The 57,671-nt window shown below is 43.3% G+C and carries 50 protein-coding genes (2 of these 50 running past the window's edge); 40 read left to right on the top strand and 10 right to left on the bottom strand.

Annotation, left to right across the window (positions count from 1 at the left end; translation table 11 throughout):
• The 10 genes from cshA to IGI72_RS15655 all read left to right on the top strand — a co-directional run.
• A protein-coding gene (gene cshA / locus IGI72_RS15700; protein WP_005227956.1) for a degradosome RNA helicase CshA crosses the window boundary here: on the top strand, positions 1 to 102 show its end. It extends 1,422 nt beyond the left edge of the window; only the last 102 of its 1,524 coding nucleotides appear in the window; its start codon lies off the left edge, out of view; the stop codon is at positions 100 to 102.
• 203 nt (positions 103 to 305) lie between these two features.
• Positions 306 to 671, top strand: coding sequence for a holo-ACP synthase (gene acpS / locus IGI72_RS15695; protein ID WP_015510424.1), 366 nt, complete (start codon positions 306 to 308; stop codon positions 669 to 671).
• 122 nt (positions 672 to 793) lie between these two features.
• Positions 794 to 1,915, top strand: a complete 1,122-nt coding sequence (gene alr / locus IGI72_RS15690) for an alanine racemase (protein ID WP_015510423.1) — start codon at positions 794 to 796, stop codon at positions 1,913 to 1,915.
• Between the two features lie 9 nt (positions 1,916 to 1,924).
• Entirely contained in the window at positions 1,925 to 2,296 is a 372-nt protein-coding gene (locus IGI72_RS15685; RefSeq protein ID WP_005227961.1) for a type II toxin-antitoxin system PemK/MazF family toxin, read from the top strand.
• An 8-nt stretch (positions 2,297 to 2,304) separates the two neighbouring features.
• Positions 2,305 to 2,601: a hypothetical protein gene (locus IGI72_RS15680; protein WP_005227970.1), complete on the top strand. Its 297-nt coding sequence runs from the start codon at positions 2,305 to 2,307 to the stop codon at positions 2,599 to 2,601.
• Between the two features lie 300 nt (positions 2,602 to 2,901).
• A complete protein-coding gene (gene rlmN, locus IGI72_RS15675; RefSeq protein ID WP_231435901.1) occupies positions 2,902 to 3,969 on the top strand; it encodes a 23S rRNA (adenine(2503)-C(2))-methyltransferase RlmN in 1,068 nt (355 codons plus the stop codon).
• A 195-nt stretch (positions 3,970 to 4,164) separates the two neighbouring features.
• On the top strand, positions 4,165 to 4,848 hold the full coding sequence (locus IGI72_RS15670) for a DUF969 domain-containing protein (protein WP_010749105.1): 684 nt from the start codon (positions 4,165 to 4,167) through the stop codon (positions 4,846 to 4,848).
• The gene (locus IGI72_RS15665) at positions 4,849 to 5,769 is read left to right on the top strand and encodes a DUF979 domain-containing protein (protein WP_005227977.1); all 921 of its coding nucleotides are present in this window, start codon (positions 4,849 to 4,851) and stop codon (positions 5,767 to 5,769) included.
• A 30-nt stretch (positions 5,770 to 5,799) separates the two neighbouring features.
• Positions 5,800 to 6,447 carry a pyroglutamyl-peptidase I gene (gene pcp, locus IGI72_RS15660; RefSeq protein WP_005227979.1) on the top strand — a complete coding sequence of 216 codons (648 nt, stop codon included), beginning with the start codon at positions 5,800 to 5,802 and terminating at the stop codon, positions 6,445 to 6,447.
• A 441-nt stretch (positions 6,448 to 6,888) separates the two neighbouring features.
• Entirely contained in the window at positions 6,889 to 8,550 is a 1,662-nt protein-coding gene (locus IGI72_RS15655; protein ID WP_005227982.1) for a peptide ABC transporter substrate-binding protein, read from the top strand.
• A gap of 100 nt (positions 8,551 to 8,650) precedes the next feature.
• Here IGI72_RS15655 and IGI72_RS15650 read toward each other — a convergent pair whose 3' ends face one another.
• Complete coding sequence (locus IGI72_RS15650) at positions 8,651 to 8,986, bottom strand: DUF3899 domain-containing protein (RefSeq protein WP_005227990.1); 336 nt, start codon at positions 8,984 to 8,986, stop codon at positions 8,651 to 8,653.
• Between the two features lie 84 nt (positions 8,987 to 9,070).
• Here IGI72_RS15650 and opp3b point away from each other — a divergent pair, with 84 nt between their 5' ends.
• The 5 genes from opp3b to IGI72_RS15625 are packed head-to-tail and all read left to right on the top strand — an operon-like array spanning position 9,071 to position 14,089.
• Positions 9,071 to 10,012, top strand: coding sequence for an oligopeptide ABC transporter permease (gene opp3b / locus IGI72_RS15645; protein WP_005227991.1), 942 nt, complete (start codon positions 9,071 to 9,073; stop codon positions 10,010 to 10,012).
• Entirely contained in the window at positions 10,012 to 11,055 is a 1,044-nt protein-coding gene (locus tag IGI72_RS15640; RefSeq protein ID WP_005227994.1) for an ABC transporter permease, read from the top strand. The genes opp3b and IGI72_RS15640 overlap by 1 nt, the downstream gene beginning before the upstream one ends.
• Entirely contained in the window at positions 11,055 to 12,107 is a 1,053-nt protein-coding gene (locus tag IGI72_RS15635; protein ID WP_216593164.1) for an ABC transporter ATP-binding protein, read from the top strand. The genes IGI72_RS15640 and IGI72_RS15635 overlap by 1 nt, the downstream gene beginning before the upstream one ends.
• Positions 12,108 to 12,121: 14 nt before the next feature.
• Entirely contained in the window at positions 12,122 to 13,060 is a 939-nt protein-coding gene (locus tag IGI72_RS15630; RefSeq protein WP_311952629.1) for an ABC transporter ATP-binding protein, read from the top strand.
• 30 nt (positions 13,061 to 13,090) lie between these two features.
• Entirely contained in the window at positions 13,091 to 14,089 is a 999-nt protein-coding gene (locus IGI72_RS15625; protein ID WP_010749109.1) for an RNA-guided endonuclease TnpB family protein, read from the top strand.
• 145 nt (positions 14,090 to 14,234) lie between these two features.
• Here IGI72_RS15625 and IGI72_RS15620 read toward each other — a convergent pair whose 3' ends face one another.
• Both IGI72_RS15620 and IGI72_RS15615 read right to left on the bottom strand, forming a co-directional pair.
• Positions 14,235 to 15,065, bottom strand: coding sequence for an NUDIX domain-containing protein (locus IGI72_RS15620; protein ID WP_005228002.1), 831 nt, complete (start codon positions 15,063 to 15,065; stop codon positions 14,235 to 14,237).
• Between the two features lie 50 nt (positions 15,066 to 15,115).
• Positions 15,116 to 15,391 (bottom strand): hypothetical protein, encoded by a 276-nt coding sequence (locus tag IGI72_RS15615; RefSeq protein ID WP_005228003.1) that lies wholly within the window; start codon positions 15,389 to 15,391, stop codon positions 15,116 to 15,118.
• Positions 15,392 to 15,747: 356 nt separating this feature from the next.
• On the opposite strand from IGI72_RS15615, the gene metG reads away from it, so the two are divergent.
• The 10 genes from metG (at position 15,748) to IGI72_RS15565 (ending at position 30,835) form a co-directional block, all read left to right on the top strand.
• Positions 15,748 to 17,754 (top strand): methionine--tRNA ligase, encoded by a 2,007-nt coding sequence (gene metG, locus IGI72_RS15610; RefSeq protein WP_005228005.1) that lies wholly within the window; start codon positions 15,748 to 15,750, stop codon positions 17,752 to 17,754.
• Between the two features lie 262 nt (positions 17,755 to 18,016).
• A complete protein-coding gene (locus tag IGI72_RS15605; protein WP_005228006.1) occupies positions 18,017 to 20,695 on the top strand; it encodes a cation-translocating P-type ATPase in 2,679 nt (892 codons plus the stop codon).
• A 171-nt stretch (positions 20,696 to 20,866) separates the two neighbouring features.
• Positions 20,867 to 21,295: a hypothetical protein gene (locus IGI72_RS15600; RefSeq protein ID WP_005228008.1), complete on the top strand. Its 429-nt coding sequence runs from the start codon at positions 20,867 to 20,869 to the stop codon at positions 21,293 to 21,295.
• 494 nt (positions 21,296 to 21,789) lie between these two features.
• Positions 21,790 to 23,283: a ribosomal protection-like ABC-F family protein gene (gene abc-f / locus IGI72_RS15595; protein WP_438754739.1), complete on the top strand. Its 1,494-nt coding sequence runs from the start codon at positions 21,790 to 21,792 to the stop codon at positions 23,281 to 23,283.
• Between the two features lie 474 nt (positions 23,284 to 23,757).
• Positions 23,758 to 24,831, top strand: coding sequence for an ABC transporter ATP-binding protein (locus IGI72_RS15590; protein ID WP_005228012.1), 1,074 nt, complete (start codon positions 23,758 to 23,760; stop codon positions 24,829 to 24,831).
• Entirely contained in the window at positions 24,831 to 25,712 is an 882-nt protein-coding gene (locus tag IGI72_RS15585) for a carbohydrate ABC transporter permease (RefSeq protein WP_005228014.1), read from the top strand. The genes IGI72_RS15590 and IGI72_RS15585 overlap by 1 nt, the downstream gene beginning before the upstream one ends.
• Before the next feature lie 4 nt (positions 25,713 to 25,716).
• Positions 25,717 to 26,535, top strand: a complete 819-nt coding sequence (locus IGI72_RS15580; protein ID WP_005228015.1) for a carbohydrate ABC transporter permease — start codon at positions 25,717 to 25,719, stop codon at positions 26,533 to 26,535.
• On the top strand, positions 26,519 to 27,811 hold the full coding sequence (locus IGI72_RS15575; RefSeq protein ID WP_005228016.1) for an MBL fold metallo-hydrolase: 1,293 nt from the start codon (positions 26,519 to 26,521) through the stop codon (positions 27,809 to 27,811). The genes IGI72_RS15580 and IGI72_RS15575 overlap by 17 nt, the downstream gene beginning before the upstream one ends.
• A gap of 16 nt (positions 27,812 to 27,827) precedes the next feature.
• Positions 27,828 to 29,111 (top strand): ABC transporter substrate-binding protein, encoded by a 1,284-nt coding sequence (locus IGI72_RS15570; protein ID WP_016609876.1) that lies wholly within the window; start codon positions 27,828 to 27,830, stop codon positions 29,109 to 29,111.
• A gap of 176 nt (positions 29,112 to 29,287) precedes the next feature.
• A complete protein-coding gene (locus IGI72_RS15565; RefSeq protein WP_438754738.1) occupies positions 29,288 to 30,835 on the top strand; it encodes a bifunctional metallophosphatase/5'-nucleotidase in 1,548 nt (515 codons plus the stop codon).
• Between the two features lie 43 nt (positions 30,836 to 30,878).
• On the opposite strand, the gene IGI72_RS15560 is transcribed toward IGI72_RS15565, so the two are convergent.
• From IGI72_RS15560 to IGI72_RS15550, 3 genes are read right to left on the bottom strand one after another with little or no spacing between them, the layout of a single operon-like run.
• A complete protein-coding gene (locus IGI72_RS15560) occupies positions 30,879 to 31,040 on the bottom strand; it encodes a hypothetical protein (RefSeq protein WP_005228019.1) in 162 nt (53 codons plus the stop codon).
• A gap of 33 nt (positions 31,041 to 31,073) precedes the next feature.
• A complete protein-coding gene (locus IGI72_RS15555; RefSeq protein ID WP_005233740.1) occupies positions 31,074 to 31,424 on the bottom strand; it encodes a hypothetical protein in 351 nt (116 codons plus the stop codon).
• Between the two features lie 19 nt (positions 31,425 to 31,443).
• Positions 31,444 to 32,466, bottom strand: a complete 1,023-nt coding sequence (locus tag IGI72_RS15550) for a lactonase family protein (protein WP_087628030.1) — start codon at positions 32,464 to 32,466, stop codon at positions 31,444 to 31,446.
• 118 nt (positions 32,467 to 32,584) lie between these two features.
• Here IGI72_RS15550 and IGI72_RS15545 point away from each other — a divergent pair, with 118 nt between their 5' ends.
• From IGI72_RS15545 to IGI72_RS15510, 8 genes are all read left to right on the top strand, one after another.
• Positions 32,585 to 32,938 (top strand): PTS glucitol/sorbitol transporter subunit IIA, encoded by a 354-nt coding sequence (locus IGI72_RS15545; protein ID WP_005228025.1) that lies wholly within the window; start codon positions 32,585 to 32,587, stop codon positions 32,936 to 32,938.
• Positions 32,939 to 32,953: 15 nt separating this feature from the next.
• Positions 32,954 to 34,135, top strand: a complete 1,182-nt coding sequence (locus IGI72_RS15540; RefSeq protein WP_005228027.1) for an AI-2E family transporter — start codon at positions 32,954 to 32,956, stop codon at positions 34,133 to 34,135.
• A 281-nt stretch (positions 34,136 to 34,416) separates the two neighbouring features.
• A complete protein-coding gene (locus IGI72_RS15535; protein ID WP_010749120.1) occupies positions 34,417 to 34,986 on the top strand; it encodes a TetR/AcrR family transcriptional regulator in 570 nt (189 codons plus the stop codon).
• A 33-nt stretch (positions 34,987 to 35,019) separates the two neighbouring features.
• On the top strand, positions 35,020 to 35,556 hold the full coding sequence (locus IGI72_RS15530; RefSeq protein ID WP_438754737.1) for a flavodoxin domain-containing protein: 537 nt from the start codon (positions 35,020 to 35,022) through the stop codon (positions 35,554 to 35,556).
• Between the two features lie 531 nt (positions 35,557 to 36,087).
• Positions 36,088 to 37,014 carry an ROK family protein gene (locus IGI72_RS15525; RefSeq protein WP_060791536.1) on the top strand — a complete coding sequence of 309 codons (927 nt, stop codon included), beginning with the start codon at positions 36,088 to 36,090 and terminating at the stop codon, positions 37,012 to 37,014.
• Positions 37,015 to 37,143: 129 nt separating this feature from the next.
• Positions 37,144 to 39,411, top strand: coding sequence for a helix-turn-helix domain-containing protein (locus IGI72_RS15520; RefSeq protein WP_074934089.1), 2,268 nt, complete (start codon positions 37,144 to 37,146; stop codon positions 39,409 to 39,411).
• A 33-nt stretch (positions 39,412 to 39,444) separates the two neighbouring features.
• Positions 39,445 to 40,746: a family 20 glycosylhydrolase gene (locus IGI72_RS15515; RefSeq protein ID WP_438754736.1), complete on the top strand. Its 1,302-nt coding sequence runs from the start codon at positions 39,445 to 39,447 to the stop codon at positions 40,744 to 40,746.
• A 151-nt stretch (positions 40,747 to 40,897) separates the two neighbouring features.
• A complete protein-coding gene (locus tag IGI72_RS15510) occupies positions 40,898 to 41,398 on the top strand; it encodes a GNAT family N-acetyltransferase (RefSeq protein ID WP_195961323.1) in 501 nt (166 codons plus the stop codon).
• A gap of 239 nt (positions 41,399 to 41,637) precedes the next feature.
• On the opposite strand, the gene IGI72_RS15505 is transcribed toward IGI72_RS15510, so the two are convergent.
• The 4 genes from IGI72_RS15505 to IGI72_RS15490 are packed head-to-tail and all read right to left on the bottom strand — an operon-like array spanning position 41,638 to position 45,987.
• The gene (locus IGI72_RS15505) at positions 41,638 to 42,942 is read right to left on the bottom strand and encodes an alpha-L-fucosidase (RefSeq protein ID WP_115232816.1); all 1,305 of its coding nucleotides are present in this window, start codon (positions 42,940 to 42,942) and stop codon (positions 41,638 to 41,640) included.
• A gap of 25 nt (positions 42,943 to 42,967) precedes the next feature.
• Positions 42,968 to 43,465, bottom strand: coding sequence for a hypothetical protein (locus tag IGI72_RS15500; protein ID WP_015510405.1), 498 nt, complete (start codon positions 43,463 to 43,465; stop codon positions 42,968 to 42,970).
• Between the two features lie 18 nt (positions 43,466 to 43,483).
• Complete coding sequence (locus IGI72_RS15495) at positions 43,484 to 45,355, bottom strand: beta-N-acetylhexosaminidase (protein WP_194193460.1); 1,872 nt, start codon at positions 45,353 to 45,355, stop codon at positions 43,484 to 43,486.
• Positions 45,355 to 45,987 (bottom strand): DUF624 domain-containing protein, encoded by a 633-nt coding sequence (locus IGI72_RS15490; RefSeq protein WP_015510403.1) that lies wholly within the window; start codon positions 45,985 to 45,987, stop codon positions 45,355 to 45,357. The genes IGI72_RS15495 and IGI72_RS15490 overlap by 1 nt, the downstream gene beginning before the upstream one ends.
• Positions 45,988 to 46,287: 300 nt before the next feature.
• On the opposite strand from IGI72_RS15490, the gene IGI72_RS15485 reads away from it, so the two are divergent.
• The 7 genes from IGI72_RS15485 to IGI72_RS15455 all read left to right on the top strand — a co-directional run.
• On the top strand, positions 46,288 to 47,646 hold the full coding sequence (locus IGI72_RS15485; protein ID WP_221692774.1) for an alpha-L-fucosidase: 1,359 nt from the start codon (positions 46,288 to 46,290) through the stop codon (positions 47,644 to 47,646).
• Between the two features lie 55 nt (positions 47,647 to 47,701).
• The gene (locus IGI72_RS15480) at positions 47,702 to 48,655 is read left to right on the top strand and encodes an ABC transporter permease (protein WP_438754735.1); all 954 of its coding nucleotides are present in this window, start codon (positions 47,702 to 47,704) and stop codon (positions 48,653 to 48,655) included.
• A 15-nt stretch (positions 48,656 to 48,670) separates the two neighbouring features.
• Entirely contained in the window at positions 48,671 to 49,585 is a 915-nt protein-coding gene (locus IGI72_RS15475; protein ID WP_015510401.1) for a carbohydrate ABC transporter permease, read from the top strand.
• 21 nt (positions 49,586 to 49,606) lie between these two features.
• Positions 49,607 to 51,259 (top strand): extracellular solute-binding protein, encoded by a 1,653-nt coding sequence (locus IGI72_RS15470; RefSeq protein ID WP_015510400.1) that lies wholly within the window; start codon positions 49,607 to 49,609, stop codon positions 51,257 to 51,259.
• An 84-nt stretch (positions 51,260 to 51,343) separates the two neighbouring features.
• Complete coding sequence (locus IGI72_RS15465; RefSeq protein ID WP_438754734.1) at positions 51,344 to 54,391, top strand: alpha-mannosidase; 3,048 nt, start codon at positions 51,344 to 51,346, stop codon at positions 54,389 to 54,391.
• Between the two features lie 18 nt (positions 54,392 to 54,409).
• Positions 54,410 to 56,653, top strand: a complete 2,244-nt coding sequence (locus IGI72_RS15460) for a glycoside hydrolase family 3 N-terminal domain-containing protein (RefSeq protein ID WP_438754733.1) — start codon at positions 54,410 to 54,412, stop codon at positions 56,651 to 56,653.
• Positions 56,650 to 57,671, top strand: partial view of a glycoside hydrolase family 1 protein gene (locus IGI72_RS15455; protein WP_438754732.1) — the 5' portion only. Its footprint extends 364 nt past the window's final position; 1,022 of the gene's 1,386 nt are visible here — the first part of the coding sequence; it begins with the start codon at positions 56,650 to 56,652; its stop codon lies beyond the right edge, outside the window. Before IGI72_RS15460 ends, IGI72_RS15455 begins: the two co-directional genes overlap by 4 nt.

Raw genomic sequence — 57,671 nt, 5'->3', positions numbered from 1 at the left:
AATAAAGCCCGCGGCAACTATTCAAAAGATGGTGCCCGTAAAAACAATCGCCGCAGCAACGACAAAAAACGCGGTTTCGTAATCAGAAATAACCAAGACTAATTAAGTTTGTGGACCTTGTAAGGAAACTTGCAAGGTCTTTTTTTATATAAAAAACAAATACGAACGATTAAAAATCTTAATCTCCGTATAAACTCGTCAGATTTGAATGGTAATTCGCCATTTTTTTGGTAGAATGGTAACTAGCTGAACAAGGGGTATTTCCAATTTGGAAAACCCTATCTTAGGTGAAGGTAGAGAAAAGAATGATCAAAGGAATCGGGATCGATGCAGTCGAGCTGCCTCGAATGAAAGAATTAATTGAAAAAAAACCTCAGTTTATAACGCGTATTTTAACAGAGAAGGAAGCAAAATTATTTGCACGCTTGCCGCTGAAACGTCAGGTAGAGTTCCTTGGCGGGCGCTATGCCTGCAAAGAAGCGTTCTCGAAAGCTTGGGGGACAGGGATCGGCAAAGTTTCTTTTCATGATATTGAAGTCTTGACCAATGAATTCGGTGCACCGATCGTTACTAAAGCACCGCATCCTTTAGAAAAAACGTTTGTCAGTATCACCCATACAAATGATACTGCTTTTGCACAAATTATTTTAGAAGTACTAGATAGTGAATAAACCAAGTTGAAGTAGTCTGTCAGTCAAGAAGACTTTGATACTTCATGGACGAACAGCCGACTACATAAAACCAACTTAATTTGTTCGTCTGATCAAGCACTAGTAGAAAGAAGGAACTGGAAATGGTGGTTGCTTACCATAGACCAACGAAAGCGATAATTGATACAACTGCGATTACCGAAAATATCAAACATGAGATTGCTCACTTACCAAGCGAGACATTTCTTTTTGCGGTGGTCAAAGCGAATGGTTACGGACACGGAGCGGTTCAAACCGCTCTTGCAGCCAAAGAAGGCGGCGCAGATGGTTTTTGCGTTGCGACGATCGATGAAGCGATCGAATTGAGAGAAGCAGGGATTACTGACCCGATTTTGATCTTAGGTGTCGTGAATGTGTGTGATATTGCCTTGCTGACGACCTATGATTTGTCATTTCCAGTCGCTTCGATGGACTGGCTGATAGAAGCAGGCGCTTATTTAGAGGAGAACCCTCTAAATAAGCCGCTTAAAGTGCATATCAAGGTGGATACTGGTATGGGGAGAATCGGCTTTTTGACTGTCGAAGAAGTGCGCCAAGCCGTTCTTTGGTTAGAAGATCACCCCTCTTTTGAGTGGGAAGGGATCTTTACCCATTTCTCCACAGCGGATCAAGCAGACACGAGCTATTGGGAAACCCAGCACCAACGTTTTAAAGAAGTCTTAACTGTTTTGCCCTATTTGCCGACATATATACATACAGGCAATAGCGCAACCTCTTTATGGCACAAAGAAGCAGTAGGAAATATGGTCCGTTTTGGGATCGCAATGTATGGGTTGAACCCATCAGGTCATGCGCTGAGCGAACCATTTTCCTTAAAACCTGCGCTTTCGCTCGTTTCTGAACTGATACAAGTGAAATTACTTGAAAAAGGAGCGGGGATTGGCTATGGTGAAACATATATCACTCCACGTCAGGAATGGATCGGCACCGTGCCTATCGGTTATGCTGACGGCTGGTTACGAAAAATGCAAGGCTTCTCGATCTTAGTAGAAGGCGAGCGTTGTGAGATCGTCGGTCGAGTGTGTATGGATCAATTGATGATTCGTTTGCCGCGGGCATTTGCTGTCGGTACACCAGTCACCTTGATCGGTGAGAATCATGGGGAACAAATTACGATGCAGGATGTTGCAGACCAGTTAGAAACGATTCACTATGAAGTAGCGTGTACCCTTTCAGCAAGGGTTCCGCGAGAATATAAAAGTTAGGGTGGTCCTATGGTAAAAAGGGGAGATATTTATTTTGCCGATCTTTCACCAGTGGTTGGATCGGAGCAAGGCGGGATACGTCCAGTCTTGATCATTCAAAATGACTTAGGGAATCACTTCAGTCCCACTGTGATCATTGCGGCGATCACGGCAAAAATGGCGAAGCCGAAATTACCAACGCATATTGGGATTTCCGCTTCCTGCACAGGGATTGGCAAAGACTCCGTCATTTTGATGGAACAGATTCGCACGATCGACAAAAGCCGTTTGAAAGAAAAGGTTTGTCACTTAGACGATAAAGTGATGTGTGAAGTCGATGCTGCCTTGATGATCAGTATTGGTGTTGAGCCGACTTTTGCCACATCAACGATCGAGGTGTAAATCTGTCAATGGGGTATGTAGTATTAATAGCAGTTGTCATTTTATTGAGTTTCTTTACGTATAAACATATTCGCCGTTTTCTTTCAGAAACAAAAAAGCGCAACGAAACCATGGAACAAGGATATTATCTTGTGAGTCATACATATGAAGAAAAGCGGGAACAGACACATTATTACGGCGTTTTTCAGCAGGGAGACAAAGAGCTGATACTAGAAATGTCGCTACAACTTTATTTGCAACTGCAGCCGCCGCAACGGGGCATGTTGACCGCCAAAGAAGGCAGAGTGCTTTCTTTTGAAATGTGATCATGTAATGAAAGTAACGCGCACGAGGAAACAGCCCCCTCATGAAAACAAGCAGGAAAGAGCCGCTTTGTTTCGTACATCGGAGCAGGTTCTGTCACTGCTTGTTTTTTTCATGCAGGTCTTTGTGAGAGGTTTCCTATGGACAAAGATTCAATGAATGGAAGAAAGAGCATCTTCAAAAAAGAGGAATACCACAAAAGCGTGGGGCTAGAATGCTTTGAAGATCAGCCAATGTACGGTTGCTTTTCACAAAGAATTCAGTTATAGTATGTAGCGACTAGTTTGAAAAGAGGGAAAAAAGTGAACCCATCGATTTATGGACTTACCAAATCAGATCTATCTTTGTGGATAACTGAACAAAAAGAAAAGAAATTCCGTGCCAACCAAGTGTGGGAGTGGCTCTATGAAAAACGAGTAACCAGCTTTGAAGAAATGACCAACCTACCGAAACCTTTGATTGAGAAACTGTCGGCAGCCTTTGTGATCAATCCCCTGAAACAGATGGTGGTGCAAGAAGCCAGTGACGGAACCGTCAAGTATTTATTCCAATTGCCAGACAATCACATGATTGAAACGGTCTTGATGCGTCAAGAATATGGCATGTCCGTTTGTGTGACGACCCAAGTCGGCTGCAACATCGGCTGTACGTTTTGTGCCAGTGGGTTATTAAAGAAGCAACGAGACTTAACGGCAGGCGAGATCGTGGCTCAAATCATGTTAGTACAACACTATTTTGATGAACGCAATGAAGGGGAACGAGTCTCTCACGTGGTGGTCATGGGGATTGGCGAACCCTTTGATAACTATGACAATGTGATGCATTTCTTACAGATCATCAATGACCCGAAAGGCTTAGCGATCGGCGCGCGGCATATTACTGTGTCAACCAGCGGCTTAGCGCATAAAATTAGAGAGTTTGCGGAGAACGGCTTGCAAGTGAACCTAGCGATTTCGCTGCATGCCCCAAATAACGAAGTCAGAACCTCCATGATGCGGATCAATCGGAGTTTCCCGATTGAAAAGCTGATGGCAGCGGTCGACTATTATTTAGAAAAAACCAATCGTCGGATCACATTTGAGTACATCATGCTGGATCATGTCAATGACCGGCCAGAACATGCCCGTCAGTTGGCAGCTTTATTGAAGGATAAAAAGAAATTGTCCTACGTCAACTTGATCCCATATAACCCAGTGAGTGAGCATGACCAATACGCTCGAAGTAAAAAAGCTGATGTGTTAGCCTTTTATGACATTTTAAAGAAAAACGGTATCAATTGCGTGATCCGTAAAGAACACGGGACAGATATCGACGCAGCTTGCGGACAGCTGCGAAGCAAACAAATGAAAAAAGAAGCCTCCGCTTCTTAAACGTAAAAAGCAAAAGAAGAACTGCACAAGTGCAGTTCTTCTTTTTGTTATTTACTATCTAAGTAATTAAAAAACGCATTAAAGAAAGCGTATTCCTCGAAAGAAAATTCAAAAAACATTGTTTTACAAGAAAAAAATAGATTATACTAAAAGCTGGTATCCATTAAAAATAACTTATCGTGAAAGGATGATTTGATGGAATGGATTAAATTAATTGGTATTCTAGTTATTTTAGTCGGCTTTTTGCTGAAGCTAGATACTATTGCTGTCGTAATCGTTGCTGGTTTTGTCACCGCGCTTGTGTCGGGGATTTCTGTTGTTGATTTTTTAACAATGTTAGGAGAAGCGTTTGTCAATAATCGACTCGTTACACTGTTCTTACTAACACTACCGATGGTCGGCTTGTCAGAACGTTTTGGCTTGAAGCAGCAGGCAGTCATATTGATTGAAAAGATCAAAGGCTTAACACCAGGGAAGTTCTTGAGCTTGTACTTGTTTATTCGAGAACTTGCTGGCTTTTTCTCTATTCGGATCCAAGGACATACACAATTTATCCGCCCGATCGTTAACCCGATGGCGCAAGCTGCTGGGGAAAACAAATTTGGGGAACTGGATGAAAAAGATCAGGAAAAAATCAAAGCTCGGGCTGCCGCTAACGAAAACTTCGGGAATTTCTTTGCCCAAAATACCTTTGTGGCTGCTTCTGGTGTGCTATTGATCGTAGGAACATTGCAATCTCTTGGCTACGATGTGGCAGCTAGTTCGATCGCGCAAGCCTCATTGCCGATCGCATTGATCGTCTTAGTCATTGCTACATTGTCGAACTTGCTCTTTGATCGTAAATTAGCAAAAAAATATGGCAAGAAGGAGGACAAATAGATGGAAGGAATCGTTAACGGATTACTGGAATTCTTTTATATCTTGATCGGATTGCTGTCGATCATGACGGCTGTACGGGTTTTTCGCGAAGCGGATCATCCCACCCGATTAGGCACCTCTGCTTTTTGGTTACTGCTAGGGATCGTCTTTGCTTTCGGGAATTTCTTGCCGTATCTTGTGGACGGGATTTTGATCGTTTTGATGGGCTGTTTGACCTTCTTCAAACAAGTGCAGATTGGTAAAATCGTGGACGTGGATGATGAAAAAGCAGAAGCATCGGCTAAACGGATCGGTAGTACGATCTTCGTGCCATGTATCAGCTTAGCATTGATCGCTGTGGTGATTTCTTATACACCATTAGGAGGCCAAGTTGGAATCGGGATCGCATCGATCTTAGCGCTCTTGTTGGCAGTCGTGTTGACTTCCGCTAAACCGAAAACAGTGCTGGACGATTCCGACCGGATGCTTCGTCAAGTCGGAACTGCCGGTATCTTGCCGCAGTTATTAGCAGCACTAGGTGTCATTTTTAACGCTGCTGGTGTCGGTGATGTGATTTCTCAAGGAATCTCTGGTGTCGTGCCAGAAGGCAATCGTTTTATCGGTGTCGTGGCTTACTGTTTAGGAATGATGATCTTTACTATGATCATGGGAAATGGTTTTGCGGCATTTACCGTTATTACTGCAGGCATCGGTGTACCTTTTGTGATGGCGCAAGGCGGCGACCCAGTCGTTGCTGGTGCGTTGGCAATGACCGCTGGTTTTTGTGGCACATTGCTGACTCCGATGGCAGCCAATTTCAATGCACTGCCAGTGGCCTTGTTAGAGATGAAAGACCCCAATGGTGTCATTAAAGCACAAGCCCCAATTGCTTTATTATTGTTAGTGATCCACATCGCTTTAATGTACTTTTGGGCATTTTAGTGGTAAAACAAAGAGGGAAGGATGATGGAAATGAAACTACTAATTACCGGATTTGATCCATTTGGCGGAGAAGCAATCAATCCTGCCTTAGAAGCAGTGAAATTACTGCCAGATACAATTCATGGTGCACAGATCGTGAAAGCAGAGATCCCCACTGTATTTGGGAAATCAGCAGCGATCGTCGCAGAGAAAATTGAAGAGATCCACCCAGATGTCGTTTTAAACATTGGCCAAGCGGGTGGACGGTTTGCCATCTCACCAGAACGAGTGGCGATCAATGTGGATGATGCCCGGATTCCTGATAACGAAGGCAATCAACCCGTCGATGAAGCGATCCAAACAGAAGGCAAGCCTGCTTACTTCACACAACTGCCGATCAAAGCAATGGTAGAAAATATGAAAAAAGCAGGAATACCTGCAGCCGTTTCTAATACTGCTGGAACCTTCGTCTGCAACCACATCATGTATCAAGTACAATACATGATCGATACAAAATACCCTGAAATGAAGGGCGGTTTTATCCACGTGCCGTTTATTCCTCAGCAAGTCGTCGATAAAGCAGGACAGCCTGCAATGAGCATCGAAGACATCGCCAAAGGATTGACTGCAGCGGTGGAAGCCATCGTTGATTATGCCGACAAAGAAGATCTAAAAGCAATTGGCGGCGCGATCCATTAATCATTGAAGGACATCCTTTCGGGGATGAAACAAATGTCTTTAAGGCGAGAAGACCTGATCAGCAAGCATGCAATCAGGTCTTTTTTTGGTCTGTTCTGATAAAAATCATTGGCGATTTCTGTATGTTTACCCTTCTATCAGACATTTCTCATTTTGACGGATCAAATGAAAAAGAAAGACGGAAAATGAATGTAAGTTACATTTAACCATGTTTTTTTATTATTTTTTTTGCTTTATTTCTTATAAATAAAGAAAGGAAAAATAGCATTTAACGAATGTTTGATGAGAGTAAGGTAAGTAAATACCAAGAAAACTTTCTGTCAGAGGTGTTTTTTATCGAAAAAAGGATTGCTTTTTTAATAATTATTAATTAAAATCTTATCTAACTTCAGAAATCGCATGATTATTCTGAAAATTAATTCAATTAAGGGGTAGGACAGGATGAAGAATAAATGGGCCTATGGTTTAGTGGCTGTGTGTGGCGTGGCGTTAGCCGGTTGTACAACGGGCGGAACAAATAGTTCAAGCAATGACACAGCAGCAAGCGGCGACAGCAGTGCAGAACAAGTGTTTAACGTAGTGGTTTCACAAGAAATGCCAAGTGCGGATCTCTCATTAGCAACCGATACGATCAGCTTCAGTGCATTGAACAATGTATATGAAGGACTGTATCGTTTGGATGCTGACAGTACACCACAACCTGCTGGTGCAGCTGAAGCAGCTGAAGTTAGCGAGGATGGACTGACTTACAAGATCAAATTACGTGAAGATGCGAAATGGTCAAATGGTGACCCTGTTACAGCAGCAGATTACGTCTATGGTTGGCAACGGACAGTCAAACCTGAAACAGCATCAGAATACGCGTATCTATTTTCACCAGTTAAGAACGCAGATGCCATCACAGCAGGCGATACGGATCCATCAGAGCTAGGCATCAAAGCAGTGGGGGATTATGAATTAGAAATCACCCTAGCAAAAGCAACACCTTACTTTGATTACTTATTAGCATTCCCATCCTTCTTCCCACAAAATCAAAAAGTGGTAGAAGAAAATGGCGATCAATATGCGTCAACTAGCGACAATGCTGTCTATAATGGACCGTTTGTCTTGACTGGGTTTGATGGACCAGGAACGGATACGGAATGGGCTTATGAAAAGAACGACCAATATTGGGACAAAGATACTGTTAAATTACAAACGATCAACGTAAGCGTCGTGAAGGAATCCTCAACTGCCTTGAACCTTTTCCAAGATGGACAAGCAGATGATGTCATCCTAACAGGTGAATTAGCGCAACAAATGGCTAACGATGAAGCCTTCGTTTCTCAACCAGAAGCAACGACTTCTTACCTAGAATTGAACCAACGTGATGAAGATTCACCTTTCCGTAACGAAAACTTACGTAAAGCGATCTCTTATGCGATCGATCGTGATGCCTTAGTGACATCGATCTTAGGGGATGGTTCGATTGCTTCAACTGGGTTGGTACCAGAAGGTATGACCTTCAGCCCTGGCGATCATACGGACTTCACGGAAGCAGCTGGCAGCGTCATTGAATACAATGAAGAGCAAGCCAAAGAACATTGGGAAAAAGCCAAAGAAGAATTAGGGATCGATTCATTAGAATTTGATATCTTAGCTTCTGATACAGACTCAACGAAGAAAATCATTGAGTACTTGCAAGATACGATCGAAAAAACATTGGACGGTGTGAAAGTCACGTTAAGTCCAGTACCATTCTCTGTTCGTTTGGATCGTTCAAACGCTGGTGATTTTGATACAGTAATGGGCGGTTGGGGTGCTGACTATGCCGATGCAAGTAGCTTTACTGACTTGTTTACGACAGGCAACTCATACAACCGTGGACAATGGAGCAACGAAGAATACGATGCAGCGGTTGAAGCAGCGGGTACAACCAATGCCAATGACCCTGACAAACGTTGGGAAGATCTAGTCAATGCAGAAAAAATCATTATGAATGAACAAGGTGTCATTCCAGTTTATCAAAAAGCGGAAGCACACTTACGTGCAACAAAAGTCAAAGGTGTTGTTGCTCACGCAGCGGGCGCACAATACGACTACAAGTGGACATCAATCGAATAATCACGAGTAGTTGACTTGAAATGCCGAAGAAAAGGCTGGGACAATTTCTTGTCTCAGCCTTTTGCTTCTCATTTCAATGAGTAAAACTATAAGAATGAAATTAACTAGTAGCAATCATTAAAAAGAGCAATGAAAGGAATAACAAGAAGACACCAGGCCATAACCAAAAGGCGTAGCTCTGTTTGCCGACTTGGGATAATTTCAGATAATCTGTTTTATTTTTGGAAAAAGCTTTCTTCATGGAGTATTGAAAATGGTCAAAGAAACCAGAAGCAAATACCCATAAAAAACCGCCAATGATCAAAAAGAACAGCGCCCACAAGAAAAGGGCATCTGAAAGAGCTGCTATGGAAAATTCATTTTTTATGGCTAACCATCCGCCAGAAATTGCGAGGCATAGGAGGGGTATGAGCCCACTACTTTTTTTTATTTTCATGATCTGACTCCTTTTTAATGATTCGTACTATGTTAATTTACATAATTATTGAATAGAAGTCAAAATACTTAAGGGGGAAACTGCGTGAACAGCTTTTTGAAATATTTATTGAAACGAGTGTTCTACATGGTCTTAACATTATGGCTGATTGCCACGATCACCTTTTTCTTGATGCAATTTTTGCCAGGAACACCATATACGAATGCTGAAAAATTAAGTCCAGAACAAATTGCCTTGCTAAATGAGCAAGCAGGATTGGACAAACCGATCATTACCCAATATTGGCTTTATTTGACCAATTTACTAAAAGGTGACTTTGGGATCTCTTTCCAATTTAAAAACCAGCCAGTAGCGAATTTATTATCAGGAAGAATCGGACCTTCACTGCAACTAGGGCTACAAGCGATCATCTTTGGTACGTTCTTTGGGATCATTTTAGGAACGATCTCTGCGATGAAACAAAATACTTGGATCGATACAACGTCTACCTTAGTGGCGATCTTAGGACGTTCGATCCCTAACTTTGTCTTTGCCGTGTTGCTGCAATACATTTTTGCCATCAAACTAGGGATCTTACCGATTGCTAAGTGGGAGACTTTTGCCAGCACGATCCTACCGACCGTCGCCTTGGCGATGTCGCCATTAGCGGATTCCGCCAGGTTTATTCGAACCGAGATGGTGGAAGTGCTGCATAGTGATTATGTCGAGTTGGCACGAGCAAAAGGGTTGAGCCGCTGGGAAATTGCCTTCAAGCATGGTTTGCGGAATAGTTTGATTCCGTTATTGACGCTGTTAGGGCCGCTAGCTGTCGGTTTGATGACGGGTTCTCTTGTCGTAGAAAATATTTTTGCGATCCCAGGTATCGGTGAACAGTTCGTAAAATCAATCATGACCAATGACTATCCAACGATCATGGCGGTAACAATTCTTTATTCCGCGATGTTGGTCTTTGTTATTCTTGTTGTTGATATTTTATATGGAATCGTTGATCCGCGGATCCGAGTTTCAGAAGGGAGTCGTGGCTAATGGCAGAGAAACCTTACACAGCAAATGATGTTGCTGCCATCGATGCAGCCAAATTTCAACCGTTACAAAAAAATACCAATGAAGAGCGTGAAGCGATCGCAACCCCTTCATTAACGTTTTTCCAAGATTCATGGCGTCGTTTGAAAAAGAACAAAGCCGCTGTTTTCTCAATCATTTTGTTGCTGATCATTATCGCGATCTCAATCATTACGATTTTTGTCTCGCCACATGATCCAACCGCGCAAAATGTGACCTTTACAAATCTGCCGCCGAAAATTCCTGGTATCAACATCAATGGCTTAAACGGCTATGCGATGGTGGGAGGCGAGCTAGTAGATAAGTATGCAGCTGCCAATGTTCCTGACGGGACGTATTTCCTTTTAGGAACGGATGGCTTGGGTCGTGACCTATTGAGTCGTCTATTCGTAGGGACACGTATTTCCTTGTTGATCGCGTTTATCGCGGCAATGCTTGACATTATCTTTGGTGTAACCTATGGCCTGATCTCTGGTCTTTTAGGTGGACGGATCGATAATGTGATGCAGCGTTTTCTAGAAATCTTATCTGGTATTCCCAACTTAGTGGTAATGATCTTGATGCTGGTGGTTTTCGAACCAGGGATCTTCTCGATCGTGGCAGCAATGGCGATCACTAACTGGATTCCAATGGCGCGGATCGTACGGGCCCAAACGATGAAACTAAAAGATCAAGAATTCGTTTTAGCCGCAACGACGCTGGGTGAAAGTCGCCTCAAGATTGCGATGAAACACGTATTACCGAATATTTCCAGCGTGATCATCGTACAAATGATGTTCAGTATCCCCTCGGCGATTTTCTTCGAGGCCTTCCTAAGCTTTATTGGGCTAGGATTAAAACCACCTTCAGCATCTTTAGGGATGTTACTAAGCGATGGCTACAAAACCTTCTTGTTCCTGCCTTACCAAATGTGGGTACCAGCTGTGACCTTGTCTGTGATTATGATTGGGTTCAACTTGCTGGCAGACGGTTTGCGTGATGCCTTTGATCCGAAAATGAAAGAGTGATTGCTATGAAAAAAGTCTTAGAAGTGAAAAACTTAGAAATTTCTTTTGACACCTTTGCTGGGAAAGTCCAAGCGATCCGCGATGTCAGTTTCGATCTATACAAAGGAGAAACCTTGGCGATCGTGGGCGAATCTGGGAGCGGCAAGTCCGTGACGACCCGCAGTATCATGGGGTTGTTAGCCAGCAATGCCAATGTCGATAATGGCCAGATCCTCTTCAATGGGACGGACATTTTGAAAAAATCCGAAAAAGAACTGCAAAAAATCCGTGGCAAGGAAATCGCCATGATTTTCCAAGATCCAATGACTTCATTGGACCCAACGATGCCGATTGGCAAGCAAGTGGCAGAATCATTGATGAAGCACAACAAAATCAGTAAAAAAGAAGGCTTGCGACAAGCGTTGGAACTATTGAACCTTGTCGGCATCCCGAATGCTGAGAAACGCTTGAAAAATTATCCGCATCAATTTTCTGGTGGTCAGCGGCAGCGGATCGTCATTGCGATCGCGTTGATCTGTTACCCGCAGATCTTGATTGCAGATGAACCAACGACTGCATTGGATGTAACGATCCAAGCACAAATCTTAGAGTTATTAAAAGATATCCAGAAGAAAATCAATTCGTCCATCGTCTTCATTACCCATGACTTAGGAGTCGTTGCCAATGTGGCGGATCGGGTGGCCGTGATGTACGGTGGGAAAATCGTCGAAGTGGGGACCGCAGAAGAGATCTTCTATAACCCACAACATCCATACACTTGGGGCTTGTTAGGTTCGATGCCGACGTTAGAAGGAACAGGCGATCGCTTGTACGCGATTCCTGGTTCACCTCCAGATTTGTTAGATCCGCCAACAGGTGATGCTTTTTATCCACGGAACGAGTTTGCCTTGCAGATCGATGCTGAACAGCAACCGCCATTCTTTGACGTCTCACCGACGCACAAAGCGGCCACTTGGCTGTTAGCGCCACAAGCACCGAAAGTGACTCCGCCGGATGAGATCTTGATTCGCTGGAAAAAATTCCAAGAAAAAAATACTCAGGCATCTGTCTAAAGGAGGAGAAACGGTTGGAAAAAGTTTTACTTGAAGTAAAGAATCTCAAACAATATTTTAACGTTGGCCGCAAAGACGAAGTCAAAGCCGTCGATGATATCTCCTTCCAAATCTATGAAGGAGAAACCTTTGGTCTAGTGGGTGAATCTGGAAGCGGAAAATCGACTACTGGACGGACGGTGATTCGTTTGAATAACCCTACCGGAGGCGAAGTTCTTTTTGATGGACAAGATGTTATGAAAATCAAAGGCAAGAAACCACTGGCTGATTTTCGTCGAGAAGTTCAAATGGTCTTCCAAGATCCTTATGCTTCCTTGAATCCACGGATGAAAGTTCGGGACATTATTGCCGAAGGGATCGATATCAACGGATTAGCCAAAAATGAAAAAGAACGCAATGATCGGGTGGATGAACTTTTGCGAACCGTCGGACTAAACCCAAGTCACGGGACCCGTTATCCTCATGAATTTTCAGGTGGACAACGTCAGCGTATCGGGATCGCCCGCGCGTTAGCCGTCGATCCAAAATTCATCATCTGTGATGAACCAATCTCGGCATTGGATGTTTCGATCCAAGCCCAAGTCGTCAACTTGCTGCAAGATCTGCAAGAAGAACATAAATTGACGTACTTGTTTATCGCCCATGATTTATCGATGGTCAAACACATCAGCGATCGGATCGGCGTGATGCACAACGGCAAACTGCTAGAAGTAGGCACCAGCGATGAAATCTATCATTACGGGGTCCATCCGTATACTGAAAGTCTTTTATCAGCGATTCCGCTGCCAGATCCTGACCATGAGCGTCAACGCAAGCGGATCAAATACGTCAGCGAACCAAACGATACCCAAGAACGAGCAATGGAAGAGATCGCACCAGGACATTTCGTTTATGCCACGAAAAAAGAAGCCAAGATCTATCAAGAAAAGTTAGCACAAAAAAAGGGGAACTAGCGTCAAAGGTATAGGGAGTGTTAGGAGGAGATGAAACTGGGTGTTTTAAAAGCATACAAATTTCGGATCTATCCTAATGGACAGCAAAAACAGTTTTTCATCGAAACCTTCGGCTGTGTACGTTTTACGTACAATCAACTGCTAGAGGCAAAGATGGAGGAGCTGGCCAACAATGAAGCAAAGCAAGGGTTGACGCCAGCCAAACTAAAAAAGGAGTATCCTTTTTTGAAGGAGACCGATAGTTTGGCATTGGCGAATGCACAACGGAATCTGGACCGAGCGTTTCGAAATTACTTTCAAAAGCGGGCTGGCTTTCCAAAAATGAAAACCAAAAAAAGTATCTGGCAATCGTATACCACCAATAATCAGCAGCACACCATTTATTTTGAAGACGATCAAATCAAGCTGCCAAAGCTTAAAACATTGGTTCCCGTAAAAAAGCATCGGGCGATCAAAGGCAAGATCAAATCGGCAACGATCTCAGCAAAAAACAACGAAGAGTTTTACATCTCGATCCTTTGTTTGGAAGAGATCCCGCCATTGCCGAAGCAGCAAGCCTCTGTCGCTGTTGTTTATGATCCGCAGCAGTTGGTCAAAGCCAACCAGCCGATACCCATCACCTGTGAGCATGCCATCCAAACGAAGCAAAAGCTGACGCGAGCAGAACGCAAACTTCAGGTGAAAGCGACGGCGGTCAAACGGAAGAAAATCCTTTTGACCCAGGCGCGAAATTATCAGAAGCTAAAAGGAAAGGTCGCTCGCCTTTATCGTTTTCACTGCTGTCAAAAGCGGGAATTCATCGATCAAGTCAGCTACCATCTCGTAAAACAGTACGATACGATCTATTTGGAACAAATCGCAGAAGATACGGTTTTAAAAGCTGGTCATTACAGCATCAGTGATTGGCATCAATTCGTTCGCAAAATCCAGTACAAAGCGCAGTGGTACGGCAAAGAACTGCGTTTTGTCACGTTGGATACGCAGGACCAACAGAAGCTAGAACGGCTCTCAGGCGAAATGAGCAGCTGAGCCGCTTGAACTGGAAGGAACGCCAGGGATCGCCTAGGGTATAGAAAAAATCTTTCTGATTTTTGTTTCTAGGAACCACGTTCACTAATTATGATTAACCAGCAACCCCCTGCCAAACTACGGTCTGACAGGGGGTTGTATTTTTTTACATTTTGTCACCTAAAAATGCGTCATTTAAGCGATAGATCTTTGAGGGACGCCCGATGCCGACGGGCTTTTCGCCAACTTCCGTAAAATATTGGAGCATGGATTTTTTGAAGTTGGAATGATCGATCATTTTAAAATCGATCCCTAAAAACTTGGCGAATACTTTACGGGCTTCCGTGATCGTAAAGTCTTTGCCTAACACGAGCAGCACTTGTGGCTCGTGTTCCATCTTGTTGGCAACTCGTTTGAAAGCTTTGAGGATGATCGCGCTGTGGTCAAAAGCCAACGTATCTTTTCCAACAGAGGCGCCAGTCACTAGGTCAAGAATGATCTCGATCTCGCCGCTGGTCAAATAAATTTGATTGGCTTTTCTTTCTAAAGAGAACCAGCGTACTTGGTTCGCATCGTCACCGGCACTTAAGGGTTCTTCACCGATAAAAGCCAAATAGCTGACGGTGATCACCCAACCGCGAGGATCGCGATCTGGGGTGCTGAAGGTATGCAGCTGTTCGATGTTTTGCTTGGAGATGGTGACCCCGATCTCTTCTTGCGTCTCACGGATCACACTTTGCCCCGTCGATTCATTGGGATTGACGAAGCCTCCCGGCAATGCCCAAGAATTACGGAAAGGGTGGCCTTTTCTTTGGATCAGCGCAATTTTTAATTGTTCTTCTTCTTTGTTGTAACACATCAAAACCATATCGACGGTTACGGAAGGTTTCTCGTATTTCGGCTGATCTTGCGCCTGATACCATGTAAGAAACTCTGCTTCTGACGCTTCTTTTTCATAGTAGTGTTTTTCAGCTGATTTTGAGGTAAATTCTTTCATTGGTTTCTCCTGCCTTAGATAAAGTAAGTAGCTGAACGCGACGGTTTTCCTTAACGGAAAAAATAAGGAACGATCAAATTAAGGAAAAATAATGCGAGATAAAGCCAAGAAGACGGCGGGTGTTCTTTGAGTGCTGAATAGCCCCAAAGAGCGATCCAGAGCAAAAAAAGCACACGGAGGACTGCCATCGCTGTTGCAAAGAGCGCAGCATAATCATGGCTATTGAAGTACGCAAACAAAAAGGGGTAACTTGTGGTTGAAAAAAGCAAGTGTCCCACAGAAAGCACAGTTAAAAGCAAAAAATGCTGTTTGTTTTTTCGAGTCATAGCGTTCCTTTCTATAAGTGAAGTCTTCCTCATTATAGCAAAAGAAGCACCTGTTAATCAAAGAGAGATAAAACACCTTTATTTCCTAAGAGATTCGTTGTCAGGATCAGATTCTTCCCCTAGAACATTGAAGTGAACGGCTATCTGCGCTATGATAACTAGTAGAAAAGAAATGCTCAAATCTGCTGCTTTATTTGCTGCGTGTTAAGGACCAAAGCGATTCCTTTGTTCCTTGTAGACCATGGAAAAAGGTCTTAGGTTATCCGCTTTTTTGATTAAAATTATAGCATTTTTGGGTTGCGAACTGTATACTACCTAAGTATACACTTTACTAGTGAAAAGGAGGACTTGCGTCCATGGCTGAAAAAGAAACATTCTATATTACGACGCCAATTTATTATCCAAGCGGCAAGCTGCATATCGGGAATTCTTACACGACGATCGCTTGTGATGCGGTAGCACGATACAAACGATTGATGGGCTTTGATGTCTTTTATTTGACGGGTGTCGATGAGCACGGTCAAAAAATTGAGAAAAAAGCAGAAGAACTTGGCGTAGATCCGCAAGAATACGTCGACAAAATGGCAGCTGACGTCAAGAAACTATGGAACACACTAGACATCAGTTACGATAAATTTATCCGCACAACGGATGATTACCATAAAAAAGCCGTTCAAAAAATCTTCCAGCAATTGCTTGATCAAGGAGATATCTATCTTGGTGAATATGAAGGGTGGTATTCCGTTTCTGATGAAGAATACTTTACTGAAACGCAATTAGCAGAAGTTTACCGAGATGAAGAGGGCAAAGTCATCGGCGGTAAAGCGCCAAGCGGTCATGAGGTAGAATTGGTGAAGGAATCTTCTTATTTCTTCCGCATGAGCAAATATGCCGATCGTTTGGTTGAATACTATGATGAGCACCCAGAGTTCATTCAACCAGAATCACGTAAAAATGAAATGCTGAATAATTTCATCAAACCAGGCTTAGAAGACCTGGCTGTTTCCAGAACGACCTTTAAATGGGGCATCCCAGTCACTGCTAGCCCTGAACACGTGGTGTATGTGTGGATCGATGCGTTATCCAACTATATTACGGCATTAGGCTATGGCTCAGACGACGATTCCTTGTTCCAAAAATACTGGCCAGCTGACGTGCATATGGTTGGGAAAGAAATCGTGCGTTTCCATACAATCTATTGGCCAATCATGCTGATGGCATTAGACTTGCCATTGCCGAAAAAAATCTTTGGTCATGGCTGGTTGATGATGAAAGACGGCAAGATGTCGAAATCTAAAGGCAATGTCGTTTATCCAGAAATGTTAGTGGAGCGCTACAGTTTAGATGCGTTGCGTTATTATCTATTACGGGCGGTTCCTTTTGGTAGCGATGGTGTATTTACACCAGAAGATTTCGTTTCTCGTTTGAACTACGATCTAGCCAATGACTTAGGCAACCTGTTGAATCGGACGATCGCTATGATCAATAAATATTGTGATGGCTTAGTGCCAGATTATGCCTCAAAAGTGACGCCTTTTGATAGCGAGCTGTCAACGACTGCGGCCAATGTGGTTGGTCGTTACCATGAAGCCATGGATAAAATGGAATTCAGTACGGCATTGTCAGAAGTTTGGACATTGATCTCCCGTGCCAACAAATACATTGACGAAACTCAACCATGGGTATTAGCCAAAGAAGAAGAAAAGCGTGCTGAATTAAACAGTGTAATGGTTCATTTAGCGGAAAGCTTACGCATCGTTGCGATCTTATTGCAACCGGTGATGACAGAAACACCAGCCAATATTTTCCAACAATTAGGACTGGCTTCTGTTGCCATGGATCTGAAAGATTTACGATTTGGTGAATTTCCAAGCGGCACGAAAGTCGTTGCCAAAGGCACACCGATTTTCCCTCGTTTGGAACTTGAAACAGAAGTAGCCTACATCCAAAAGAAAATGGCTGAAGGGACGCAAAGTCCAGAAGAAACAGTCAAATGGAATCCAGAAGAAACCACATTGCAATCCGAAAAAGCCGAGATCAAATACGAAGACTTCGACAAGATCGAATTAAAAGTGGCAGAAGTCGTTGACTGTCAAAAAGTCAAAGGCGCCGACAAGTTGCTGCAATTCCGCTTAGCTGCGGGAGATGATCAAGATCGTCAAATTTTATCGGGGATCGCTGAATTTTATCCAGAACCGCAAGATTTGATCGGTAAAAAAGTCGTGATCGTTGCTAACTTGAAACCGCGGAAAATGCGGGGACAAGTCAGCCAAGGAATGATCCTTTCAGCAGAAGACAATGACGGTCGTCTGCAAATCGTGGAAGCACCAAAAGGCATGCCAAACGGTTCGATCATCGCCTGATTCTTAGGAGAAATCCTTCTGCTAGTTTCAGCAAAATTAAAATTGCCAGACCTGAAAAGTTTTTGTATAATGTAGGTTATTGACATGAACATGAGGGAGTAATTGGCGGATTTTATCTGCGGCAGTATCACCATCCTGAAAGAAATTTCTGGTGCTGTCTTAAACAGTGAGACTTATGTATGCTTAGACAGTGCATACATAAGTCTATTTTTTTTCATATCATGTACAATAAAGGAAGAGTAAATATAAAAGGAGGAGAAACATGTCAGAAGAAAACAAAAAGGAACAGCTATCGCAGGCGTTTTATGCGCAAGAAGCGCAGCATGTTCTGGAAGAAATGCAAACAGATGCCAATGGATTAACGAACGATGAAGCACAAAAACGCTTATCTGAGTACGGTCCCAACGAATTAGAAGAAGGCAAAAAGAAATCGATGGTACAAAAATTCTTTGAACAATTCAAAGATTTGATGATCATTGTTTTGCTAGCGGCGGCGATTATCTCAGCAGTCGTTTCCCATGAAGTCGTGGACTCAATTATTATTTTAGCAGTTGTCATTATCAACGCGATCATGGGTGTCGTTCAAGAGGCGAAGGCGGAGCAGGCGATCGAAGCACTAAGAGAAATGTCTACACCAAATGCCAATGTGTTGCGTAATGGTCATACCGTCACCATCAAGAGCGATGAATTGGTGCCGGGGGATATTGTCCTATTAGAAGCTGGCGATGTCGTACCGGCAGATTTACGCCTTTTAGAAGCAAGCTCGTTAAAAATTGAAGAAGCTGCTTTGACCGGTGAGTCCGTACCAGTCGAAAAAGAATTGACCGTCATCGAAGGGACGGATGTCGGGATCGGCGATCGCGTCAATATGGCATATTCAAACAGTAATGTGACCTATGGCCGCGGAAAAGGGGTCGTGGTCAATACAGGGATGGGAACTGAAGTTGGGAAAATCGCTGGCATGCTGGCTAGCGCCCAAGAAACCGAAACACCATTGAAGCGTAACTTAAATGAACTAGGAAAATTCCTGACGATCGCCATCATTATCATTGCAGTGATCATGTTCTTTGTTGGAACGATCTTTAACAATACGTCATGGGTCGACATGCTATTGACTTCGATCTCATTAGCAGTAGCGGCGATCCCAGAAGGGCTGCCAGCGATCGTAACGATCATCTTAGCCTTAGGTACGCAAGTAATGGCGAAACGAAATGCAGTGATCCGTAAATTGCCAGCGGTTGAAACCCTTGGGGCAACCGATATTATCGCTTCTGATAAAACTGGTACGTTGACGTTGAATCAAATGACCGTGGAAAAATTGTATGTCAATGACAAGCAACATGCTGCTTCAGAAGATATTCCGTTAGACAACATGGCATTAAAAGTCATGAACTTTGCCAATGATACAAAATTTGGTGAAGAAGGCAACTTGATCGGTGATCCGACTGAGACCGCATTGGTGCAATTCGGGATGGATCAAGGATTCCATGTGCGAGATCTTGTCAATCAAGAACCACGGGTAGCAGATCTGCCATTTGATTCTGACCGAAAACTTATGAGTACGATCCACCAACAAGAAGACGGTCGCTATTTAGTTGCTGTCAAAGGCGCACCAGATGTCTTGCTAGGCAGAACCTCAAAAGTACTACTGGACGGCCAAGAGCTGCCGATGACCAATGAAGAAAAAGAAAAAATCTTATTCAACAATACCGATATGGCAAAACAAGCACTGCGGGTATTGGGGATGGCCTACAAATATGTAGACCAAGTACCAGAAAACTTAGAATCAGAAATCGTCGAAAATGATTTGGTCTTTGCTGGCTTAGTCGGAATGATCGACCCAGAACGGGCAGAAGCAGCCGATGCAGTACGTTTAGCCAAAGAAGCTGGGATTCGTCCAATCATGATCACCGGAGACCACCGCGATACAGCTGAAGCCATTGCGGGACGTTTAGGGATTATCAAACCGGGCGATGATGATGCCGTCTTGACTGGCGCTGAACTCAATAAAATGAGCGAAGAAGAGTTTGCCCAAAAGGTAGCGAACTACTCAGTCTATGCACGGGTATCACCTGAACATAAAGTTCGGATCGTCAAAGCTTGGCAACAAGAAGGCAAAGTCGTTGCCATGACTGGTGACGGGGTCAACGATGCACCGTCACTGAAGCAAGCCGATATTGGTGTCGGCATGGGGATCACAGGTACCGAAGTTTCTAAAGGTGCTTCCGATATGGTCCTAGCAGATGACAACTTCGCTACGATCGTCGTAGCAGTGGAAGAAGGACGAAAAGTCTTCTCCAATATTCAAAAAGCGATTCAATACTTGCTAGCCGCTAACCTAGGGGAAGTTTTGACCTTGTTCTTAGCAACCTTGTGGGGTTGGGACTCGCTATTGCCGATCCACTTGCTTTGGATCAACCTAGTAACGGATACATTCCCAGCAATTGCTTTAGGAATGGAGCCTGCTGAAAAAGATCTAATGAAACATGCACCGCGGGGACGCAGTTCCAACTTCTTCTCTGGGGGTGTGATGAGCAGTATCATCTACCAAGGGATCTTAGAAGCGGCAACCGTGCTGTTCGTTTATTGGTCAGCGATCCAATGGCCCGTTCACAATACGTACGATGCGATCCATGCCGATGCCTTAACGATGGCCTTTGCCACGTTAGGATTGATGCAGTTGTTCCATGCCTTCAACGTCAAATCGATCCATCAGTCGCTCTTTAAAGTAGGGGCATTTAGAAACAAAGCCTTCAACTGGGCGATCCTGTTGTCCTTTGCGTTGATGCTGGTGATCTTCATCGTGCCAGGATTAAATGATATCTTCCGTGTTGCACACCTTGACTTGTATCAATGGGGCATCGTTTTAGGCGCCTCCTTTGCGATCATTCCAGTCGTTGAGATCGTCAAAGCGATCCAACGAGCAATGGGACGCAAATAAGCTAAAAATAAACGGAAAAACAATCAATGGTCTGCTGTCCTTCTCCCTGGGCAGCAGGCCATTTTTTGCTGGCTTATTTTCGATAAACCCTGCGGCTGTTACTTGACCTTTTCATTTGCAGTAAGAAACGGTAAAATAGGAGATAATAACAAAGAAAGTAGGGGACCCACTGTGCGACCAAACTTAGGTTTTTATGTACAAACAATCAACGATCTTGTCAAAGAAACAGAAGCGATCGGGGAGAAAATGAATCCCAATTATGAAGAGATCCGCAAAGCGATCGACGAGAAGAAAGAAGCCGAGGTAACACCTGAGCGGCTAGCTGAGATTACCAGAATTTTTAAAGAAGGCACGGACAAATACCGCTTGATGCTGGAAAAAATCAGCAAATTGCGTCCCCCAGCGAATGTGATGGGGATCCATAAAAAATTCGAACGGGCGTATATGAAATATGTTGCTGGCTGTGATGAGATGATTTTGAGTCTCGATAACAAAATCGACCAAGAAGCCTTTGATGCGGCAGAAGCCAAGCAAGATGAAGCAACCGACGAAATTTCTTTTGCCATTCAACGGATGACGGCTTTATTGTTAAAAAAATGATAAACATTCAAGTTAAACAAGAGTTATTTAATTTAACTGTTATGTTTTTCACATGTAAAGTTTTTTTATCGGAGGTATAATGAATTCACAACCAACAACCTTTTTATTTTTCATTTTACTCCTTTTGCCATCAGGACTAACCAACCTGATGGTTTTTTTGTGTTTCAAGTGTTTTTTAATGAAACGTTTCCAGCAATAATGGGTTTAGTTTGTGAATAAAATATAAAGGAAAGCAGCAGGGGGTACTGAACTTGCGCTTTTTTGCTGATCAATGCTATACTTAGGGTACTATTAAACGAAATGAGGGATCCTCCATTGAAAAATTAACCAATTTGTTGAAAGCTGCATGAAACTGTTCCTCCAAGGGGATAGTTTGCAGATTTTCAGGATTGGTTGACTTTTTCGATGGGGGATCTTTTTGTGTGCCTCTAAAAACTGATTCTGAAAATAGCTTTAGGTCTACTCTATTCCGTGAATAGAGACGAGGTATATTTATGTCGAATATCAGTATTAATCATTTAACTTTTGGCTTTGACAGCCAGGAACGGTTGCTTTTTGAGGATGCCAACTTGAACCTTGATACACAATGGAAATTAGGGTTGATTGGCAGAAATGGTCGCGGCAAAACGACCTTGCTGCGTCTGCTGCTCAATGAATTGCCTTATAGTGGCTCGATCACCCATGAGCAGCAATTCGTTTATTTTCCCTTAAACGTCGCTGACGATCAGCAACTGACGCTTTTTGTTTTACAGGAATCTGGCGAATTTGAGCAGTGGCGTTTGGAAAGGGAATTGAACCTGCTGCAGCTTGATCCAGAAGTTCTTTGGCGGCCCTTTGCCACTTTATCTGGCGGCGAGCAAACGAAAGTCCTGTTGGCGCGGTTGTTCGTTGATGAAGAGAATTTTCCTTTGATCGATGAACCAACCAACCATTTGGATGTGACTGCTCGCGAACATGTTGCCCGCTATTTGCAGCAAAAAACCGGGTTTATCGTTGTGAGCCATGATCGACAGTTTGTCGATGAAGTCGTCGATCATGTATTGGCGATCGAAAAAAGCCGCTTGGTGCTGTACAAAGGGAATTATTCAGTCTATGAGCTGCAAAAGCAGCAAAAAGATGCGTATGAGCAAGAACAAAACAGCAAGTTGAAAAAAGAAATCGGTCGTTTGAAGCAGACGGCAGCCGAGAAAGCGGAGTGGTCCCGAGGACGCGAACGGGACAAATTAGGGTCGCCGACCAAAAAAGGCAGCGGGGCAATCTATGATACGGGGGCGATCGGTGCCCGAGCGGCACGGACCATGAAGCGCTCGAAAGCGATCGTTAAACGGATGGAAGATCAAATTCAAGACAAGTCTGCGTTGTTAAAAGACATTGAGTGGATTGATCCTCTGAAAATGACTCCGCTTGTTAGCCATCATGATGTGTTGCTGGAAGCAGAGCATTTTCAGCTCGGCTATGAGCAGCCTTTGTTTAAACCGCTGACGTTTGCGATCCGTCAAAAAGAGCGCTTGGGGATTCAAGGGGCCAACGGATCTGGCAAGTCCAGTTTGATTGCGAGTATTTTAGGTACTTTCGATGGACAGCAGACAGGGACGATCAAAACAGCCCATGGGATCACCATCAGTTATGTCCGACAAAACTACGAGGACAACTGTGGGATGCTGACAGAATTTGCCCAAGAGCATGGCTTGAATTATCAAGATCTGCTAAATAACTTAAAAAAGCTTGGCTTGGAAAGAGCTGTCTTTCAAACGCCGATCCAGCAAATGAGCATGGGGCAGCGTAAACGCGTGGAACTAGCCAAATCATTAGCGACACCAGCAGAATTGTTTATCTGGGATGAACCGCTAAATTATTTGGACGTCTTCAATCAGAAGCAATTAGAGGAAGTGATCCATTTGGTGGAGCCTTCTATGCTGATCATTGAACACGACCGTTATTTTCTTGAGCAAGTTTCAACGAAATTGCTGACGCTGACGGGTGACTGAGGCGAAGGATAGAATGAAAAAGGATGATTGTTTTTTAAATAATCATCCTTTTTTTGTTATTTTAAAAGAAGAAATACTGATGGTCTTAGTAAACAATTACTAAAGGTGCTTTTGGACAAAAAGTCGCGTAAAAATAGTGTTAACATCAATGGATACTAAAGGATTGATAATTTTTACCCGTTTTTCATGAAAATTTTCTAAAAACATCAAAATGTTCGTGTTTACTGGCTAGAAACTGCGTTGTTTGGCTCATTGTTTTCTCATTAAAAGGTAAATTAATTAAAAATTCTTTCATAATTCCCAATGATTTTTACAAAACATTTACAATAATGGTATCGAATAAAAACATTCGTTTGTTATGATTAAAATCGAATTTCTTTGAGCGTTTGACCGAAACATCAAGAGTTCGTTTTTTTTGTGACTTGAAATGCCAGTCAACTATTCGGAGGAAAAAGAGAAAATGGAGGGGCAGTTTTGATAGAAGTAGTCGGGTTGAAGAAGGTTTTCGATAATAAGTTTGAAGCCTTGAAAGCAGTAGATTTTACAATAGAAAAAGGCGATTTGGTTTGTTTGTTGGGACCAAGTGGTTGTGGGAAATCGACGATATTGAATTTGATCGCGGGGTTGTTGAGTCCCACCGATGGTGATATCCGCTTTAATGGTTCTTCCGTTGTTAAGACCGAGCCAAAAGACCGCAATATCGGGTTTGTTTTTCAGAATTATGCCCTTTATCCCCATATGACTGTTTTAGAAAATGTCATGTTTCCACTGACAGTCGGAGAGAAAAAGATCAAGAAAAACGAAGCACAGAAAATTGCTGAAAAGTTCATGAAACTGACCAATATTGAAGAGTTAAGTCAGAAAAAACCAGGAACCCTTTCTGGCGGACAGCAGCAACGGGTAGCGATCACGCGTGCCTTGGTGCAAAGTCCAGAAGTCTTACTACTGGATGAACCATTAAGTAACTTAGATGCCCGTTTGCGCTTGAAGATCCGTGAAGAGATCCGTCGGTTAGTCAAAGAAGTGGGCATCACCACGATCTTCGTGACCCATGACCAAGAAGAAGCTCTTTCTATCAGTGATAAGATCATCTTGATGAACGAGGGGATCATTCAACAAAATGATGATCCGCAAAACCTTTACTTAGAACCAAACAATCTTTTTGTAGCGAAATTCATCGGTAATCCAATCATCAACATCTTGCCAGTAGAAGTCAAAGATGGCCAAATGATCCATCCTGCCTTCACTGTACCAGTTGACCGTTTTACTGACCTTCGCTTCAAGAAACCATTAACAGACGGCCAATACACGTTAGGCATTCGTCCAGAAGATGTGCTGACCACCTTGCAAGCAGGTTTGTTCCAAACGGAAGTCAAGAGTGTGGAGCTGATCGGACGAGAACGAATCTTGAACTTTGATCTGGCTGACAAACATATGAAATCGATCGTTAGTATTGAAGAAATCATTGAAGAAGGCGCGCAAGTGTCATTTGATTTTCATTACAAAAAAGCCTTTATCTTTGATGAAAAAGGAGAGCGGGTCTACTAATGTTCAAAAAAAATTATAACCCTGAGAACCAACCGAAAGCATGGCTGTTTTTACTGCCTTCATTGGTCATTATTTTCTTATTCAGTGTATATCCGCTGTTTCGTTCCTTCATCATGAGTTTCCAAAAAGGAACCTTGATTAACCAACAGTATGCTGGGCTTGAGAACTATCAAAGGGTTTTAACGGACCCAGTCTTCTTTCGAGCACTGCAAAATACGGCGCTCTTTGCTTTTGCGGTCGTACCGATCGCGTTGATCCTTTCTTTAGCGATTGCGTGGATCATTTTTGAAAAAGTCAAATACAAAAGTTTTTTTGAAACGATCTTTTTTATGCCTTATGTCACGAGTACGATTGCCATCGGGATCGTGTTTCGCTACTTTTTCAATGGCTCTTACGGGATCATCAACTATTTGTTGAGTCTTGTCGGCATTCCACCAGTCAACTGGCTGGATAATGTCAATATGAGTATGACGACCTTGATCATCTTTGGCGTTTGGACGAGCCTCGCCTTCAACATTATTATCTTGTTGGCAGGAATGCGCAACATCGACAAAGAACACTACAAAATCGCAAAAATGTTTGGCGCCACCGATGGCGAGATTTTTCGGAAAATCACCTTTCCGCAGTTGATCCCGACTTTTGCCTTCTTGTTAACGGTCAATCTGATCAGTGCCTTTAAAGTCTATACTCAAGTATATGCCTTGTTTGGCGGACAGCCAGGGATCGCCCGCAGTGCAACCACGGCAGTCTTTTATATTTATGACAAATTCCATATCGCCGGACGTCCGGGGATTGCAATGGCGGCAACCGTGATCTTGTTCATCATTATTTTGCTCGTCACCTTTATCCAAAATAAACTTTTGAAGAAAGTGGGCGAATAAACGAATGAAAAAAATTGTCACGATTGTTTCGATGCTGTTTTTAGCAATTTTAGCAGTGATCACGCTGTTTCCCTTTGTCTATATGATTTTAGCTGGTCTAATGACCTACAGTGAAGCAACCAGTATTCCACCGACGATCATGCCAGAGTCTTTCCAGTGGAGCAACTACGGGGAAGTTTTTACCCGAGCACCGTTTTTACGCTACTTCTTCAATACGGTCTTCGTTTCCGCGGTGACGACTATCGCGACGCTGATCACTGCGATTCTAGCTGCCTTTGCATTGACTAGTCTTGAATTCAAATACAAACGGTTAGTTATCGGATTGATGATCTCGTTATTGATGGTTCCTTATGAATCGATCATTTTCACCAATTACAATACGATTGCGCGAATGGGCTTATTGAATACGTATAGTGCGTTGATCATTCCCTTTCTGACCAGTATTTTTTACATCTATTATTTAAACGGTTATTTACAAAGTATTTCTAATACCTTTTATAAGGCAGCCAAAATTGACGGTGCCAGCGACCTAGCTTATATCCGCCGAATTTTGATCCCCATGTCTAAACCAGCCTTAGTGACAGTCGGGATTCTGACGTTCATCTCTAGCTGGAATTCTTTCTTATGGCCGTTGTTAGTGACGAATGAGAAAAAATACCGCCTCTTAAATAATGGGTTGGCTGCCTTTACCACAGAAAGCGGCAGCGATGTTCATTTACAGATGGCGGCAGCGACCTTGACCGTCATTCCAATTCTGATCATTTACTTGATCTTTAGAAAAGAAATTATTAAAGGAGTGGCTAAAGATGGCATCAAAGGATAAAACGACGATTACCTTTCATAGCGGGATCTTAACGATTGGAGGGACCGTCATCGAAGTTGCGTACAAAGATGCCCATATCTTTTTTGACTTCGGTTCGGAGTATCATCCAGAAACACCCTTACCAGATGAAGAATTACAAACGTTAGTTGCGCATCGCTGGATACCAGAACTGAAAAATGTCTACGATCCACGCTTAGACTACACGTACCAAGGAAGCGAAACGAAAGAATACCAAGAAACAGCAGTTTTTCTTTCCCACGCCCATCTGGATCATTCCAAGATGATCAACTTTTTAGACCCAAATATTCCTATGTACACCTTGAAGGAAACCAAAGCGATCCTCGAAGTGTTGAATCAAAAAGGGGACTTCTTGCTGCCCGTTCCTCATGAAGAAAAAAGCTTTGTCCGTGAATTGATCGGCTTAGAACCTCATGATGTGATTCGGGTCGGGGAAATCGAAGTCGAGATCATTCCAGTCGATCATGATGCGTACGGTGCGGCAGCTTTGTTGATTCGCACGCCAGATCATTTTATCGCTTATACCGGTGATTTGCGTTTGCATGGCTATCATCCAGAGCGTACCAAAGAATTCTGTCAGTTAGCCAAACACACGGATCTATTGATGATGGAAGGGGTCAGCATCAGCTTTCCAGAAAGAGAACCGGACCCCAAAGCGATCACAGTGGAAAGTGAAACAGAATTGATCGAGACCTTCGTGCGTTTGGTCAAAGAAAATCCCCAACGACAAATTACTTTCAATGGCTATCCAGCCAATGTCGAGCGCTTTATGGCGCTTGTTGAAGCCGCGCCGCGGACGGTTGTTTTAGAGGCGACGCAAGCTGCTTTGTTGAAAGAAATTTTCAATAAAGATGTACCGTTCTATACGATCGATGATCAAGTACCAGCGACTCTCGATCCAGCCTTCGCCATTTCTTATCAGGCATTATGTGCCGACACGAGCCAGTACCTTTGGCAAGCAGTCGCGCATTTTGAAAACTTGCAGACGGGTGGTTTGTATATTCACAGTGATGCGCAGCCGTTAGGCGATTTTGATCCAGCTTATCAAGTCTTTTTGGATCAATTGGCAGCACTGGAGATCGAATTTGTCCGTTTGCCAAACTCGGGACATGCGAAACCAGCTGATTTAGATCAGATCATTGCATGGATCGAGCCCCAACGATTGGTTCCAATCCATACGCTGAAACCAGAAAATCTGGTGAATCCGTATGGTGAAAGAATATTGCCGCAACGCGGTGAAAAAATTATTTTAGAGTGATAGAGGAGAGGAAAAAATGAAAACAAAGAAACTTGCATTTGCAGCAGCTGCAGCCGCGACATTGGTATTAGGGGCTTGTGGAAACAACAACGATTCATCTGGTTCTACGGAAAGTGATGAAATCGTTACAGAACTAAGCGAAGATACGACTGTCACCTTTTGGCATGCAATGAATGGTGCGCAAGAAGAATCATTGACGAAATTGACCGAGCAATTCATGGACGAAAATCCAAACATCAAGATCGAATTGCAGAACCAATCAAGCTATCCTGATTTGCAAGCAAAGGTGAATTCAACCTTGCCTTCACCAAAAGATCTGCCAACTATCACCCAAGCATATCCTGGTTGGTTATGGAATGCTGCCCAAGATGACATGCTAGTTGACCTTGGCGAATACATCAACGATGATACTATCGGTTGGGGTGACCAAGAAGAGATCCGCAGTGCCCTTTTAGATGGTGCACAAATCGACGGCGTGCAATACGGGATTCCTTTCAACAAATCTACAGAAATGCTGTTTTACAATGCAGACATGTTAGACGAGTATGGTATTGACGTACCAACAAACCTGGAAGAATTAAAAGAAGCTTCTCAAGAAATCTATGAAAAATCAAACGGTGAAGTCGTAGGTGCTGGTTTTGACTCATTAAACAACTACTATGCCATCGCAATGAAAAATCAAGGCGTTGATTTTGACAAAGACTTGCAATTAGACAGCGATGAATCAAAAGAAGTCATCAACTACTACCTAGATGGTGTTAAAGACGGCTACTTCCGAATCGCTGGTTCTGACAAATACTTGTCTGGTCCATTTGCCAATGAGCAAATCGCAATGTATGTCGGCTCAATCGCAGGGGAAGGCTTTGTTAAAAAAGATACCGAAGGCAAATTTGAATATGACGTAGCAGCTCGTCCAGAACCAATCAACTTGCAACAAGGAACTGACTTGTATATGTTCAACAGCGCAACACCAGAGCAACGCACCGCTGCTTTTGAATACATGAAATACCTAACTTCGCCAGAAGCGCAAAAAACATGGGCGATCGATACCGGCTACATGCCAGTTGTTGAATCTGTTTTGGAAAGCGATGAATACAAAAACAATCCTGAAACAAAAGTCGCTGCCAAATTAGAAGATGCAACCAAAGAATTGTTCTCGATCCCAGTGATTGAAAATGCTGATCCTGCTTACAATGAAATGCGTTCAATCATGGAAAACATTTTGTCTAATACAGATCAAGATGTCGATCAATTGATTGAAAACGCGAAACCACAATTAGAAGATGCTTGGAACCAATAATTCTGAATTTCTTCGTCAAAATAGGGTATAATCAGGGAAACACCTGAGAATGAAAGACAAAAGGGTTTGTGCCATAAGGTTTGAAGACACAAGGAAGCAGAAAATGCTGGCTTTCGAGGGTTTTCGACTTATGCGCATGCCCTTTTGGTCTATTGAGGGGAAAAGGAGTCTTTTGAATGAAAATCACGTTTTTAGAAACGAGCGATATGCATGGCTATGTCTATCCAACCAATTTTGCCGATGACACGGAACAAGGATTCGGCGTGGCAAAAGTTGCTACCAAAATGAAAGAGCTACGTCAAGCAGCCACCGGACCGGTCGTAACGATCGAAAATGGCGACTTTATCCAAGGCTCGCCCTTAAGCTATTACATCGCCAAAAGCCAGCACTCCGTTGCCGCGTTGACCGCTGTCGTCAACCACCTGGACGTTGATGTCCATGTCTTAGGCAATCATGAGTTCAACTACGGTCTGCCTTATTTGCAAGAAGCGATCGCCAGCTACCAAACACCAGTACTCGCAGCGAATATTTTAAATGAAGCGGGAGAACCATTCTTTGGCCAAGCTTACACCATCATTGAAAAAGAAGGGGTAAAGATCGCGATCTTAGGAATGGTGACGCCATATATTCCTCATTGGGAACAGCCTGCGACGATTCGCGGGATGCAGTTTGTCAGCATCGTTGAGACAGCGAAAAACTATGTGCCTTACTTAAGAGAACAAGCCGATATCGTTGTCGTCAGCTACCATGGCGGCTTCGAGCGTGATTTAGTCACTGGAGAACCGACCGAATTATTGACTGGTGAAAATGAGGGCTATCAATTATTGCAGGAAGTCTCAGGAATCGATGCGTTCTTCACAGGACACCAGCACCGTGAGATCGCCACAAAAATCAATGGTGTCCCCGTTGTACAGCCCGGTTATCGTGGAAGCTTTATCGGCGCCATCGAATTGACGGTTGAAAAAAATCAGACAGGGGTTCATGTCACAAACAGTACGGCTGAGTTGATCCCTGTTGCAGATGCTGTCCCAGATCAAGAGACGTTGGCTTTGTTAGCACCCATCGAAGAAGAATTACAAACCTGGCTAGATCAGCCGTTAGGCAAAGTCAGTGGGGATATGCGAATCACCGATCCGATGGGGGCACGCTTGAAAGAGCATCCTTATATTGAATTCATCAATCGTGTTCAGATGGCTGCCAGCGGCGCCAAAATTTCTGGTACTGCTCTTTTCAACAATGAGGGCAAAGGCTTTGGCGCAACCATCACGATGCGAGATGTGATCACTAATTATATTTACCCAAATACGTTAGCCGTAGTCAAAATAACAGGTGCCGAATTAAAAGCCGCTTTAGAACAAACGGCGGATTATTTAGCCGTTGTTGACGGTCAGATCGTCTTCAATCCTGCTTTTATTGAGCCAAAACCGCAATATTATAACTACGATATGTATGAAGGCATCGAGTATACGATCGATCTTAGTCAACCCGTCGGTCAGCGAATCACCCGCTTGGACTTTGAAGAAAAAGCCATTGCGATGGATCAAGAATTAGAGATCGTCATTAACCAATACCGTGCAGTAGGTGGCGGCAACTACGCCATGTTTTCTGCCGAAAAAATCGTTCGTGAGATTCAAGTCGATATGACGGAACTGATTGCTGACTATTTAAAACAGCATCCTCAAATCGAAGCTACGACGAATCAAAACTTTCTAGTGACGTTATAACAGTAAAACAGCCTGCGATGAAGGAATCATCGCAGGCTGTTTCTTAATTTTCTACATTGCGCACATAGTCATCAAAGTATTTTACCAAATCCGCTTTGACTTGTTGATAGTCTTCTTCGGAATACTCTTTGTCTTCTAGTTTTGCTTCGAAAAACGGCATGGCCAATTCTTCTCGTAAACGATCCAACACTTGTTCTTGGTTCATAACGTCACCTTTTTCACATTTGATTTGATTTCATCATAACAAATGAAATGAGGCTGTCAATGCTTCGTAAGTGTCTTTCATTTTTTCTAAACGATTTTTTAAAGAAACAAAATCATCGTCATCATGAAAAAGGACTTGTTTTAATTCAAAATAATAGATCTCAAAAGCATCAAAGAAAGCAATGACTTCCGCTGTTTGCAGCTCTTTGGCAGTATCGCAGCGAATATAGGCTTTTTCAGCGATCGCATACGTTTCTGCAGTCGTTAATAGGACCAATGATTCATTGTATTTGCGGCTCGTCACTAGTTCAAAGGTTGATTGACATTTATTGTAGATATTAGAAAAATCTTTGAGCACAAGTTCCTTTGGTGTTTTATCAAACATGGGGGAATCCTCCAAAACTTTATTTTTTGAATAAGACGCAGACACATTCTGGTGCGTAGATGTCTTTTTCTAAGACAGTCAATTTGCCAGTGGCTTCATCGCGTTTGTATAACGTTAGGTTATCAGAATTTTGGTTGGCACAAACGAGATAATCGTTTGTCGGGTCCAAATCGAAATCGCGAGGGAAGTCGCCTTCAGTCGAGATTGATTGAACAAAAGTCAGGCCAGCGCCTTCATCGGTTACTTCAAAAACAGCGATTGAATTATGGCCGCGATTTGAGCTGTAAACAAAACGGCCATCGTTCGAGATACGTACCGCAGCGCCACTGTTGAAATCCGTAAAGTCCGCTGGGATCGTTGGCACCTTTTGGATTTTCTCAAAACTGCCATCTGCTTCATTGTAGCGTAAAACAGTCAATGAGCTGTCTAATTCGCCCACTAAGTAAGCGTATTGGTTAGTTGGATGGAAGACCAAATGACGTGGACCAGTTCCGTCTTCTGCCACGTAAACGGAAACTTCTGTCAGTTTGCCATCTTCTGAAATATCATAAGTATAGACCCGGTCTGTTCCAAGGTCACAAACTGCTAAACGTTGGTCTGGTGTTAAGTCAGTATAGTGGACATGAGGTTTGTCTTGGTTTTCATGAGAGCCGACGGGTTCATCATGGTAGATGCTGTCCGTTGCTTCGATGCTGCCATCCTCTAGAATTTTATAAACATTCACTTCACCTTTATGGTAGTTGGCACCATATAAAAGCTGACGGGTTTCATCAACTGCTACATAGCAAAGTGGTGCGCCTTCTTCCGTTGCGGTATTCAGCAAGGTAAAGTCTGGGGTATAAGCAGCTGCGCCGCCGTTGCCATCTACTTCTGTGACGCTGTAAACTGCTTCTTTTTTACTGCGGGCAAGATAAGTCGGACTTTTTTCTTCCGCGCATAAGGTCAAATCGGTCAGTGTTCCTTTTTCCGTATCTAAAGCGATCGAATAGATCCCTTTACTTTCGCGACGAGTGTACGTACCTAAATAAATCGTTTGCAACATAAAAAAACCTCCTAATAGTTTCATTCCTATTTAATTCTACCATAGAATGCGGTTTTGGGCGGGTAGAAAAACTCTTTATGTTATAATAAACAAGAAGATAGAAAGGGGAGTTTGTCATATGAAAAAAGGGACGATCAAAGAAATCGGTCCACAAGCGATCGATTCGCAAGAAAGAATGATCATCTTTTTTGGAGAAGAAGCGACCGACACACTGCGAGAATATTCAGTCATTCAAACGATTCCTGATTCGCAAGCGTTAGTCGTCACAAAAGGGGACCAGATCACTTTTGGTGATCAGACCTATCAAGTCCAATATGTAGGGACGGTCGTAAACCAAATCCTGCAAACGATCCAGCATGTGACCTTTGTCTTTGACGAAGTGCCGGCTGAAGATCAGCTTTCAAGTGCGATTTATTTAACGCCAACTGTTCTGCCGAAACTAGAAGTCGGCATGCAGGTGACGTACGACTAGGAGGCAAAGAATGTCATGAAAGAAACGCAGAAAAAGCCGCATTCCTGGTTTTGGAAATGGTTTTTAAACAATCAAGCAGTGACCAGCTTGCTGGTCATTTTATTGATTCTCTTGATTTTGCTGCTCTTTACGAAAGTGTCGTATTTGTTTGAACCCGTCTGGCAATTTTTAGCCATCGTCGGATTGCCAATCATTTTGGCGGGGATCTTGTATTACTTGATGAACCCCACCGTCGACTACTTAGAACGCAAGGGAATCAAACGAATCTACAGTATTTTTGGTCTCTTTATTTTAGTGGTTGGTCTGATCGTCTGGGGTGTGGTGGTGATCATCCCTAAGATCCAAGAGCAATCCATGAGCTTTGCGGATAATTTGCCAGGCTACTTGACGATCATCGAGAATAAGGTGAATGAGATTCTCTCTGATCCAATCTTCTCGCAAGTCCAAGAGCAGATCGAAGCCTCCAATGAGAAGCTGATTTCTTCTTTGACGGATATCGTCCAAAACCTTTCCCGCAGCACGATTCAAAATCTAGGCAGTTTCTTCGGCGCCGTTGCAACGATCGTTTTAGCGGTCATTACCATGCCATTTATTTTGTTCTACCTACTGAAAGATGGCCGTAAACTAGCCCCTTATTTTGTTAAATTTCTGCCAACCAAAATGCGCCAGCCATCACTGGTCGTCTTAAAAGAGATGAACGATCAAGTATCCTCCTATATTCGGGGACAACTGACGGTGGCGTTTGCGGTCGCAGTGATGTTTATGATCGGGTTTAGTATCATTGGCTTAGATTATGCCATCACACTGGGGATTGCAGCGGGATTTCTAAATTTGATCCCTTATTTAGGATCTTTTTTGGCCATGATCCCTGCGGTCTTTTTAGGAATCGTCGGTGGACCCGTGTTACTGATCCAAGTGCTGATCGTCTTTGTCATTGAGCAGACCATTGAAGGCCGCTTGATTTCGCCATTAGTTCTAGGAAACGAGTTGTCGATTCATCCTGTCACGATCCTGTTAGTCCTCTTGACTTCAGGAAAACTGTTTGGCCTTGTTGGGGTCATTTTAGGGATTCCTGTGTATGCGGCAGCTAAAGTGGTCATTACCCATGTGTTTGAATGGTATACGCGGGTTTCCTCCTTGTATGAAGAGGAAGAACCGATCCCCGAAGCGCCACCAGAGGACACCCCAGAAGTGTAGCAGCTTCGAGTGTAAAAGAGTCCATACGTATTATCTACGGTACAGCCTTTTTCTGTGGGCTGTACCTTTTTTGTGCGGATAAAAGAGCCAGCAATCATTGGAAAGTAACGGAAGATTTACAACCTATGAACGATGATTTGTGAGAAATAGACAACTCTTTATTCAATAAAAAGAGCGAGGGATAGTGGCCTGGACCCAATTGACTTCGAAGGAACTAAATAATATAATCGATTTATATAAAGAGTTTATATAACGCAACTTGTGCTTAGGGAGGGCAATGAATGCCGAAACAACGAATAACAAAGGAAATGGTGGTTGATGCCGCCTTTGAGATTGCACGAAAAGGCGGTATGGAGCACGTGATCGTCAAGAACATTGCCGAGAAGTTAGGCTGTTCAGTCCAGCCCATCTATAGTTACTGCACCAATATGGAGGGCCTGCGAACAGAGGTAGAGCAGAAAGCACGGCAATTTTTACAAGCGTATCTAGAAGCCCATAGCGACCCCCAGGATCTGTTTCGCAGTACCGGACACGCGTATTTGCAATTGGCGAAAGAAGAACCCCATATTTTGAGTATTTTTGTCTTACAAAAAAGAGCGAATGTTTCGTCATTAGAAGATCTGTATCAGTTGGAGACGAATCCTCAAGTAGCCCAAAGGATTGCCGCCGATTTGACTATCAGTATAGAAACCGCCAAACAGCTACACATGCATATGCTCATTTACACGATCGGAATCGGTACGATTTTCTCAGTAACGACACCTGGTATTCCACTAGATGAAATCTATGCACAACAGGAAAAAGCGTACGAAACGTTTTTAGAACAAGCAATAGCTGGCACAAAACCATAAGGTGCAGTCCTAACTGCAGAGAGGAGTTCCCGCATGAAAAACGGCATTATTGTTTATCAATCGAAATACGGCGCTGTCAAAAAGTATGTCCACTGGCTTCAAGATGCAACAGGTTTTTCCAGCCTAGAAACCCCAAAAGCGAAAATAGCTGAAGTAATGGATTATGACACAATTATCTTCTGTGGGGGAATCTATGCTTCGGGTATTGCTGGACTGTCCTTTTTAAAAAAGAATACCAACCAGCTAAAAGACAAAGAGATACTTATCTTTTGTGTGGGAGCCTCTGCTCCTGAAGAAGATGTTGTGAAAAAACTCAGAGAACAGAATCTCACGGGTCCGCTAAAAGACATCCCCCTTTTTTACGGCAGAGGACAATGGCAGGAAAGCAAAATGAATTTCTTTGATCGAAACTTAGTGAAAATGTTAAGAAAAGCTGCGGCTAAGAAAGCGCCTCACACCTATGACCCACAGACGAAGGTACTCATGGAAGCCAACGGACAAGATTGTGATTGGACAGATAAAAAGTACTTGGGTCCGTTGGTGGATTATTTGGAGCAGGGACTGTATTGAACGAGCACAAGCGTTTATTGAGGTTTTATGACTCAAATGAGCAATGAGTGACCAGAGTGTAAGAACAGAACAAAGTTAGTTTATTGCTAATAGATTTTCTGTTGTGACACCCAGAGTCAGCAACTAAGTTCTAAAAAATCGTTCGATCTATTTCTAAAAAGCAATGACTAAGTAGAATGCCGATCACGCATGAGAGGATGTCTTATGCGTGACGGTTTTTTGTTTTATAAACTAGATTGCTTATCTCAAAAAATGGGTAGCTGTTTCCTTTGCTGACAAAATTCTCAGGCACCGTATCTAATGGATTTCTTTTTTGCTTTGCAGGATGAACAGTTTTGTGAAGCTGAGCGTTAAACCTGATCTTTTTAGTGTTTTAAAAATAAGCAGATAAGCTATCACTTTCTGTACAACGTATATTCTTTCTAAATGCAAGATATCTTTCGTTGCGGGGTTTTTTATGGCTTGGGCGGATTTGACACACTGTTGCAAGAAATACATATGGTCGCCGAAAACGTTGGTTGCGTATACTAAATGCAAGATAAAAGAAAGCCTTGTGAGGTCAAGAAAATGTGGATTTTAGCAATTGATATTGGCGGTACTGCTATTAAATGTGGGTTAGTGAATAGTCAAGGGGAACGCAGACAATTGACTCAATTTCCTATGAACAAGGAATATGCCACAGTCACGCAACGCATATGTCGACACATCGATGCATTCTATGCTGCAACATTTGATGGTATTGCTATTAGCTCAACGGGACTGGTTGATCCACGAAGCCAAGAAATCGGGATGACATCACCTTTGTATGAAGGATTTGGCAAAAGACTGGTTAGGCATTTGCGAAGCACATACCAATGTCCAGTGGCTGCCGAAAATGATGGCAACTGTGCGTTATTGGCAGAAAAGTGGTTAGGTCACGCTCAAAATTGTGCGTCCTTTGCGACAATTGTCCTAGGTACATCCGTTGGCGGTGGCTTAATGATTAACCATCAATTGGTTCGCGGCAAACACTTACTAGCAGGAGAGTTTGGCTATATGCTTTTTCCGACCGAAACGAAGGATTGGGAACTTTGGAGCATCGCAGGGTCAACCAGAACTCTTGTGGAAGAAACAGCAGAGCGTATCGGAGATCCCACAATCAATGGGCAGCGCATTGATACACTGGTTCAAGAACAAGATCCGCGATGTCTGCCAATGGTCGCTGATTTTGTCGATAAGCTGGCGGCAGCTTGCTATAGCCTACAGTACATGATTGATCCGGAAATTATCTTGATTGGTGGTGGAATCAGTGCTAGCCGTTTCTTGATCCCTCAAGTAAACGCACGATTGGCTGTGATTGCTGAACAGATTCCAAGTACTGTTATCGTGCCAAACATTTGTGCCTGTCGTTTTGGCAATGAATCAAATTTATTAGGCGCTTGTTATAACTGGTTAAGAAAATACAAGCCTGATAGCTAACTTGTAAAAAAGCATTGTTTTTTATTAAAATAAAGCGTATTTTATTAGAGTATCATACATTCTTTTCTCCTAAATAAGTACCGATAAATGAAAGCGTTTTTGAGCTTTTGAAATAACAGAGAATAGGTGATGCAAGTGAGAAAGTACACGGAACAGAATCGTCAAAAACTATTTAGGGGAATCATTCGTGCCATCAGCTCTTATTTAATCGTGTTTTTAGTGCCTTTTTTAGCCGTGTCATGGATTTGGTATGATACCTCTGTCAAAAGTATCAATGAACAAGTACTGCTGACGGCCAGAAATCAATTGATCCAATTGAAATATTCATTAGAAAATACATTTATTCAATTGAATTATCTGACCCAAAAAATGACCAATGATCATGTTGTTTCATTGAAATACCTACAGCATCCTTACTTGACTAAAGAAGCAAAAGAAGCGATGCAGACATATAAAATCACTAACGATCTAGTCGAAGAAGTCTATTTATATTATAAAGAAGCTCCGGCGACCCTTTATTCAACCGTTGGCTCACTGTCAGTCGACACATTCTTGAATAAGGTACTGCCAAAAAACGATATGGACCAAGTTCAATTGGTCGCACAATTGGACTCTCCAGCGCCGACGTTACTGACATTGGAAGGTGCTGGTGGAGAACAGCGATATTCGCGTTTCTTTTATATCGTTCCAATTCAAAGTGAAGAAATGACCGTTTACGGCGCAGCAATCTACGAAATCAAAGAAAACAATTTGAAGAGAATCCTTGATTTAAGCAATAGTGATGGGCTCAGCAATACCTATATCATCAATGATGAGTATCAGTTATTAGCCAGTACCACCAATGATGAGTTAGCACGCTTTTTAAATCATCCTGAGCGAATGAAAAAAGGCATTCAAACAGGACGAATGCGGTTTGAACAATCGACGTATTTTGTTCAAGCGATTGCCAACAAAGAATTGAATATTTCGGTCGTAGCTGTCGCCAATCCAAATCAAGCATTGGCTTCAGTCAACCGTGTGCAAGAACAGTTCGTCCTAGTATTTATCGCCATATTGTTTACGGGTATCACCGCAGTCGTGATGCTTGGTTTACGCAGTTATCGACCGATTCGCAAAATAGAAAATCTGGTTCAGGAGTTTCATCGTGATCCAAAAATGACTCTTCATTCGATGGATGATGTCCATAATACGCTAGCGGCATTTTTGGTTGAGCACCAAGAACTGCATCAGGAAGTTCGTTTACAAACACCCCATGCGAGAGAACAAGTATTGCGCAAATTAATGAGTGGACGTTTCCGTTCAGAACAAGAATTGGCTCTGCTTTTGGAAGCTGTCCATGTTTGTTTTCCTAAGTCGAATTATTTTGTGATCGCCATTGATACGAAAACTGTTGATACCAAAGCCAAGCAAGGGGATAAGAAATTTTTAATTGATTATATCGAAGAAATCAAAGAAGCTGATTATACGGCATATGCCACTGAAATTTTGTCCACAGAAATGCTGGCATTGACCGTTGGCTTTGTTGATGGCAAAGAACAAAAAGAAATTGTAGATGCTATCGCGGAAAAAATTACCCAAGCGATCTCCCTAACACCCGCAATGGGTGTCGGGATGACGGTGGATCAACTAACGGCTATTAATGAATCGTATATCGAAGGATTGGCGGCACTGGAAAATCAAGGAAGTCAAGGGAAGCAAATCAGCTACTATGCGGAGCTTTCCCAAGAGACCAAACATTTACCGATCAATTATCCAGACAATCAAAAATTAAAATTGATCCAAGCCTTGAATCAAGGAAATATTGAAATTGCCAGTGAAACGATCCAACGTTTGATTGAAGAAGGCGAGAGCAAACAGACTTCTCCTCGTGTCCAAAAAATGTACGGCTACTACTTGTTGAATACGATCGCGCAAGTCGGCGGTGAATTGGTGGGGGCAGAGGTACTGCATACTGCTTCTGAAAGTGCCGATTTCAACAGCTTGAACCAATTGCAGACGGCCTTGTTAACGATTGCCCAGCAAATTTGTACAAAGGTGCAGAAACAGCCGCTGGATGACGAGTCGGAAATGAATGAGAAAATCTTCAGTTTTATTCAAGAAAATTATCATTCCTCTCAGCTATCGCTAGAATCGGTGGCAGAGGAAGTAGGTGTATCTGTCTCTTATGTCAGCCGTTTTGTAAAAAAAGAAAGTGGCAAAACCTTCTCCAAATATATTCAAGAATTACGGCTGAAAAAAATCAAAGAAGAACTGATTGAAACAGATTTGCCAATCAAAGAAATTATTCGTAACAATGGGTATTATGATGTTTCCAACTATACGAGAAAGTTCCGAAAAATAGTGGGTGTGACCCCAGGGCAATACCGTGAAATGAACCAAAAAATGAGAAATTATTGAACGTAAATTATTGAAAGTAAGAGGAAGAATGAGATGAATAAACCAGTTGATTTGAAAGAAGCTCAGCAACGAGCTGCCGTCTTTTTTGAGGAGATAGGTTGGCAGTCGGCGAAGGAACCGCTCCCGCAAATAGTGGTCGATCCGCAGCTGGATGCTGATTTTCGATTTGAAACCCAAACAATCAGTGTGTCCTCGCCAGAACACGTCTTTTACGCGTTAACCAAATATGGCCGAGATCAAGCGACAGGTCAATTAGCACAGAAAAGCTATCTAGCAGCGCTTAAAGAACGCTGTCTGATGATCGATATCGGGCGTAAATTTTATTCTCTAACTGATTTGAAAGCAATCGTCCGCAGTATGGCTTGCTTCCAATTTACGCATCTGCAGCTTCATTTTTCGGAAAACGAAGGCTTTCGGATTGAATCCCAGCAATTTCCAGAAATCGTTTCGGAAGAATATTTGACCAAGCAGGAAATTCGTGAATTGATTGCGTATGCTCAAAACCATTCAATTGCCATTATCCCTGATTTTGATTCTCCTGGTCATTTGCGGCAAGTATTGGCTCAAAAGCCCGAGTGGCAATTACCGACAGCCGATGGCACGCGTGATGCTCGAGCACTGAACATTTTGGATTCAGAAGCGGTGGCTTTTATTCAGGAAGTTTATCGGGAATATGCGCAACTGTTTGAAGACAGCACCTATTTTCATATTGGTGCCGATGAGTTTATTGATTTTGATCATTTAGAAAACTTTCCGCAAATGGTCGAAGCAGCCCGCGAGCGCTATGGGGAAAAAGCTAGCGGAATCGAAGTCTTTATTGATTACGTCAATGAGCTGGCGGCCTTTGTTGAAAGTCTCGGCTTTGTTGTGCGGGTTTGGAATGATGGGTTTTACCGCTTGAATCGCCAAGAGCAGACAACGTTGACAGAGAATTGCCAAATCTCCTATTGGACCCGTTGGAACCAGAATATGGCGCCGGCAGATGTCTTTTTTGAAAAAGGCTATACCATGATCAATCACAATGATAATTTTTTCTATTATGTCTTAGGAGAAGCGGCAGGCTATACTTATCCAACCTACGAAAAAATCAGCAATGAATTCCAGTTGACGACGTTTGCCAATGGACAACAAGTTGCACAGGAACAGCTTGCCCAAACACAGGCGATCGCTTTATCCGTCTGGGCGGATGTACCTGAGGCCCAGACTAGTCGTGAAGTGATCCAAGCGATTTTTTGGCTCCAAGCGGCCATTAGCCAAAAAGTTTATAATGAACCCAATCGGCCAAAAGAGACAGTTCAAAAGCTCTATGATGGGTGGGAAGCGACATTCAGCTGATTGCTAGAGGAATTGGGTGAAGCAGCAATCCCTGATAATCCCTATTATTTTTTTATGATGAATAAGTTTAACGATAAGGCAAATCAATGCCAGCGGCACACTGTATAGAATGAACATAGCCCCGAGTGAGGGGGAGAAAAGGAGCAAATAAGTGGTCTTAGACATTCAACCGTTGAAGAGAAAGGATATCCTTGAAATGGATCAAATGTTTTTAAAGCAAGGGTGGCCTTCTCGCCAGCAGCTCTTGATTGATTATTTAAACGAGCAAGAAGCGGGGGAGAGATGCGTTTTGCTTGCCAAAATAAACAACAAAACTGCCGGGTATTTGACCTTGGTCCCTCTAGCAAAGCACGGACCATTTAAAGGCTTGTATCCAGAAATTGTGGATTTTAATATTTTTGAATCCTATCAAAATCAAGGGGTAGGCAGTCAGCTTTTAAAAGCAGCCGAAGAAAAGGCACGAGAAATAGCTGCCGTGGTGACATTGGGGGTAGGCCTGCATAATGGTTATGGATCGGCCCAGAGACTGTATGTAAAACAAGGCTATATTCCAGATGGATCTGGTGTTTGGTTCAATAATCAGAATTGTGCGATGAATGCGCCTTGCTGCAACAATGACGATCTTGTTCTTTATTTGTCTAAGGAACTTTGAACCTCCTGTGGTAAGTACCGTTAAGGATGGATTAAGCACGCAACTCGTCTGCATGTTCTCATCACCTGTTCAACAAGCTGGTTGGCTACTTTCGTATAGGCAAATTTGCGGGAGTTCTTGAACAAATAGCCATAAAAAATGACTAAAAGCGATCCGCTTCTAGTCATTTTTTTGTAAAGAAAGTAAGGGCAACGTCTTTGTATAAATAAATTCTTCATTTAGGACAGTGCAACGGGTGCTTACATTTCTCTTAAAGTGATCTCGACCACTGGTACCAACACATCTGGTGGGCAGACGGGTAAGCTGAGAACAAGGTCCTCTTTGTTGATGATGGCTTCCGTTGAAGTGAGAACTTCCTCGGGATCAAATCCTCGGTAAAACAATTCGGAGCCATCATGTAAGAAACGGATATGCTTTACGCGTCCTGCAAGCCCTGGAAGATGCAAGGATTTGTATGGATAAGAAAAGAGGTGCAAGTAAAGTTTATTCCCGTTTTGGGTGTAACGACTGTCAATAGGCGGTTGAAAAGAGCTGGCACCACAGCCGATAATCGCTTGTTGATGATAATGCATCCATGAACCGATGGCTTCTAAATGGCTGCGAGTTGGTAAGCTGATTTCTCCACGAGCATTTGGGCCGATATTTAAAAGAAAGTTCCCATCTTTTGCCACTGTGTCAATCAGCATTTTGGTCATCATTTCACTGGATTTCCAGTGCTGAGCATCACGATCATAGCCCCACGTTTCGTACATCGTTTGGCACGCTTCCCATATCAAAGGCAATCCATCCGCTTCTAATGGTTTGTCTGGTTGGAATTGCTCAGGGGTGGTAATCCCTCGGCCCAAATCCAGACGGTCATTCAGCAGCATGTTCGGCTGCAGGTTTCGACAAATTTTTTCGATCCGCTTACTATCCCAATCGGCGGCACCTTTGCCTTTAGACCATCCCCAATCTCGATGACTATATGGAAAATCAAACCACATATAATCGATGGTTCCATAGTTAGTCAGTAGTTCAGTGACTTGACCAGCTAAAAAATCTTGATAGCGGCGCATGTCACGCTGGTTATTCGTCTGACGGGCTTGAATAGTCTCTCGTTGCGGATGCAGGCCGTCGAGCGTGAAATCTGGATGATACCAATCGATCAGCGAATGATACAGCCCAATCTTAATGCCGACCTTACGAAATGCCGGCAGCAGTTCTGCTAAGAGGTCACGCTTGAAGGGGGTATTGGTCACTTTGTATTCGCTGAGAGCGGTATCCCAAAGGGCAAAGCCTTCATGATGTTTCGTCGTGAAGACCATGTATTGAAAACCGGCCTTCTTTGCGGTTTGAGCCCATTCCTCTGCATTGAAAAGATCAGGATCAAACTGAGAAAAATAGTTCTCGCGATAGGTGGTGGGTTCAATTTTTTCTGTCGTCATAAACCATTCGTGTCGAGCGCCAATACTGAATAGGCCGAAATGGATGAATAAGCCAAACCGATCATGGAGGAACCAGTTTGGATCAGGGTAGTCGGCAGGCCAATTTTTATACGTTCTCATTAAAAATAACTCCTTTTTCAATCACTTAAAGAAATTCTGTATTCGTCATGACTGTTTCTTGAATTTTCCAGCCATCTGCTTCCTTGACAAAGGTATGGTAAGCCTCTGTGATGTGGTCACGGTAAGAAGAGTCTTTTGGGCTGATCGTTTTCTGTTGAGCCGCGACCAGCATGGATCCTGTCTCTTGTTTAACAACTTCAAAAGAAAGCAGCGTGTGCTGCAGCTGTTCTTCTGCAAAAAAATCAGCTAATTCTTGGGTCGTCTCTGCTCGTGCCGCTGCCACTAGCGTTGCGGCATAGGCTGTCGCGTCTTGGTCAGAGGCTGCTTGTAAATTTTCTTTCAGCACTGCCAAACACGCCTCCGCCGCTGCTTGATTTGTAATATTGCCTGTCATCTCCAGTTTTTCTGAAGGTTGGGCATGAACTGGAGCAGAAGAACCGGTTGTTAGAAAATAGAGAAAGAATAGGCTAACAATAGCCAGCAGACTCACGATGACGGTTCGGCGCAGCAAGGATGTTTTCATAAGTTCTCACTCCTTCTTTTAAACATCAGAAATTTTCCCCGCACTATAGATTCCATGAAATAAATTGCGACCCACAGAAGTACTGCCGCTGAAAGGGGTCACCATTGGTAAGGACGGTTGAGTCAATTCTTCCAACGTATCGAGCTCCCCGTCCAAGAAGGCAGTAAGCCGCCAAAGTGTCGTGTCGCAGCGCATCAGCAAGGCGCCGTATCGCAGATCGATAATTTCAAAACCGAAAGGTCGATTCCAGTCAAACCAGACTTGACGATGGGCTTCATAAAGGGATTGCAAGGCGGATTTATAGACACTGAGCGCATCTACTGCTTGGTGCAGTCCGGTGCGATCCTTGCTTTTATAGGCACTGGTGATCTGGTTGGTAATACAGGCTTTTTGTGCCAAAACATCAGCCAGCTGCTGATAAAAGGCAAACATCGTTTGTGTGTCCCGTGTTGCTTTCACAGCAGCCAACTCTTGAGCCAATGTTTGATAGTGGGATGCTAAAGAAAGATCAGTTAAATTTTCTTGATACAAGCCATACAGCAAGTCTTGGTAGAGCAACAGCTTGCTGGGGTTTTCTCCGTGAGGATTGTTTTTTTGCACACCTGCAGTTTGATCAAAGCGATCAAGCAGTAAAAAGTCGTTGGCTATTGACTGGTGAAAAAGCTGAAATTTTTTAGTTAAATTCTCTAACGAAAGGTCGTTTCCAAACTGCGCTTCACTGAAATATTGCAAACCTAGTAGCGCAGCAATCACTGGTGTTTCAGCTCCATCGTCGCCCCAAAGTGTGGCATAGACTTCTTGGACATCGTTTTCTTTGGCGGCTTGCAAGGCGTGACGCATAGTGGCGAAACTTTTGCCGTAGTTCGGCGCCAAACCGTTCCACGTCCAGATACCTCCAGCAAAGACGATCGGCTGTTTTAATTCCCGGTGTTTCGCAAACATTCGCTGATAAGAGGCATGATCATGATGATAATAATCCCAGTAAACCATTTTGACCGCAGGAAGGTCAGCAAATAATTCTGTCGGAAAACACACGTCTGAATCGTAGTAATCACCCGTAGGCGCACCGATTCTAAAAAACATATCGCTCCACATCATCGGCTCAAAACCTATGTTTCGACAAAGCGCAGCTACCTGCTTTAGGTGTGCGGCCATAATCGTGAACCGGTCTTGTAACCCGTGTATTTCTAAATACTTTCCTTTCCCCAATTGGTGTGCTTCATCCATACCGATGTGCAGTTGATCAGTTGCAAAACACGAACGGATCGAACGGATCGCTGCTTCCAAAAAAGTATACGTTTCTTCTTCTCCCACCAGTAGAATATCTTCTGTGTCCCGAATATTTCCAGCGAACTGCCACTTTAAAGGATTCGTCAAATGTGCCAATGTTTGAATCGCTGGAATCAAAGTTACTCCTACGGCTTGGGCATAGGTATCTAGAGCCTTTAATTCTACTTGGGTATAACGACCGCGCAAATGTCCGAAATAAGGGTACTCAGGAATTTCATAAGTATCTTCCATATAGAGCATGAGGCGATTGAGGCCCATCTTACTTGTTAATAAAATGAACCGTTCCAGCTTTTTGACGGTCATCACCGCATTGCGGGACAGATCGATCATTGGTCCAATTGCTTCAAAATGCGGCTGTTCTTCTAAGACATAGACTGGGCGATCTTCATGCACCCATAAAGTTAATGCCCGAAACAAATGCGCTTTTTCTTGATAGTAAATGATCGTTTCTAGTGGGCCGTGGCAAATTTTCAGGGAACCGGGTCGATGAATCAAGCGCAAGGGATGGCCATTCGGCGTTTCCCTCAATTCTAGTTCTTGCAGTGCGTGACTAAAAAAATCATCGAGGTTTTCATTACTTTGGATAAAAATGTCCTTCATCACGAGCGTCCTTCTTTCATCAGTGATTCCGAGCGCTGAATCGCTTGAAAAGAGAACCAGCTACTGGGGAATAGGAAAAAGGGAACAAAGCCGATGACTAATAAGATTGGCAAAAAAGTCAAAATGATAGTAGTCACTAAGATTCCCAAAATCATCGCAATTGTTTGGGGAACACTGATAACCATTAGTAATATTGCTTGTTTAAAATAGTGAAGAAGCGTCAAATCATAACGCAAATAGACCGGCAGAAGGTACAAGCTGATCAAAAGGGCACTGATAAATAGCAGCAGCAAAAAAAAGTGAATCAAGCTATTTTGGATAAAAGTACTAGAGATACGTAATTCCAACCATAAGAACAACAACAAACCCGCTTGCATGGCGCCTAATTGATTGGCACGACGGAAATTTTTTTTCACGATAGTTTTGAACCAAGTCTTCAAAGACGCTGGTCGTTCCTTTTTTTGGAAGCTATCGAAAAAAGCTTGGATAATCGTAGCGGTGGCAGGAAAAATACCTAAAAATATCCCGTATCGAAATACCCAATAAAACCAGAGTAACTGCAACTTCAGGCAATGAAGTAACCAATCGCCGACTTGATAGGAAACATGATAAATACCATTCGTTTGTTTCATAAGCCCCTCACTTTCTTACGGATACAAGTTTTGTTGTATCCGCTTTATTTGTTGTTCTAATCGTATCATTGATATATAGCCAGTGGGAGTAAATGGAAAAATCACACATCGAAAACAAGAAAAACACAGCAAATGTATTTGAAACGCTACATTTCTCCAAAAACGTTCATCGAAATCAAGCTTTATTCCTTGCACCTTTTATAGACGAAGTTGTTCGTTTTAACATAGCGAAAAAACTTACATATTGTTATAGGACATTTTTTTCGCTTACATTTAGAACAAAGAAAGGAGTGCAAATGAATGACAAAGATTCGCGGTGATATTGAAGAAGCCAAAGGGAACGTTCAAGAAGAACTAGTCCCAGAAACAGAAATGCTCAAGCAACGTCTGGAATGGTTTCAAGACCTGAAATTCGGAGTGATCTTCCATTATGGGCTGTATGCCGAAGCGGGGATCGTTGAGTCTTGGCAATTATCTGAAAAAGATGAATGGGCTAGAGAAAACCACCCTTATCGAGAAACCATCGAAGCACTGCGTTTGGATTATTGGCAGTTGATCAATCAGTTTGAACCGAAGAAGCTGGATACCCGCAAATGGGCAAAAATCTGTAAGGATGCAGGGTTTAAGTACTGTTTATTCACAACAAAGCATCATGATGGGTTTTCGATGTTCAATACAATGGAATCAGAGTTTAAAATCGGCGGGAAATTAAGTCCCTTTAAACGCGACATATTGCAAGAAGTGTTTACGGCATTTCGAGAAGCAGGGATCGCCACAGGAGCCTATTATTCTAAAGCTGACTGGTATTCTCCTTTTTACTGGTTGGATGATGATACCGTCAAAGGCCGTCATGCCAGTTACGATACCCATCTTCATCCAGAAATTTGGGCACGCTATGTGTCGTTTGTGCATCGCCAGATTGCGGAGATTACCTCCAATTACGGAAAAGTCGATTTTCTTTGGTTAGATGCCGGTTGGTGCGGACAAGGCAAAGAAGACCTACAAATGGATCGTTTAGCTGAGATTGCGCGTGAGAAACAGCCGGAATTGATCATCGTTGATCGGATGATGGGGGGCCGTCATGAAAATTATGTGACACCAGAACGCAAAATTCCTGCATTAGCGGAAATTCCTAAAAAAGTTTGGGAAAGCAATATCCCGATTGGAAATGATTGGGGCTATGTGCCGAATGATACTTTTAAGAGCAGCCAAGAACTGCTGGAAACCTTGATTGATGTAGTCAGTAAAGGGGGGAATTTGATTTTAGGCGTCGGACCAACACCTGATGGCGAATTTACATTCGAAGAGACCCAACGCTTAGAAGAAATCGGCCATTGGTTGGCGCTATATGGTGAAGGCATCTATGAAACGCGGGCAAGACCAACAGCTTGGAAAAATGAATGGTATTTGACCTATCAAAAAGACGGCAAGGCTCATTTTGCATTTCGCAGTATCGCTGCAGTCGCTTGCGAACAGATTCCTTTAACAGAGATCGGAGCAACTGAAGAAGACGAGCTAATTGATCTAGCCACTAAAAAACCGTTACCAGTCTATAAAAATGCGGATGAGCCGTATCTCTTATGGTCGGATATCAGTCACCCGAACGTTGGGGCAGTTGGGATTCGCGTTTCGACACATAGGGAAAAAAATACACATTGATTTGAAAGCGAATACAATTCATGATAAGGCTAACACCAAGCAAGGAGGAGGAAGAATGGAAACAGCGCCAATCAGACAAACCGTTTCAGTACCTAAAACAAAGAAACAAAATATAAAAATGAAGATCAAGAAAAATCGGCAATTGTACTTGTTTGTGTTGCCAGCGTTTTTGATTATTTTGATTTTCTCGTATGGACCGATGTATGGAATCATTATTGCATTCAAGGATTATATGCCTTCATTAGGGATTATGGGCAGTCCTTGGGTTGGGTTTAAACATTTTCAACGTTTCTTCGATTCCTATTATTTTTGGGAACTCATCAAAAATACTTTAGGAATCAGTATCTATTCATTGGTTGTCGGTTTTCCGCTGCCGATCATCCTGGCATTGGCTTTGAATGAGATCAAAGACGGCCCGTTTAAAAAAATTACCCAAACAGTCACGTATGCTCCAAACTTTATTGCTGTGGTGGTCATGGTTGGTATGGTCATTGCTTTTTTATCTCCCTCAACAGGGATCATCAATCACCTATTAGAATTTTTGGGTTTCGAGCGGATCAGCTTTATGACCAATCCCCGCTGGTTTAAAACGATTTATGTACTGTCGGGCGTTTGGCAAGGAACGGGATGGGGGTCTGTGATTTATCTGGCAGCCCTATCTGGAGTTGATACGCAACTGCACGAAGCGGCAACGATCGATGGCGCTTCTCGTCTGCAACGCGTTTGGTATATCAATATTCCAACGATCATGCCCACGATGGTGATCTTATTGATCATGAGCTTCGGCAGCTTGATGTCAGTTGGGTTTGAAAAAATCATCTTGATGCAGAATCCTTTGAATATGCAATCCTCGAATGTGATTGCGACCTTTGTTTACCAGCAAGGGCTGTTAGATGCGCAGTACAGTTTTGCTGCGGCAGTCGGCTTATTTAACTCATTGATCAATTCAGTCTTGTTGATCGTAGTCAATCATATCGCCAAACGTTTAAGCAACTCTAGTTTATTGTAGAAGGGAGGACCAAAAGTGAAAACAACGTCTTTAATAAAAGATACCCGTGCTGATAAAATCTTTTTGATCTTTGTTTATGTGTTTTTAGCAATTTCTTTGCTGATCGTTTTGTATCCACTGATTTATATCATCAGTGCTTCAATCTCAAATCCGCATCTGGTAAACTCTGGTGAAATGTGGCTTTTGCCAAAAGGGATCACCTTTGAAGGCTATCGAACACTACTAGGCAATAGCAGTATCTGGCGTGGCTATTTGAACACGATTTATTATACGGTTTTAGGGACATCGATCAATCTCTTAGTGACCTTACCTTGCGCCTACGCCTTATCACGAGAGGATTTTTATGGGCGACGCGCCTTCACTAATTTTATGCTGGTCACCATGTTCTTGTCCGGTGGCTTGATTCCCAGCTACTTGTTGATTCGCAGCTTAGGCATGCTGAATACTGTCTGGGCACTAGTGATTCCAGGAGCCGTCTCGGTTTACAATGTTGTTGTCACGCGAACATTTTTTCAATCCACGATTCCACGGGAGATGGAAGAAGCAGCAATTGTGGATGGTTGTTCTGATTTTCGGCTATTCATGCAGATCGTTTTACCACTATCAACGCCGATCATTGCGGTAATGGCTTTGTTCTATGGCGTCGGACATTGGAACAGCTTTTTTAGCGCATTGATCTATCTTTCTGATCGATCAATGTATCCGTTACAAATGATTTTAAGAGAAATATTGATTCTTCAAGATATGTCATCAAATACCGTCAATAATGTGACTTCAGAAATGGCGAATATGCTATATAGCAAACAACAACTTGCTCAAGTCATCAAGTACGGCGTCATGATCGTTTCTTCATTACCGGTAATTATCGTCTATCCGTTCTTACAAAAGTATTTTGTCAAGGGCATGATGGTTGGTTCAATTAAAGGATAAAAAACTTAAAGGAGGAAGAAAATGAGAGTAAAAAAGAAACTTTTAGGAATAGCAGGTGTTGCTTTGTGCAGTATGCTCGTCTTAGGTGCGTGCGGTAATTCTTCAGATGAAGGTACTGGGGAAAAGAAAGAAGTGGCCATCAATCATGACAGTCAGTTTCCGATCATCAAAGAAGGGGAAGAACTGACACTGAATATCATGGCACCTGGTGTAGGGTTGGCGGAATGGGAAGACATGCCGACATTACAGGATTATCAGGAAAAAACTGGCATCAAACTGACCTATACGACACCGCCATCCGCTGACTTTAGTACGAAACTGAACTTAGCCTTTGCTTCTGGAGATTTACCGGATATCGTTTACGGTGCTGGTTCGCAAGCATTGACTGCTTCGATGGAGATCGATTACGGTTCACAAGGGATCTTGCTTCCCTTAGAGGAGTATATCACGCCGGAAATCATGCCAAACCTGTATGCACTGACGCAAGAAGATCCCTCAATCTTGAAGTCGATCACAACGCCGGATGGGCACATCTACTCTCTGCCGATGATCTCACGGAATGCGACATCGATTTGGTGGCAAGGTCCGATGTGGTACAACGGCACGTGGCTCGATAATTTAGGTGTATCTGAACTGCCAAAAACCACAGACGAATTGCAAGAGCTTCTGACACGTTTTAAAAACGAAGACCCTAACGGCAATGGTCAAGCAGACGAGATCCCATTGACGGATGTTGATATGAACTCGACAAGAGTTTGGTTGATGGCTGCCTTTGGCTTACGGACCCGCGGCATCCAAGTGGATGATGATGTGGTCTCCTACACACCGACTTCAGAAAACTACAAAGCATTCTTGGAATATATGAATACATTGTACGATGAAGGCTTGCTGGATAAAGAAGTTTATGGACAGTCAGATGAACAGAAAAAAGCGAAGGGTGAAAACAATCAACTTGGGCTTTTTGCCGACTATTTCAGCTTCTTTACTACTGGTCGCAGTGAGGAAGAGGCTATGAATGATCCAATGTTCCAACCAGTGACTTCTGAATGGGCTCCAGAAGCTAAGATTCCCGGTAGTCCAAGAATTTCACGAGGGACCTTTGCTTTGACCAATGTCAATCCTTCTCCAGAAGCTTCTATGCGCTGGGTGGATTACTTCTATTCAGAAGAAGGCTCAAAATATATCGAACAAGGACCAGAAGGGTTTTTATGGGAGTACCAAGAAAATGCGGACGGTGAAAAAGTTCGTGTCTATGCAGACGGTATCGATACTAACAATACCGAAGACGAACGTGGCAAGATCACACCAGCATACGGATTGACAACGCCAAACCTTGTTATCGATACAACCGGCGAATACCATATCCGTAAAACGGCGAATGAAGAACCGGATACTCGTTTCAACGATTGGGTTGCCAAAGAAACAGCTGAGAAGATGGAAGACATCGCTGAAGTACCATTTCCGCTACTGTATTTAACGATTGAAGAAAACGATAAGGTAGCAGCAACTGCCACTGATTTGACAACTTATGTAGAACAAATGGAAGCCAAGTTTATCACAGGTGTCGAACCGTTAGATAATTGGGACGACTATGTGAAAACGATCGAAGCAATGGGCATTGACGAATACGTCGAAGTCTACCAAGCGGCTTATGACCGTTGGAAAGCAAACTAAATAAAGTGATAAGTGGAAAACGGGCCGAGACGATCAATCTCAACCCGTTTTTTTCAAAAATCTGCTAGAGGAGTCCAAAGAAAAATGAGAGTTATGCAGCCTTATGAGTTTGAACGCATTCGAAAAATTTTATACAAATTAAAACAATACCGCGTACGCCATCAGCAACCGGTAGCCCCACTTTATTTAAAACGAGAGACTTGGGTACCGTATGAGCAAGGGACTTATTTTGGAGAAAAAAATGCCTATTACCAATTGCAAGGTAGCCTTCAAGTTCCCGCTGACTGGTTGGAAAATCTTTGTGTCCTGCAAGTGTACTCAAGCCTTTCAGAGTGGGACAATACCACCAATCCCCAAATAAAAATCTATTTGGACGATACCTATGTCCAAGCCATCGATGTCAATCATCGAGAAATTACATTGACAAAACAATTTCTACAAAAAGAAGTCAATCTGAAGATCGATCTGTTCTCAGGCCGATCCGACAAACCATTCCCGCTGCAGGTCAATTTATTGGCGTTGGATCCTGCAGTTAATGATATCTGGTATGATTTTTATACGCTGTTTGATAGTTGGCGTGCCATTCGTGCGTTTGGCGGTGACGAAGCATTTTATCAACAAGTCCTTGGTCAAGTCGCCAATGTCTTGGATTTTCGTACCCCCTACTCAACGGCATTCTATGAAAGTCTCACAAAAGCAAAGCAGCTGCTTTCATCGTGTTACCTACCAGCGCATACACCAAAACAAAAGGTGACGGCTGTCGGCCATACCCACATCGATCTGGCGTGGCTTTGGACGGCGCAGCAAGCAATTGAAAAAGGCGAGCGCAGTTTCCAGACGGTCTTGAAATTGATGGAGGAGTATTCAGATTACACGTTTTTTCAAAGCCAACCACAACTGTATCTCTCCATGAAAACCCATTATCCTGAACTTTACGCTGCAATCAAAGAAAAAGTTCGAGAAGGAAGATGGGAAGTTGACGGGGCGATGTGGGTGGAAGCCGATTGCAATTTGACTTCAGGAGAATCACTGGTTCGTCAGATCCTTTATGGCAAACGGTTTATGAAAGAGGAATTTCAAGTCGATAGCCGCATCTTATGGCTACCGGATGTCTTCGGTTATTCAGCCGCCTTGCCGCAAATTTTACGCAAAACAAACACGCCATACTTTATGACGACGAAGCTGTCATGGAACCAATTTAATCAAATTCCATATGATTCCTTCTATTGGCAAGGAATTGATGGAAGTCGCGTTTTGACGCATTTTATTACAACCATCAGTGAAGGATACAGTCCAAGAGATTATTATACGACGTATAATGGATTGCTAGATCCTTATACGATTAAGGGGAGTTTTGAACGTTATCAGCAAAAAGATCAGCACGACGAAATTTTGATTGCCTATGGGTATGGTGACGGTGGCGGAGGCCCGACGAAAGAGATGTTGGAAGTTCAAAAACGGCTGCAAAAGACATTGCCAGATATGCCGACGATCACTGGCAATCATGTGAGGGGCTTTTTTGATCGACTGGCAAATTCTTTTGCTGAAAAACCAGGACCGGTCTGGTACGGCGAATTGTACTTTGAATACCATCGTGGGACCCTGACTTCCATCGGAAAAAACAAAAAGGCCAATCGTCAAGGAGAATTCTTCTTACAGACGATCGAAAAACTTTATAGTATCTGTGGGATGAATCGCTATCCACAAGCTGAATTAGAACAACTTTGGAAACAGCTGCTGTTTAATCAATTCCACGATATTCTGCCGGGAAGCTCGATCAAAGAAGTCTATGATCAGACGGATCAAGAGTATCGGCAGCTCTTTGATAAATGCTGCGAACTGATCCACGCTTTGCTTCCAGAAACACAAGCACCCAAAGCTACTACTTGCCATGTCTTTAATCCGCTAGGGCAAGAGCGGACGGGTCTGGTCTATTTAGACGATCAGACAGGGGTCAAAGAAGCTTACTCGACTCAGCGGACCCATGATGACCGGCTCTTAGTCAAAATTCCTGCCATGGCTGGCTTGAGCTGCAAAACATTGACCCCTGTCTCAGCTGTGCCTCAATCAAAGCAAGTGGCAATGCGGCTGGAGGAATCGTTTGAAACGGCGGATTTTAAAGTGATTTTTGACGAACACTTTGACATCATCTCTTTAATTGACAAACGGCATCAACGAGAGATCGTACCAAAAGGCGAGCGGTTGAATCAGTTAGTGGCTTATGAAGATCTGCCGATGGATTATGATGCGTGGGATATTGATATTTATTACCAGAAGAAGCCTTATCCTGTGAAGCAAGTTCTCTCAGCTGAGGTCGTTGAGCAAGGTGAGATTCGTGATACCTTGAAAATCAAACGTCAGTTTGAAGATTCTTTTATTACCCAGTGGCTACATTTTTATCATGGCACCGGAAGAATCGATTTTGAAACAGCGGTTGATTGGCAGCAACATCAATTGCTGCTGAAGGCATTGCTGCCGATTGATGTCAACACATTGGAAGCGACATTTGATATTCAGTTTGGGCAGGTAAAACGACCTGTGCATCAAAACACGACATGGGACCAAGCGCGTTTTGAGAGCTGTGGTCAAAAATGGGTTGATCTCTCAGAAGGAAATTATGGGGTTAGTATTTTGACAGATTCGAAATATGGGTTCAATACGGATTATCAAAAGATCGGGCTTTCTTTGATCAAATCGCCGATCGATCCGTATCCAGAAGCGGATCAAGGCTTTCATGAGTTTACCTACTCCTTGTACGCCCACGAAGGAACTTGGCAAGACGCGCAAACGATGGAAGAAGCTTTGGCATTGAATGTTCCCATTCTAACCGTTCCAGGTGTGCCACAACTATCAGCAGAAGCTTTTCTAGCAGTCGATCAAAAGAATGTCTTGCTGGATACGGTGAAAAAAGCCGAAGATGAAGAGGCACTGATCGTGCGGTTGTATGAATATCATAATCAAACCACCGCCTGTCAATTGCGTTGCCAAAAAAGAATCAAAAAAGCGGTTTTAACGAATCTTTTGGAAGAAACCGTCGCTGAACTGCCGATCGAGCCGCTGGATGCCCAAAGCATCACAATCCATTTCCAGCCATTTGAAATCCAGACCATCATGCTTTATTTAGAAGACTAAATAGAAATGGAGAAGCATATGATTGAGACACTTTTACGGCAAATGACGTTGAAAGAAAAAATCGGCCAGCTGAATCAGCGTCTGTATGGTTGGGAAGTCTATGAAAAAACTAACGGAAAAATTATGTTGACTGAAACCTTTAAAAAAGAAGTAGCTCGTTTTGGCAGTCTTGGCTGGATCTACGGCGTGTTTCGGGCTGATCCTTGGTCAGGTAGAAATCAGCAAACTGGCCTGACGACCGCGGAGTCCTATGAGCTATCCCTTATGATTCAAACTTATTTGCAGGAGCACACTCGGTTGGGGATTCCAGCCTTTCTCAGTGAAGAGTGTCCCCACGGGCACCAAGGTTTGGAAGCCACGACATTTCCGGTCAATTTTAGTGTCGGTTCTAGTTGGAATCCCGACCTGTATCAAGCGGCCCAAACTATCACTGCTCAAGAGATTCGAGCAAAAGGGGCCCATGTCGGCTTAGTTTCCGCATTGGACATTGCTAGAGATCCGCGTTGGGGACGAACTGAAGAATGTTTCAGTGAAGATCCATTTTTAACCAGCAGCTTTACCAAAGCGGCCGTCAGAGGATTGCAAGGATCAAAAACAACGATAGAAAAACAGAACGTTTTAGCGGTGTTGAAGCATTTTGCTGCCCAAGGTGCAGGAATGGGGGGGCACAATGCAGGACCAGTGGCGATCGGTGATCGGGAATTCCGTGAAATTCATCTGCCACCAATGAAAGCGGGGATTGCTGCTGGGGCTTTGGGGTGTATGGCTGCATACAATGATCTAAATGGCGTTCCTTGCCATGCCAATACGTATTTGCTGCAAGAGGTTTTAAGAGAAGAAAGTGGCTTTGCGGGAATCGTTATGGCTGATGGGTGTGGGTTGGATCGGATTGCTGACTGGCTGGGAAGTCGCTCGCAAGCAGCCGCCAAATCCTTGACCAGCGGTGTAGATGTTAGTTTATGGGACGAAGTTTTCCCTGTATTGGAAGAAGCTGTCCTTGACGGATTGATTGCGGAAACGGTTATCGACGAGGCGGTCCGGCGTGTGCTTCTTTTGAAAGAAAAACTTGGCTTGTTTAAAGAAGCAACGCCCCACGTTTCATTGCCAGACCAAGAAAAGGCCCGACAAGCTTCCTTAAAATTAGCAGAAGAATCCGTCGTCTTACTAGAAAACAATGGCATTTTGCCTTTGAAGAAAACGCGACAAAAAATTGCTGTCATTGGTCCTCACGTTAAACAGCTGTATCATCAGCTGGGGGATTATACCCCATTTAAGGAGGAAGCAATGTGTATGACTCTTTGGGAAGGGTTGACCAAATTAAATACGCATCAAGTGGATTTCGCCTACGAAAAAGGCTGCGAAATCGCCAATGGAACAACGGCGCAACGACGGCGGGCTTGTCAGATCGCAGAAGACGCTGATGTCATCTTAGTGACGATTGGTGGCTCCAGTGCCCGTGATTTCACAACGGATTTTGACAAGAACGGCGCCGCCTTAAGGGGATCTCAGGAAATGACCAGCGGAGAAAACATTGACTTAGCTACCCTCGATTTGCCGCAATGCCAGTTGGATTTACTGTTTGCGTTGAAGAAGAGGAAAAAGCCGCTGATTGGGATCGTGATTTCTGGTCGACCGCATTGCTTAGCCCCTTTGAAAGAAGTATTCGATGGACTGCTTTACGCTGGCTATCCCGGCCAATATGGAGGGGAAGCGATTGCTCGGATTCTTTTTGGCGAAACGGTTCCTAGTGGGAAATTAGCAGTTTCTATTCCTGATACGGTTGGACAGCTGCCAGTCTGTTATAATTATCGCAACACAGCGTTTCAAAAAGACTACCTCGATCAAAACGGCACACCAGTATATTCTTTTGGTTATGGTCTTAGTTATGCCTCTTTTACTTGCAGCGCGGTTTCGGCTGAATATGCAGGTGAAGGCATTATCATTAGCGGCACACTCGAAAATCATTCTGCAGTTTCTGGCAAAGAAGTCATTCAATGTTATCTAAAAGAGTACACGAAAGCATATGTGCCGAGGAAAAAAGTCCTGTGTGGCTTTCAAAAAGTATGGGTGCCTAATCAAGGGCAAGTAGCTTTTCAACTCGTGATCGATGAAGCATCATTGCAGCAGCTGGCAATTTCTTTGAAAGATACTGCATCGTTTTGTCTGGAAGTCGAAACAGCAGGTCAGCAGTATCGATTTTTATTTCAACGATCCAACCCTGACCGTACGTGGCAGGTAACTCAGAAAGGAGCAAAAGAATGATTCACTTTCCAAAAAACTTTTTATGGGGAGCGGCCGCGTCAGCACCGCAAACCGAGGGGGCTGCGGCTGTTGACGGCAAAAGTCCCTCTACATGGGACAAATGGTTTGAGTTAGAGCCGTCACGCTTTTACGATGGTGTCGGACCAAGCGACACTTCAAATACCTACTATCAATACCGTGAAGACGTGGCAAACATGAAGGCCATGAACTTAAATTCCTATCGGACATCGATTGCATGGACCCGCTTATTACCAGACGGAAAAACATTGAATCAGACGGCAGTAAAGTTTTATCGGGCATATTTTCAGGAAATGCTGGATCAAGGCATCGAACCGATCATTAATTTGTTTCATTTTGACATGCCTTGGTGGCTGATGGAGAAAGGAGGCTGGGAAGCCAGGGAATCCGTTGACCATTTTGCATTTTATGCAAAAACTGCTTTTGAACAATTCGGCGATTTAGTGAAAAAATGGGCGACCTTTAATGAACCATTGGTGCATATTGAATGTGGGTATTACGGAGATGCTCATTGGCCGCAAGTGCGTGATTTCAAGCGGGCGATCCAAGTGGGTTATCATACTTTGCTAGCTCATGCGAAGGCGGTTGCTGAGTTTCGTAAACTCGCACTTCCTGATGGAGAAATCTGTATCATCTTGAATTTGTCACCTGTTTATCCAAAAAGCCAAGAAGCGGCTGATCGAGAAGCCGCTGAATGGGCGGACCTCTTGTATATTCGCAGTTTTTTGGACTGTGTCGTTTATGGACAATTTCCTGAAAAACTAACGAGCTTGTTCAAGGAGCATCAATTGACCCCTGAATATGAGGCAGCAGATGCGGAAATTTTTCGTGAAAATACCGTAGATTTTATCGGTTGCAATTATTATCAACCGTTGCGGATCCAAGCGCCCCTTCCGCAGAATGGAGCATCCAATCCCTTTGAGCCGCGTCAGTTGTTTCGTGGGTACGATTGGCCAGAGAAAAAAATCAATCCTCATCGTGGCTGGGAAATCTATCCAGA

Source organism: Enterococcus sp. DIV1059_2, assembly GCF_051713685.1.
In the GTDB taxonomy this organism is placed as follows: domain Bacteria; phylum Bacillota; class Bacilli; order Lactobacillales; family Enterococcaceae; genus Enterococcus_D; species Enterococcus_D casseliflavus.
The sequence above is the reverse complement of the archived record's forward strand: the minus strand, read 5'-3'. Positions and strand labels throughout refer to the sequence as shown.

Coding starts and splice junctions, on each gene's coding strand:
- IGI72_RS15585 (WP_005228014.1), top strand. CDS start 24,831: ATGTTCAAAAAAAATTATAACCCTGAGAACCAACCGAAAGCATGGCTG.
- IGI72_RS15540 (WP_005228027.1), top strand. CDS start 32,954: ATGAAAGAAACGCAGAAAAAGCCGCATTCCTGGTTTTGGAAATGGTTT.
- IGI72_RS15665 (WP_005227977.1), top strand. CDS start 4,849: ATGGAAGGAATCGTTAACGGATTACTGGAATTCTTTTATATCTTGATC.
- IGI72_RS15555 (WP_005233740.1), bottom strand. CDS start 31,424: ATGTTTGATAAAACACCAAAGGAACTTGTGCTCAAAGATTTTTCTAAT.
- IGI72_RS15515 (WP_438754736.1), top strand. CDS start 39,445: ATGAATAAACCAGTTGATTTGAAAGAAGCTCAGCAACGAGCTGCCGTC.
- IGI72_RS15520 (WP_074934089.1), top strand. CDS start 37,144: ATGCAAGTGAGAAAGTACACGGAACAGAATCGTCAAAAACTATTTAGG.
- alr (WP_015510423.1), top strand. CDS start 794: ATGGTGGTTGCTTACCATAGACCAACGAAAGCGATAATTGATACAACT.
- IGI72_RS15545 (WP_005228025.1), top strand. CDS start 32,585: ATGAAAAAAGGGACGATCAAAGAAATCGGTCCACAAGCGATCGATTCG.
- IGI72_RS15685 (WP_005227961.1), top strand. CDS start 1,925: ATGGTAAAAAGGGGAGATATTTATTTTGCCGATCTTTCACCAGTGGTT.
- IGI72_RS15625 (WP_010749109.1), top strand. CDS start 13,091: ATGAAACTGGGTGTTTTAAAAGCATACAAATTTCGGATCTATCCTAAT.
- IGI72_RS15505 (WP_115232816.1), bottom strand. CDS start 42,942: ATGAGAACGTATAAAAATTGGCCTGCCGACTACCCTGATCCAAACTGG.
- abc-f (WP_438754739.1), top strand. CDS start 21,790: ATGTCGAATATCAGTATTAATCATTTAACTTTTGGCTTTGACAGCCAG.
- IGI72_RS15495 (WP_194193460.1), bottom strand. CDS start 45,355: ATGAAGGACATTTTTATCCAAAGTAATGAAAACCTCGATGATTTTTTT.
- IGI72_RS15500 (WP_015510405.1), bottom strand. CDS start 43,465: ATGAAAACATCCTTGCTGCGCCGAACCGTCATCGTGAGTCTGCTGGCT.
- IGI72_RS15620 (WP_005228002.1), bottom strand. CDS start 15,065: ATGAAAGAATTTACCTCAAAATCAGCTGAAAAACACTACTATGAAAAA.
- IGI72_RS15485 (WP_221692774.1), top strand. CDS start 46,288: ATGACAAAGATTCGCGGTGATATTGAAGAAGCCAAAGGGAACGTTCAA.
- IGI72_RS15655 (WP_005227982.1), top strand. CDS start 6,889: ATGAAGAATAAATGGGCCTATGGTTTAGTGGCTGTGTGTGGCGTGGCG.
- metG (WP_005228005.1), top strand. CDS start 15,748: ATGGCTGAAAAAGAAACATTCTATATTACGACGCCAATTTATTATCCA.
- IGI72_RS15670 (WP_010749105.1), top strand. CDS start 4,165: ATGGAATGGATTAAATTAATTGGTATTCTAGTTATTTTAGTCGGCTTT.
- IGI72_RS15550 (WP_087628030.1), bottom strand. CDS start 32,466: ATGTTGCAAACGATTTATTTAGGTACGTACACTCGTCGCGAAAGTAAA.
- IGI72_RS15650 (WP_005227990.1), bottom strand. CDS start 8,986: ATGAAAATAAAAAAAAGTAGTGGGCTCATACCCCTCCTATGCCTCGCA.
- IGI72_RS15480 (WP_438754735.1), top strand. CDS start 47,702: ATGGAAACAGCGCCAATCAGACAAACCGTTTCAGTACCTAAAACAAAG.
- IGI72_RS15465 (WP_438754734.1), top strand. CDS start 51,344: ATGAGAGTTATGCAGCCTTATGAGTTTGAACGCATTCGAAAAATTTTA.
- IGI72_RS15490 (WP_015510403.1), bottom strand. CDS start 45,987: ATGAAACAAACGAATGGTATTTATCATGTTTCCTATCAAGTCGGCGAT.
- IGI72_RS15615 (WP_005228003.1), bottom strand. CDS start 15,391: ATGACTCGAAAAAACAAACAGCATTTTTTGCTTTTAACTGTGCTTTCT.
- IGI72_RS15525 (WP_060791536.1), top strand. CDS start 36,088: ATGCAAGATAAAAGAAAGCCTTGTGAGGTCAAGAAAATGTGGATTTTA.
- pcp (WP_005227979.1), top strand. CDS start 5,800: ATGAAACTACTAATTACCGGATTTGATCCATTTGGCGGAGAAGCAATC.
- IGI72_RS15640 (WP_005227994.1), top strand. CDS start 10,012: ATGGCAGAGAAACCTTACACAGCAAATGATGTTGCTGCCATCGATGCA.
- acpS (WP_015510424.1), top strand. CDS start 306: ATGATCAAAGGAATCGGGATCGATGCAGTCGAGCTGCCTCGAATGAAA.
- IGI72_RS15535 (WP_010749120.1), top strand. CDS start 34,417: ATGCCGAAACAACGAATAACAAAGGAAATGGTGGTTGATGCCGCCTTT.
- IGI72_RS15580 (WP_005228015.1), top strand. CDS start 25,717: ATGAAAAAAATTGTCACGATTGTTTCGATGCTGTTTTTAGCAATTTTA.
- IGI72_RS15575 (WP_005228016.1), top strand. CDS start 26,519: ATGGCATCAAAGGATAAAACGACGATTACCTTTCATAGCGGGATCTTA.
- IGI72_RS15680 (WP_005227970.1), top strand. CDS start 2,305: ATGGGGTATGTAGTATTAATAGCAGTTGTCATTTTATTGAGTTTCTTT.
- IGI72_RS15560 (WP_005228019.1), bottom strand. CDS start 31,040: ATGAACCAAGAACAAGTGTTGGATCGTTTACGAGAAGAATTGGCCATG.
- IGI72_RS15570 (WP_016609876.1), top strand. CDS start 27,828: ATGAAAACAAAGAAACTTGCATTTGCAGCAGCTGCAGCCGCGACATTG.
- IGI72_RS15565 (WP_438754738.1), top strand. CDS start 29,288: ATGAAAATCACGTTTTTAGAAACGAGCGATATGCATGGCTATGTCTAT.
- IGI72_RS15530 (WP_438754737.1), top strand. CDS start 35,020: ATGAAAAACGGCATTATTGTTTATCAATCGAAATACGGCGCTGTCAAA.
- IGI72_RS15605 (WP_005228006.1), top strand. CDS start 18,017: ATGTCAGAAGAAAACAAAAAGGAACAGCTATCGCAGGCGTTTTATGCG.
- IGI72_RS15460 (WP_438754733.1), top strand. CDS start 54,410: ATGATTGAGACACTTTTACGGCAAATGACGTTGAAAGAAAAAATCGGC.
- IGI72_RS15470 (WP_015510400.1), top strand. CDS start 49,607: ATGAGAGTAAAAAAGAAACTTTTAGGAATAGCAGGTGTTGCTTTGTGC.